General features: G+C 57.2%; 41 protein-coding genes (1 of these 41 running past the window's edge). 15 read left to right on the forward strand and 26 right to left on the reverse strand.

Annotated elements, in window-relative coordinates; genetic code table 11:
• Positions 1–420: 420 nt before the first annotated feature.
• Positions 421–2,664: a DUF7657 domain-containing protein gene (locus BLT47_RS06845; protein ID WP_420865597.1), complete on the forward strand. Its 2,244-nt coding sequence runs from the start codon at positions 421–423 to the stop codon at positions 2,662–2,664.
• A 74-nt stretch (positions 2,665–2,738) separates the two neighbouring features.
• Here BLT47_RS06845 and BLT47_RS06850 read toward each other — a convergent pair whose 3' ends face one another.
• The 7 genes from BLT47_RS06850 to BLT47_RS06880 all read right to left on the reverse strand — a co-directional run bounded on the left by BLT47_RS06850 (position 2,739) and on the right by BLT47_RS06880 (position 11,473).
• The gene (locus BLT47_RS06850) at positions 2,739–3,740 is read right to left on the reverse strand and encodes a lysylphosphatidylglycerol synthase transmembrane domain-containing protein (RefSeq protein ID WP_256332573.1); all 1,002 of its coding nucleotides are present in this window, start codon (positions 3,738–3,740) and stop codon (positions 2,739–2,741) included.
• Positions 3,741–4,003: 263 nt separating this feature from the next.
• Positions 4,004–5,131: a glycosyltransferase family 4 protein gene (locus BLT47_RS06855; RefSeq protein WP_074663131.1), complete on the reverse strand. Its 1,128-nt coding sequence runs from the start codon at positions 5,129–5,131 to the stop codon at positions 4,004–4,006.
• Between the two features lie 10 nt (positions 5,132–5,141).
• On the reverse strand, positions 5,142–6,023 hold the full coding sequence (gene rfbD / locus BLT47_RS06860; protein WP_074663133.1) for a dTDP-4-dehydrorhamnose reductase: 882 nt from the start codon (positions 6,021–6,023) through the stop codon (positions 5,142–5,144).
• A 184-nt stretch (positions 6,024–6,207) separates the two neighbouring features.
• Complete coding sequence (locus tag BLT47_RS06865; protein WP_083330143.1) at positions 6,208–8,307, reverse strand: glycoside hydrolase family 99-like domain-containing protein; 2,100 nt, start codon at positions 8,305–8,307, stop codon at positions 6,208–6,210.
• The gene (locus BLT47_RS06870) at positions 8,307–9,140 is read right to left on the reverse strand and encodes a rhamnan synthesis F family protein (RefSeq protein WP_083330144.1); all 834 of its coding nucleotides are present in this window, start codon (positions 9,138–9,140) and stop codon (positions 8,307–8,309) included. The genes BLT47_RS06865 and BLT47_RS06870 overlap by 1 nt, the downstream gene beginning before the upstream one ends.
• Before the next feature lie 234 nt (positions 9,141–9,374).
• Complete coding sequence (locus BLT47_RS06875) at positions 9,375–10,673, reverse strand: ABC transporter ATP-binding protein (protein WP_065414893.1); 1,299 nt, start codon at positions 10,671–10,673, stop codon at positions 9,375–9,377.
• 2 nt (positions 10,674–10,675) lie between these two features.
• Positions 10,676–11,473 carry an ABC transporter permease gene (locus BLT47_RS06880; protein WP_244924511.1) on the reverse strand — a complete coding sequence of 266 codons (798 nt, stop codon included), beginning with the start codon at positions 11,471–11,473 and terminating at the stop codon, positions 10,676–10,678.
• A gap of 236 nt (positions 11,474–11,709) precedes the next feature.
• On the opposite strand from BLT47_RS06880, the gene BLT47_RS06885 reads away from it, so the two are divergent.
• Together BLT47_RS06885 and BLT47_RS06890 are read left to right on the forward strand one after the other, a co-directional pair.
• Complete coding sequence (locus BLT47_RS06885; RefSeq protein ID WP_074663136.1) at positions 11,710–12,327, forward strand: dTDP-4-dehydrorhamnose 3,5-epimerase family protein; 618 nt, start codon at positions 11,710–11,712, stop codon at positions 12,325–12,327.
• A complete protein-coding gene (locus BLT47_RS06890; RefSeq protein ID WP_083330145.1) occupies positions 12,327–13,316 on the forward strand; it encodes a glycosyltransferase family 2 protein in 990 nt (329 codons plus the stop codon). Before BLT47_RS06885 ends, BLT47_RS06890 begins: the two co-directional genes overlap by 1 nt.
• Here BLT47_RS06890 and BLT47_RS06895 read toward each other — a convergent pair.
• From BLT47_RS06895 to BLT47_RS06905, 3 genes are all read right to left on the reverse strand, one after another.
• Positions 13,257–14,357 (reverse strand): glycosyltransferase family 2 protein, encoded by a 1,101-nt coding sequence (locus BLT47_RS06895; protein WP_083330146.1) that lies wholly within the window; start codon positions 14,355–14,357, stop codon positions 13,257–13,259. The two genes, BLT47_RS06890 and BLT47_RS06895, sit on opposite strands and share 60 nt — an antisense overlap.
• A complete protein-coding gene (locus tag BLT47_RS06900; protein WP_074663138.1) occupies positions 14,354–17,260 on the reverse strand; it encodes a glycosyltransferase family protein in 2,907 nt (968 codons plus the stop codon). The genes BLT47_RS06895 and BLT47_RS06900 overlap by 4 nt, the downstream gene beginning before the upstream one ends.
• 446 nt (positions 17,261–17,706) lie before the next feature.
• Positions 17,707–19,416, reverse strand: a complete 1,710-nt coding sequence (locus BLT47_RS06905; RefSeq protein ID WP_074663141.1) for a DUF2142 domain-containing protein — start codon at positions 19,414–19,416, stop codon at positions 17,707–17,709.
• A 141-nt stretch (positions 19,417–19,557) separates the two neighbouring features.
• On the opposite strand from BLT47_RS06905, the gene BLT47_RS06910 reads away from it, so the two are divergent.
• Positions 19,558–20,316: a glycosyltransferase family 2 protein gene (locus tag BLT47_RS06910; RefSeq protein ID WP_049619909.1), complete on the forward strand. Its 759-nt coding sequence runs from the start codon at positions 19,558–19,560 to the stop codon at positions 20,314–20,316.
• A complete protein-coding gene (locus BLT47_RS06915; RefSeq protein WP_074663143.1) occupies positions 20,313–20,720 on the forward strand; it encodes a DUF2304 domain-containing protein in 408 nt (135 codons plus the stop codon). Before BLT47_RS06910 ends, BLT47_RS06915 begins: the two co-directional genes overlap by 4 nt.
• A gap of 164 nt (positions 20,721–20,884) precedes the next feature.
• Here BLT47_RS06915 and BLT47_RS06920 read toward each other — a convergent pair whose 3' ends face one another.
• Both BLT47_RS06920 and BLT47_RS06925 read right to left on the reverse strand, forming a co-directional pair.
• Positions 20,885–21,775 (reverse strand): glycosyltransferase family 2 protein, encoded by an 891-nt coding sequence (locus tag BLT47_RS06920; RefSeq protein WP_083330147.1) that lies wholly within the window; start codon positions 21,773–21,775, stop codon positions 20,885–20,887.
• A 272-nt stretch (positions 21,776–22,047) separates the two neighbouring features.
• Positions 22,048–22,908, reverse strand: coding sequence for a glycosyltransferase (locus BLT47_RS06925; protein WP_074663199.1), 861 nt, complete (start codon positions 22,906–22,908; stop codon positions 22,048–22,050).
• A 93-nt stretch (positions 22,909–23,001) separates the two neighbouring features.
• On the opposite strand from BLT47_RS06925, the gene BLT47_RS06930 reads away from it, so the two are divergent.
• Positions 23,002–24,342, forward strand: coding sequence for a polysaccharide biosynthesis protein (locus BLT47_RS06930; protein WP_074663146.1), 1,341 nt, complete (start codon positions 23,002–23,004; stop codon positions 24,340–24,342).
• Between the two features lie 159 nt (positions 24,343–24,501).
• Positions 24,502–25,494, forward strand: coding sequence for a dTDP-glucose 4,6-dehydratase (gene rfbB, locus BLT47_RS06935; protein ID WP_074663148.1), 993 nt, complete (start codon positions 24,502–24,504; stop codon positions 25,492–25,494).
• A gap of 302 nt (positions 25,495–25,796) precedes the next feature.
• Here rfbB and BLT47_RS06940 read toward each other — a convergent pair whose 3' ends face one another.
• Positions 25,797–27,575: a DUF2142 domain-containing protein gene (locus tag BLT47_RS06940; RefSeq protein ID WP_074663151.1), complete on the reverse strand. Its 1,779-nt coding sequence runs from the start codon at positions 27,573–27,575 to the stop codon at positions 25,797–25,799.
• Between the two features lie 319 nt (positions 27,576–27,894).
• Here BLT47_RS06940 and BLT47_RS06945 point away from each other — a divergent pair, with 319 nt between their 5' ends.
• From BLT47_RS06945 to BLT47_RS06955, 3 genes are all read left to right on the forward strand, one after another.
• Entirely contained in the window at positions 27,895–29,154 is a 1,260-nt protein-coding gene (locus BLT47_RS06945; protein WP_176764502.1) for a gamma-glutamylcyclotransferase family protein, read from the forward strand.
• Between the two features lie 168 nt (positions 29,155–29,322).
• On the forward strand, positions 29,323–30,189 hold the full coding sequence (locus BLT47_RS06950; protein WP_074663155.1) for a hypothetical protein: 867 nt from the start codon (positions 29,323–29,325) through the stop codon (positions 30,187–30,189).
• 280 nt (positions 30,190–30,469) lie between these two features.
• Positions 30,470–31,636, forward strand: coding sequence for a nucleotide sugar dehydrogenase (locus BLT47_RS06955; RefSeq protein WP_065414882.1), 1,167 nt, complete (start codon positions 30,470–30,472; stop codon positions 31,634–31,636).
• Positions 31,637–31,659: 23 nt separating this feature from the next.
• Here the strand turns inward: BLT47_RS06955 and BLT47_RS06960 are convergent, their stop codons facing one another.
• Positions 31,660–32,496 (reverse strand): glycosyltransferase family 2 protein, encoded by an 837-nt coding sequence (locus tag BLT47_RS06960; RefSeq protein WP_065414881.1) that lies wholly within the window; start codon positions 32,494–32,496, stop codon positions 31,660–31,662.
• 121 nt (positions 32,497–32,617) lie between these two features.
• Here BLT47_RS06960 and BLT47_RS06965 point away from each other — a divergent pair, with 121 nt between their 5' ends.
• The 3 genes from BLT47_RS06965 to BLT47_RS06975 all read left to right on the forward strand — a co-directional run bounded on the left by BLT47_RS06965 (position 32,618) and on the right by BLT47_RS06975 (position 36,646).
• Entirely contained in the window at positions 32,618–34,063 is a 1,446-nt protein-coding gene (locus BLT47_RS06965) for an LCP family protein (RefSeq protein WP_244924509.1), read from the forward strand.
• Positions 34,064–34,368: 305 nt separating this feature from the next.
• Positions 34,369–36,120 (forward strand): LCP family protein, encoded by a 1,752-nt coding sequence (locus tag BLT47_RS09610; protein ID WP_256332574.1) that lies wholly within the window; start codon positions 34,369–34,371, stop codon positions 36,118–36,120.
• A 28-nt stretch (positions 36,121–36,148) separates the two neighbouring features.
• Positions 36,149–36,646 (forward strand): GtrA family protein, encoded by a 498-nt coding sequence (locus BLT47_RS06975; RefSeq protein ID WP_082159927.1) that lies wholly within the window; start codon positions 36,149–36,151, stop codon positions 36,644–36,646.
• A 103-nt stretch (positions 36,647–36,749) separates the two neighbouring features.
• Here the strand turns inward: BLT47_RS06975 and BLT47_RS06980 are convergent, their stop codons facing one another.
• The 3 genes from BLT47_RS06980 to BLT47_RS06990 are packed head-to-tail and all read right to left on the reverse strand — an operon-like array spanning position 36,750 to position 40,007.
• Positions 36,750–37,814, reverse strand: a complete 1,065-nt coding sequence (locus tag BLT47_RS06980) for a sensor histidine kinase (RefSeq protein WP_074663156.1) — start codon at positions 37,812–37,814, stop codon at positions 36,750–36,752.
• Positions 37,814–38,494 carry a response regulator transcription factor gene (locus BLT47_RS06985; RefSeq protein WP_065414880.1) on the reverse strand — a complete coding sequence of 227 codons (681 nt, stop codon included), beginning with the start codon at positions 38,492–38,494 and terminating at the stop codon, positions 37,814–37,816. Before BLT47_RS06985 ends, BLT47_RS06980 begins: the two co-directional genes overlap by 1 nt.
• Before the next feature lie 10 nt (positions 38,495–38,504).
• The gene (locus BLT47_RS06990) at positions 38,505–40,007 is read right to left on the reverse strand and encodes an adenylate/guanylate cyclase domain-containing protein (RefSeq protein ID WP_074663159.1); all 1,503 of its coding nucleotides are present in this window, start codon (positions 40,005–40,007) and stop codon (positions 38,505–38,507) included.
• Between the two features lie 202 nt (positions 40,008–40,209).
• On the opposite strand from BLT47_RS06990, the gene BLT47_RS06995 reads away from it, so the two are divergent.
• Positions 40,210–41,919 (forward strand): DUF885 domain-containing protein, encoded by a 1,710-nt coding sequence (locus BLT47_RS06995; protein WP_074663161.1) that lies wholly within the window; start codon positions 40,210–40,212, stop codon positions 41,917–41,919.
• Positions 41,916–43,196, forward strand: a complete 1,281-nt coding sequence (locus BLT47_RS07000) for a Maf family nucleotide pyrophosphatase (RefSeq protein WP_083330149.1) — start codon at positions 41,916–41,918, stop codon at positions 43,194–43,196. Before BLT47_RS06995 ends, BLT47_RS07000 begins: the two co-directional genes overlap by 4 nt.
• 213 nt (positions 43,197–43,409) lie before the next feature.
• Here the strand turns inward: BLT47_RS07000 and fdxA are convergent, their stop codons facing one another.
• From fdxA to BLT47_RS07050, 9 genes are all read right to left on the reverse strand, one after another.
• On the reverse strand, positions 43,410–43,766 hold the full coding sequence (gene fdxA / locus BLT47_RS07005) for a ferredoxin (protein ID WP_049618952.1): 357 nt from the start codon (positions 43,764–43,766) through the stop codon (positions 43,410–43,412).
• 337 nt (positions 43,767–44,103) lie between these two features.
• Entirely contained in the window at positions 44,104–46,662 is a 2,559-nt protein-coding gene (locus BLT47_RS07010) for a VanW family protein (RefSeq protein WP_074663164.1), read from the reverse strand.
• Between the two features lie 141 nt (positions 46,663–46,803).
• Complete coding sequence (locus tag BLT47_RS07015; protein ID WP_074663167.1) at positions 46,804–47,511, reverse strand: hypothetical protein; 708 nt, start codon at positions 47,509–47,511, stop codon at positions 46,804–46,806.
• Positions 47,512–47,532: 21 nt separating this feature from the next.
• Positions 47,533–49,551 carry a GTP-binding protein TypA/BipA gene (locus BLT47_RS07020; RefSeq protein ID WP_074663212.1) on the reverse strand — a complete coding sequence of 673 codons (2,019 nt, stop codon included), beginning with the start codon at positions 49,549–49,551 and terminating at the stop codon, positions 47,533–47,535.
• A 353-nt stretch (positions 49,552–49,904) separates the two neighbouring features.
• On the reverse strand, positions 49,905–50,513 hold the full coding sequence (locus tag BLT47_RS07030; RefSeq protein ID WP_065415531.1) for a PH domain-containing protein: 609 nt from the start codon (positions 50,511–50,513) through the stop codon (positions 49,905–49,907).
• Between the two features lie 217 nt (positions 50,514–50,730).
• Positions 50,731–52,476, reverse strand: coding sequence for an ABC transporter family substrate-binding protein (locus BLT47_RS07035; RefSeq protein WP_143021807.1), 1,746 nt, complete (start codon positions 52,474–52,476; stop codon positions 50,731–50,733).
• Between the two features lie 517 nt (positions 52,477–52,993).
• Positions 52,994–54,739 carry an ABC transporter family substrate-binding protein gene (locus BLT47_RS07040; protein WP_083330154.1) on the reverse strand — a complete coding sequence of 582 codons (1,746 nt, stop codon included), beginning with the start codon at positions 54,737–54,739 and terminating at the stop codon, positions 52,994–52,996.
• A gap of 314 nt (positions 54,740–55,053) precedes the next feature.
• Complete coding sequence (locus BLT47_RS07045) at positions 55,054–57,003, reverse strand: ABC transporter ATP-binding protein (protein WP_256332575.1); 1,950 nt, start codon at positions 57,001–57,003, stop codon at positions 55,054–55,056.
• Positions 57,000–57,671, reverse strand: partial view of an ABC transporter permease gene (locus BLT47_RS07050; protein ID WP_049618956.1) — the 3' portion only. Its footprint extends 282 nt past the window's final position; 672 of the gene's 954 nt are visible here — the last part of the coding sequence; the start codon falls outside the window, past its right edge; its stop codon occupies positions 57,000–57,002. The genes BLT47_RS07045 and BLT47_RS07050 overlap by 4 nt, the downstream gene beginning before the upstream one ends.

Consider the following 57,671-nt stretch of genomic DNA (forward strand, 5'->3'; position numbering starts at 1 on the left):
TGCGCGGAATATGTTTTACGGGACATGGTAGAAGACTACCTTTCTCCGGCTGAACGCCGGGGCTAGCCTATGTCCACCAACAGGGGGTCAGGTCCAACTTATTAACACGATGGTTAGCATTCCTACCAAAACCGAACGAATAAACCGAGTAGACATGCGCAAAACCTCCCATGTCGCACAAATAGGTAAAAATCGTTTCCAGAAAGCACAAAGCGGCATTCATGTAAGTGAAATATTGTCTCAGCACTATATTCAGGGACAGAATGCGGGTCAAACAACATCTATTATTTACCCAGGCGAAAACCATGCACAGACACAGCGCCAGAAAATGAGCACCTGCACATATGCAGACCCTTTTTCCTGGTCAATAGTTGCTAAACTTTTTCGGTGCTAAAGAATGAGGAGAGCGAGAGGACTGCTGTGGTTACGTTAACTGGACCTTCGGGACGATCTGCGGCGCTGCAAGCACCATCACTTCTGAGCCGGTCTCAGAAGCCGAAGCAGCCAGCATCTTCTAGCACCTCTTCTTGGCGTAACTCCGAGTGGACCATTCCTCCTGCCCCGCGCTGGCACTGGCGTTTGACGGTTGTAGTTATCGCGGTTTATATACTTTTGTCTGTTTTTGCGGTAACTACTTCTTCGCTCGGCAACCAATTTAGAAACGGACCGGACTCGGTAACAATCGGTCCACCCCAGCCAATGAGATCTGATGAGTTCATGGCTGGAACCCCAATGGAACTTTCCATGATGGAAACCGGCGACATGCCCACCACCGGCCCGCTTTCCGAAGAATCTTCCATTGTGCAACGAATCCCTATCGGGCCTATCCAACACTTGGTTTTCTGGGATACCACGCTCCTCAAGGTTTTTAATTTCCTTCCGGATGCACAGCACTTTGCCGCAAACTGGTGGCTTTCTACATTAGTTTTGTTGCTGGCTTTGCCCTACTGGATAGTTCTCATGGGTGGGAGGTGGAACCTAGGTTGGGCAGCGGCTTTTCTTGCTGTTTTCTCACCCGCGAATTGGTGGTGGACTCACCAGATTTCCGACCAAGTGGGCTTCACTGTGCTTGGTTGCGTGTGCCTACTTCTCGCAGCGCGCTACGCGGAGCGGCGTAGTTGGAAACCTGCCGGCTTACTTGGAGTATTGGCGGCTATCTTGCTAGCTGGAATCGCGAGCCGTTACCTTGTGTGGTCTCTGATTCTGGGTGGGGGCATACTGCTAGCCACCGGTGTTAAGGTCCTCACACGCTGGGATCGGCGGTCCCTCACACTTTTAGGTAGTACTGCCGTTGGCACAATAATGTTGGTAGCAGGAATCATGTGGGAAGGTCGAAAAGGTCTTGCCGCTCTTTCTAGCGCGGTATATCCGGGGCAACGCCTCTCCACCGGAGAGGCCCTAGATATGGGCTGGATTTTTTCTGCCAACTTCCTCTTTGGCTTGAACCGGACGCACGTCAAACCGGTGCCGATGCCCGGCTCCTATGCCGGTAACATTAGTGAGCTAGCAACATCATGGAATTTCCTGCTTATCATTATTCCATTCGTCTTAGTGCTGGTTTATCAGCGGCAAAAACTCATTGACCGACTTCCTGAAATCGCGCTCGGCATTTGGTGTCTCATCTGGTTCAGCTGGTCCTTCGTGGGAACGGGCGGATTCGGCGTAAAAATTCCACTTCTCAATTCGGTGCCGGTGGCTCGCACCGTTGAAGTGGTAGGTACGCTCATAGCCGTTTGGCTCATGCTTTCATTGAGCAAGATCCGGGAAGGCCAGCTGGGCACGGCATTAGCTGCTTCCGCCGTCGTCGCCTTGCTACTGATGCATTCCGGGTCTGAACTCTTGGTTCGTTATTTACCCCGGTTCTCCTATAAAGATGTCATTTTCTGGGCCTTTATTGGCACCGCGGTAACCTTCATTTTCGTGTATCGGCCACGCCGGACTATCACTACAGCGGTCGCCGCGGCACTTGGAATTTCCAGTATTGCCGCAACTCCACCAATTCAGCTCGGACTGGGCTCTTTCCGCGGTACAGACGCCTCTAATATGTTGCGTGAAGCAGGAAAGGAAGCGCGTGCTAACGACGAATTATGGGTAGCCGATTCGATGGCCGGAAATGCACTACTTATCGCAAACGGAGTGCCCACACTCTCGGGGCTTCTACGTTCCGGTCCGGTAGATTCCGAATGGCAAAAACTAGATCCGGATAATAGCCATAAGAAGTACTGGAGTCGTGGTGGCGGGTATATCTTCTTTGATTGGTCTCGTTATTCGACGCCGATCTTCAGCAACCCGAATTACGATGTGGTGCAAGTACTGCTCAGCCCATGCGAATTAGCGCAACGATTCCCAAATCTGACGACTATTGTTTCCACCCGCGACCTTTCTGACGGATACTTGGGCACACGCGGGTTTAAGTGCCTGGAACCCGCGGGGACGTTCACAATTGAACGTTGGGCAGAACACAACACCCCGGCCGAGTATTTCGAACCAGAAGAACCAGAAGCTACGGCGCGTACGATTGCTCCGGCAGAAGGCGCCGCGCCTACCCCGACGCCCACGGTTAAATCCGGCACACCAACGCGTACCCTTCTCGAAGAGGCAAACGTAAAGGAGCGGGCGCGAAAGAATCAGCAATACATTTACAAGATTGTGCGCGAGCAGTAATTCGTGACTCACCAACGGAGAAAGCGGCCGCCCCGGCAAAAACCTTGCCGGGGCGGCCGCTTTTATCCGCTTATCTACTGCGCTTTTTGCGGCCCGGTATCGGCTGTTCCGGTTTGGCCGGGCGTTAGCGGCGCGTGCTTGTCTTTACGCATGAGCATCGAAGCGGTGATCCCCAAAAGCAGGTCTGCACAGGTAGTAAAAACGCGGGAAAGGAGCACCACCACCACAATTTCACCGTAGCCAACCGCGGTGGAAAGCACTGCGGCAAGGGCAACTTCCCGCACGCCAATGCCGGCGGGTACAAAGAAGACCAGGAAGCCAGCGATCCACCCGAGGGCGTAGCCGCCCACCAGGAGAATATAAGTTTCCATGCTGGTGGCCATGCCTAATTCGATGAGCATAAGCCACAGTTGCAGGCCAATAATCAGCCAAGAAGCACAAGCCCAACCGGCTGCATGAAGAGTACCACTGGCAGATAATGGGCGTTCTAGAGGTTCGCGGCCCAGGATCCGCAAAGCAATATTGACCAGGTGGTTAAGTACCCACGGGGTGAGGCAAATCAGTGCTATCGGGAGCAAATAAGGCACCCATATATGTTCGCGCATTATCTCTGCCGGCCCATAAATAACCGCGAGAAGAGCGAAAACTAGGCCGGTTCCCACTGATATTGCCATCGATATCAGGAGTGCGAAGAAGGAACGGCGGCCAGAAATTTTATAGTCCCGCCCGATTTCCGCGGCGGCCACGAAATTCCATACCCCACCGGGCAAGTATTTTGCTACCTGGGAGGAAAAGAAAATTCGGCGGGCCACCCGCGGCGGCACCGGTTCCCCAATATCGTTGATAACCGCCCGCCACGAAAGCATGGTGGCGGGAACGTAGAGCACCGCCATTAGGAAGGCCGAAACAAGGGTGATCGGAGTGAGTTGGCTGGCGGCCGCTACCACTTCTTCCCAATTAGCAACCACTGCCCAGATAGCCGCGACCACCGCCAAAACCATAAAACCCGTCCGGAAGATTGGGCCGCGCAGGAATGCCACTATTTTCCGGCCCGCGGTTTTTATTGCATTACCCACGCTTACTCCTTTTCTGCCGCGCTTAGGCACGCCCCTCGTGGCTTGTGCAGCTAGCGTTACTTGCATAGCTAGAGCTACTTGCACGGTTAGCGCCGCTTGCACTACTTGCCAGCTCGCGCTAGTTGCCAGCTCGCGCGGCTTGCGCAGCTAGCGTTGTTTACTCCGATAACGCCACTGCCGTGTGCACGGGGTGCTGTGTCCTCTTATGATGCCGTGTTCACTTGGCATCTACCATTGGGCCCGTTTACCGGCCCTTTACAAACCTACCTGGTTAAACCGAGCCGGCGTGCCAAAGGCGTGGCCACATTTGCCGGATGGAATGTCTTATCGGCAAGCTGGCTCGCCGCAAGCTGCATATCCTGTAAAACTTGCGGACTATCCAAAAGTTCCGCAAGCGCTTCTGCGATAGCTTCCGAATTACCCGGCTGGGCATACAGGCACGCCTCCCCGAGTATTTCCCGCTGCGGAACCGTATCCGAGGTAACGGTGGCGAGGCCGGCCGCCATTCCTTGATAAACCTTATTTGGCACTACTCGCAAAGCCTTCGCCGAAGTGCCAAAAATACCCAGGTTGATATCGTGGCGGGCAATAACCGCCGGCAGTTCTGCGGCATCCACCCAGTTTTCCCAGGTTACGCGCACATCTCCCACGCCCGCGCCCAAAATACTTTCTGTCTCGCCGCGTTCCTGGCCATCCCCGATCATGGTTACTTCGGCCTTGTATCCGGCCTCACCCAAAAGTGCCAAAGCCCGCGCAATATGCGGCGCGCCCTGTAGCGGCGTATACAAACCATAAAAAACAATTCGTGGTGGCCGGGCAGCTATGTCCGCACTAGTTCGCCGTTGCTGGCGAGCCGCGAAATATTCTTCGGGAGCACCTACTGGTACTACCACTGCGCGCTCCCGCAACTCGGTGGGAACCATCTCCCGATGCTGCGGGGTATCAAGCACGATAATATCGGCACTGCGTAAAGCCGCCGTATCGAGCGCTCCCAGAGCCGTATTTTTCAGGCCCCCATCAAGTTGCCGGTCCGCCGCGGTATCCCGGGCAAATATGAGATGATCCAGCACGATCGTCGAATGCGGGAATAAACGCCGCGCCAAGAGCACGTCAAAGTGGCCCAGGTAACCAACCACTACGGCGTCGGGCCGCCAGGCACCGCGAAAACGCCGTGCCTGGCGGGCAAGGCGCCCCCAGCAGGAGGCGAGCCGGCCCCCGAAACGCGCCGCAGCGAGTGGATTACGTAGGGCATCCACCCGCCCGGCGGTACCAATACCGAGTGGTACGTTGAGTTCCCGCACCGTTGCCCCATGTTCGGCCAGGCCGCGGAGGATAATACCAACCCGCGGGTGGGAAGAAACATCGTAGGTACCAAAGCCGAGAACCCTCATACACACTCCGTTACTTGTCCGTTTCTGATACCGGTGCCGGCGTTACATCCGCGAGTACTTCCGGAGCGGCTACTCGCCAACGTTCTAACCAGTTACCGATCGGTTCCACTCCGGCCCGTTCCAAAGCGTCGTGGCCGAGCACCGAGAAATGCGGGCGCGGAGCGGCACGGTTGAAAGCGGCAGCCGTGGTCTGCTTGACGATTTCTGGGTCTTTCCCGATCGAGGTCATGATTTCCCGAGTGAAATTCCACCAGTTGGTTTTTCCAGAAGCCGTGCCGTGATAGATCCCGGAAGGCGCCTGGGCAGCAACCAGCCGCACAATCAGATCCGCCAGATCGCAAGTCCAGGTAGGTTGGCCAACTTCATCGGTAACCACGGTGAGTTCATCGTGGGTTTGGGAGAGCCGGATCATCGTCTTCGGGAAGCAGTTGCCATGCGCGCCATACAGCCAGGCAGTGCGAATAATGTAGTAGTCATCAGTGTTTGTACGTACCGCCCACTCTCCGGCAGCCTTTGTGCGGCCATATGCGCTACGCGGGGCGAGAAGACCATCTTCTTCATAAGGGTCTACGGCGTCACCCGAAAAAACATAGTCCGTGGAAATATGCACGAGCTTCGCCCCGATTTCGGCAGCCCGGCGAGCGAGGATTTCGGGCCCGGTAGCATTCGTGGTGAAAGCTGCCGCTTCCTCTTCTTCCGCCTTATCGACGGCGGTGTATGCGGCAACGTTAACGATCACATCCGCATCTTTAATTACCTGCCGTACGCTTGCCGGATCGGTAATATCAATCTCGTTGCGATCTAGCGCAACCACATCATGTTCCTCGCGTAGCACTCGCTGCACGAGGTCTTGACCGAGCATTCCCTTCGCTCCGGTAATGATCCAACGCATTCAACATGTCCTTTGATCGAGGGTGCGCAGCGTTATACCTGCACAATTCCTGAAAGTTTAGCGCTGATTATTGCCCCGCGCGCCATGCCACCGATTATGTGGCCGAACGCGCGGGGCATACCTAGCAACTAAATAAAAGATAACCAATGGCTAATTGCCAGGGTACTCCTACTGGCTCTTACCTCTAGGAGTAGATCGCATCGCGAAGAGCGAGCAAGTAAGTCCTCCCGAATCGGGTGGTGGGTTCCAGTACGGCGCCTTCCGCCCATTCGTTCCAGGCGTTGATGAAGAGCATCCGATCTGCTGGTTCGCGCGCGGCCAAGGTATCCATTAAGGCACCCACCCAGCGGCGGAAGGAGTAGGGATTAGATCCGTACCAAGTATCTGCCCGCCACTGGCGCCGCGCAGTGTTATCAAAAGTGACCATAGCTCCCGGATAATCGTGATCCTCCAGCTCCGGTGCCTGCGCAATGGACGCTTCCAGAGAACCCTGATAGCTCATAAAGTTTCCACGCCAACGCGAATCCAATCCCACTTCCGCAGCCGGGCCAGCTACCCACGGCAGGTTATGGGGTGGGAATTGTAGCGTGCCATCCAGCCCGTTTTCTTCCACGGTGCCTTCCAGAGAATCGAAATCCTTCGCTACTGCTACGGCCAGCACATACAGTTCTCCCACGCCCGCGGCCCGCGCCCGGCGGCGCCATTCGGCTACTACTTCCGGGAAATTATGCATCTGCCCGGGCCGATATACCGCGATAATTGGCTTGTCTTTGTAACGCATATAGCGCGGGTCCGCCAGAAATTCCATAATGTCATCAATGAAATCTTCCGCGGGAACGCGATCATAATCCTGCCCGATGAGGACGTCTTGCGAACGCCCGTCCCACCGCCGCGTCCAGTTTTCGTTCGCCCACATAATGCAATATGGGGTTTGAATATCCGAAGCGTGCAGCTTTTCAATCGGCAGGTTCAAAAGCCTTTCTCCGGAGAACCAATAGTAGTAGTACATGAAACCGGCGATGCCGTGCGCGCTGGCAAGTTCTTGCTGTGCCTGGCGCACCGAATCGCGTGCTAGATCATAAAAACCGAGTTCTGTGGGGATTTTCGGCTGGTAGTGCCCGCCATAGGCAGGCACCGCCGAAGTTACGTTAGTCCACTCCGTAAAGCCTTTCCCCCACCAGCGGTTGTTATGCGGAGAATCATGGAACTGTGGCAAATAGAAAGGAATAACCCGCGCCCGTGCCTGCCGGCTAGCATCGCGCGCATAACGTTGCCAGCCATTATCCGCGGGGGTAGCGGCATGGTCTGTTTCCTTTCCGGTTTCGGTATCGGTCGCAGATACCTCCAAAAGCTGCGGGGTTTCTGCCAGCGTGAGGCCCGCCTCCTCGGTCACAATCCCGAGTATGCGTTCGACGGCGTGCGCCGTCGTTCCATCAATTTGCCCGGCTTCCTCATCAAAATCTAGACGCTGCAGATTAAAGGCACGCAAACCTTGCAATATGAAACCGCGCGTCCAATACATAGATCCCGAAGCGAAACGCAACTTATCCGGATCAATTCGTAGCTCAATACGGCACAGCAGCTGTTCCACCAACCGCTGGTCACCACCCCAATATTCGCTACCCACAATGGAATCGCGAGCGGTAACGGTACCTAGGGAAGTATCTGCGGCAAAAGCATTTAGAATGCCACGAACGGTTTCTTCAGAACCCACAAGATCGGTAAGGAACTGATCTTTCCACACCTGCCCGCTGCCTTCCAAGGTGGCATGTGTTTCCCGCCAAGCACTCTTCTTCGTATGCATTTTCAAAACTAGTTCATACGGGTTGAGAACTCCTGAATTGACGAGCTGTACCAGCGGGTAAATATCCCGCCCGTGATTTTCCACTTCGACCACGAGGGTATGGCAATGCTGCTGGCTAATTTGAGCCGGAATATCCAGTTCCTGCCCGCTGGCATTGGTAATGAACAGGTCGAATTCCACCGGAATGTGCACTAGGTGGGCGAATAGTTCCGGAAGCAAATCGGGGTAGTAACAATGCAAAACCACTGCCACCCGCGCTGGGTTAGCTATCTCAAACTGCGGGTCTAGCCGCCACTGTTCCGGGAAACCAGGATTTTGCCGCCCGCCCTGCCGGGCCACGTATTCCACAAAATCGGCCGGGTGCTCCGTCCGCAAACCATGAATACTTCCCCAGCGGAGTAGGTTTGCTCCCGCGTTCCGGGCACGGGCCACCGTGTAGGAAAGGCGGCGTTCAATAGCGTTCTTGCGTCGGTCCTTCATTACCACTCCGAAATATTCTCGCCGAATTTCCGCGCGATATAGGCACGCGCTTCAGCACCTTCTTGTTCTGTAGCCGGATGCGTCATGATCGTACGCTTGAGCATGGGCACGCCCCAATCCAGCATTTTCTTCCACCCATCAATAGTGGGGTTACCGTAGGGCACTCCTAAATCCGGGCCCGCCACGAACTCCTCTGTGGAGTATCCTTCCGCGAAAGCCAGGCGAGACACCCCGAGTTCGTATTGGAGCACCACATCGTCTTTGCCGGGTTGTACCCGAATGGAGTTGAAAAATTCCACCCACGGGTCATCGGCAAGAATGCCACCTCGGAAACACAGGAAATAGCTTTGCAGATGCCGCGCAAATTGATATGAACTGGTTAGTGCACGAATATCTGGAATGCCGGGTTGCGCCGCCCAACTCAAGATTTCTGCGAGCGGGGCGAAGGGGCCGAGCATGGAATCATTCGTCAGGAGTACCACGGATTTTTCCCGTACCCGTGGCAAAACGCCGAGGGCGGTAGCCCAGGAACCGAAATCGTAGCCAATGTTCGGCCGGCGCATAATAATCGTCTGTTCCGGTAAACCATGTGGGAACTCTAATTTCCCAGTGCATGGTGCCACCGAAATTACAACCGGCAGGAAATCATTGCGCGCAAGTTCTTCCAAATACCGGGAAAGGGAACGCGGTTGGGCTTCACCAACCGAGTATTGGGCGATCAAGGCTACCCGCTCCGAATATTCGAGAGCATCAATATCTCCGCGTTCTATGCGTACTTGCCCGCGCGATGCTTCGGAGACGAGCTCGCCGTTTTTCCAGTGGAATACCCTCATCGCAAGTGCGCTCCGAACCTGCGCTTAGCCAAGCGCAGCGGTGCAGTTGCGCGCCAGGAATCAGAATTGCGCAAGGTTGCCAACTGTTCCCACGCATTGTCAAGTAGTCGCTCGGACCGGCGCAGACGCGCTTCCACTTCCTCCCGGGCCAACCGCTCCTGGGCTAATTGACCTTGCGTAGCTCTCAGCGCGGCGCGTAACTGCCTTAGCTCTTCGCTAGCGTTTTGTGCGTCCTTATCGGTCACAGTCACTCCTTTGCGTAGATATTTCTATCGGGGACCCTGCTGCACTACTCCATTGCCCTGGTGGCATCAGTATCACACCGGGCTGTTCAGATACCGAATCCGCGCGGACGGTGAGCTGAATTTGCCTATCTGAATAGTCAAAAATATGCCCATCTCGCACCAGGGATACCGTTAGCCAAAGAACCCCGGGTTCATAAATTACGTGATCCATACGATAGTCTACGAAGGTTTCGCCAACTTCGAAATCATACAAATTACCCGCCACGCGCGAATTGGGCCCCGCAATTGTTACTCCATTCGCAACCGCAAAACCCAGGCCAACTTCCACACGGTACCGGGTTTCTACAGCACGCACATGGATTCGCAACGTTGCCGGCTCGCCCGATTTCAAGAAAGGCATGGGATTACCGGCATCATCAATAATTTCCACACCAGTTACGCGAAGTTCCCCACTTCCCTGGTTCATCTTGAACTCATCATCACCGATTTCCTGGTTCTGCCGAATGCGTGCCTCTGCCTCCTTCGCGTTAACAGCAGAGACATAGGCGGAAATGGTCTCATCAGCAGATCCGATTTTTCGGACTTTTCCGTGTTCGAGCCAAACTACTTCGTCGCACATTTCTTTCGCTAAAGAAAGCGAATGCGTAACCAAGGCGATAGTGGTGCCTGCTTCCCGCAATTCCCGCATATGTTCAAAACATTTGCGCTGGAATTCTTCATCACCCACGGCAATGATCTCATCCACCGCCAAAATTGTGGGCTGTATAGCTACTGCTACCGCAAAACCCAACCGGACCGTCATGCCGGAGGAATACACCTTTACGGGTTCATCGATAAATCGTCCGATATCAGCAAAATCGATGATCCAGTCCATTGTGTCTTCGATTTGCTTTTTGCTGCGGCCCAGGATTGCCCCGTTGAGATAAATATTCTCCCGCCCGGTAAGTTCACCGTGGAATCCAGCGCCTAGCTCCAAGAGACCGTCCACTTTGTCTTCCACAAGAACTTTTCCCGAGGTAGGCCGATAAACTCCCGCCAAAATTTTTAGCATGGTGGATTTACCGGAGCCATTGTGGCCAATGAGCCCAAAAGTGGTGCCCTTCTTAATCTTGAAGGAAACGTCATCTAGCGCGCGGAATTCGTGGACGTGCTTGGAGCGCCCCTTCACGAAACGTTCTTTGAACGTATCGCGGCGATCCGATTGCATGCGGAAACTTTTCGTCACGTTTTCGACGACGATCGCATATTCCGAATCGTGCTCGGAACCTTGGTTTCCCTGTGTTTGCATCTTTAGATCCGTTCTCCCAAGTCCGCTCCCCATTTCCTGTATACCCAGGCGCCAAGGAGCGCCGCGAGTGCGGTCCAAGCCAGGCAGGCTAACCATTCTTCCCAGGTGCCGGCTCGCAGATCATAGGTAAGGGCCCGGAAGAGATTGATAAATTCAGCCATTGGGGAAGATTCGATGATCCAGCGCAACGGAATACCGTGCCAACTCTCCGGGACAATCGTGGAGGTATAAATAATCGGTGTGGCATAGAAAGCCAGTTGCAGGAACACTCCAACCAGATGGGCTAGATCGCGCACGTAAATATTCCAAATAGCGATGGCGGTAGCCACTCCCCAGGTGAAGATCACTAGTAACCCGAGCGCGAAAGGAATGAGGAGCCAAGTCCACGAAATGTTGCCTAGCAGCAACATAACTGCCAGGTAGATACCCACTTCAATAAGGGACTGTACGCCGATAGCAAAGCCGGCACCGAGCACCGGCGCGTAAGCGGGGAAGTACACCTTTTGCAGGAGACCTCCAGAGGAAAGGAGGCCGTTAATGCCAGCGTTCACAGAGTTTTGGAAAAATCCCCATACGGTAAGCCCGGCAAAAAGCCAGACCGCGAAGATCCCAATGCCTTCGTGCCGGGAAGCTATCCCGGGCGGAACCATGCGGAAAAGCCCGCCGAAGATAAGGGTGTAGATCGCTAGGGTGGCCATGGGCACCACGAGCGACCAAATCCAGCCCAATGCGGTACCGCTGAATTTTGCTTTCAGATCACGCTGCCCGAATGCAGTTATTAGCGTCCGGATCTGAGACAATGATCGATTTTGCCGGACGTTGGTTTTGGCCAAATTCCGGACCTCCCGCCTACGTCACATGAGTGAACCTGGCTTCTCCGGGTCCACTTTTTCCTCACTCAATCTAAGCGGAAAGTCTACTCTATGCATCTCTTTTGTACCGGGTGACGTACCATATGCTTCGAGATCATAGATTGCTGATACTTGCTCGGCTTGCGTGGCCGGGGCGGTATCGCATATAGAAAGGCGTGCTCAACATGGAAATCCAGGAACTTAAAATCGAGGGTGCGTGGGAAATTACTACCAAGCATTTCCCCGATGAACGTGGAATCTTCTTCGAAGCTTATAAGTCGAGCCTTTTTGCGGAAAAGGTGGGCCATAAGCTCGATCTGCGCCAGGCGAATATTTCAGTTTCTAAGGCGGGAACCGTGCGCGGTATCCATTTTGCGGAGATCCCGCCTTCGCAGGCCAAATATGTAGTGTGCCCGCGCGGCGCCGTGCTGGATTTTGTGGTGGATATCCGAGTGGGCTCCCCCACCTTCGGGCAGTGGGATTCGGTGCTTTTGGATGATGAGAGCCGGAAGGCGATCTACATTTCCGAAGGTTTGGGCCATTGCTTCGTGGCGCTCGAAGATAATTCCACGGTGCTTTACATGTGTTCGGCCGAATACGCGCCCGGCCGCGAACACGGCATCAACCCGCGGTGCCAAGAAATTGGTTTGGAATACCCCGAGACCGGCCGCAACGGCGAGAAACTCGAGCTGCTGCTTTCGGAGAAAGACACCGCCGCCCCCGGCCTTAGTGAAGCCCAGGCACAAGGTCTTCTCCCCACCTACGCCGATTACCAAAAGTTCCAGGCAGGTTTGCGCGCCTAGTGGGAACACAGTTTGCAGATCGGGAAGTTACCCACCCGGAAGCCGCAGGGCAGGAAGTTACAGACCAAGACGTCGCAGGGCGGGAAACGCCGCGGGTGGTAGCAGTAGTCGTTACGTACAACCCGCCGGCGCTTTCTGCCTTATTGGAAGCGCTGAGCGCACAGGTAGCGGCCGTCGTCGTGGTCGATAACGGCTCTGCTAGTGCCACTGTGCGCGAACTTTCGGCACTCTGCGCGCGCGCCGGCGCTGATTTTCTGGCCACCGGTACCAATCTGGGGATAGCAGCCGCACAGAACTTAGGTATTTCCCGGGCCCGCGAGCTCGAAGCCACCCATATTTTGCTTTCCGATCACGATTCTGTGCCGGCGCCCGATATGGTTTCGCTTTTATTGGCCGGCTTGGAGACCGATCCGCGGATCGGGGCAGCCGGCCCGCTTCCCGCAGAAGATCGCGCGGGGGCCGACCAGTTGGTATATGTAGCGCGCCGCTGGGCGCCTAAGCGCGCCTACCCGGAAGAGCTGGCGCAAGAGATTTTAGACGTGGCATTTCTGGTTGCTTCCGGATGCCTTATCCGCGTGGAGTGTTTAGACGACGTCGGTGATATGAACACCGCGATGTTTATCGACCATGTGGACCTGGAATGGGGTTTGCGGGCCCATGCCCGCAAATGGCGATTGATCTGCGTGCCGGCCGCGCATTTGCACCACTCCCTTGGCGATGAAGTGGTGATGCTTCCCGGCCGGGCACAACCCGTACACGTGCACTCCCCCATGCGCAATTACTACATTGTGCGTAACACTCTTGATTTGGTGCGGCACGGCCGGGCCCTAATGCCCACCCGGTGGCGGATTCGTTACACCTGGTGGGCAGGCAAATATGTGGCCTTCAATGGTTTCCTCATTGATCGGGGCTCGGAAAGGCGCCGTGAACTATTCGCCGGTATCCGCGACGCCGTGCGCGGGCGGCGTGGCCGACGCGGTATCAGTTAGCGCCGGCTCGCTGCGTTTTTGCGGTGCCGGCTCGCTGCCTTGTTGGGGTGCCGGCTCGCTGCGTTTTTGCGGTGCCGGCTCGTGGCGTTGTTGGGGTGCCGGCGGGCCGTACAGCAGCTCCTTGGTTCGTTCCAAGTTGTCTTCTATGAGAGTGCGGTTGGTTTTCTGCAGATCCGCAACGATCAGAATCGTTACCGAAATGATCGAGGCCACGAGCATCGCCGAGCCGAAAATTAGAGATTGGATATGCCCCGCGCCATAACCCATCAAGTAGAAAACCAGGAAGCGGATGAAGGGAATGAGCCCAATGATTCCCGTTAGTATGGCAGTAAGTCCCAAGGGCACATGGGGTTTAAACATCAGGTAGGAACGAATAATCGCCCACCCGGATTTAAACATGTGTTGCCAAATGTTTTTGAAGAGACGCGATTCGCGCGTCTTCGGGTTTGTGGTAATCGGGATGGAAGCAATTCGCAGCTGCTTATTTCCTGCTTGGATAATTGTTTCCATGCAGTAGGAGAATTGCGTGATCACGTTCAGACGGTAGAGAGCAAGCCGCGAATACGCCCGGAAGCCCGAGGCGGCATCCGGTAGCTTCGTGCCGGCGGCGCGGTTTACTACGGCAGATCCAAAGGCCTGCATCTTCCGTTTGAACCAGGAGAATTCTTTGATCGTGGCGGTCTGCCTATCCCCGATCGCAATATCGGCTTCTCCACGCACCAGTGGTTCCACGAGGCGAATGATCTCTGATTGTGGATACTGGTTATCGCCGTCGGTATTCACCACGATATCGGCACCGTGTGCTAAAGCGTAATCGGTACCGTCCCGGAAAGAACGTGCTAACCCTTGGTTGCCGGCGTGGTGCACAAAATGTTTCACCCCGTGTGCTTTGGCTACCTCGACCGTGCGGTCGGTGGAGCCGTCGTTGATAACCAAGATTTCTACTTCGGAAACACCAGGGATTTCCCGCGGGATTGAATCAATCACCGTCCCGAGGGTCGCTTCTTCGTTCAGGCACGGGATCTGCACGAATACCTTCACTTATTTTTACCTTTCCGCTTACTGATCGCCGCTCCGCCAAGGATACCGAGGGTTCCGAGGAGGCAAAGCAGGGAAACCCACTTGCCCTTTTCGAAGTATGGATTCCGATATTTCAAAGTAATAACGTGTTCGCCCGCATCTGGAACAAAAACTGCTCCCGCGAAATACTCTGCCGGCACAATTTCTGTGCTCTGCCCATCAAGGCTAGCCTGCCACCCCTTGTGCCGCAGATTTTCAGCTACTACTACCCAGCCCGGGCCATCGGAGCGCACCGTAATATAGGTATCATCCGGGTTCGGTGTATCAATATTAGTAATTTCCCCGGTACCTAAAGGTTCCGCACGTACGACATCGGGAGATTCCAAAATCACCGCTTCTCCGGGCGTTTCCGGATCGTCCATAATGTCTAACCGCTCCTGCGGATCTGTGGCTACGATTTGCTCATCTGCCCAGCGGATGCGATGGAGTACCCCCGGCCGCTCAAAAATAAACGTGCCGTCATAGAAAGCAAGTTCCATCCCCAGCTCTTCCATGAAGCTAAGCGGCTTGCTGACGAGATTTCCTGTCTCATTTACGCCCACGGTAGCCTGCGCATCGGTATCTTCAAGACTGAGCTGAGCTTGCCACATTTGATCTTCCGGGATCGCAGTTCCATCAATCGGTAACACCATCGGATCGATCATGCCGTCCAAGGGAATGCGGCTTTCTGCTAGGAGGTTGCCCTCCAAGTCTGTAATCTGCAGGTGCGAAATACCGTTATTTTGCCTCAATCCTTCATCGCCAAAGGAACGAATTAGTAGGGCATCCAACGGCCCTTGCTGAATTTCGCTCGTAACAGTATCACCACCGGAGCTGAGTGCATACGATACCACTGGCTCCATATCCTCTACTGCATCGGAAACGCTCAACGATAGGTCTTCCGGGCCCGTCACAAAGTAGCGTGCGGCCAATCTGTCGTAGATTCCATGCTCCGCAGCCCCGCGCAGTCCCTTCCAGCTCGTCATCGAATAAGTAGCTGAGAGTCTTCCATCTGGATCAATTCTTTCCAGCATTTCCACATATCTCGGATCCGTAAACTTGTGCCCATTCATGCTTCGTAGGTTGTATGCATCTTGCGATCCTGTAAGCATTGCTATAGATACGGGCGCAAATCGATCCTGCCCCAAATTAGCTGCCAGAAAGTCGTGTGTTGCGGTAGGAGGGTAGAAACTTTCCGTACTGGACTGCGGCCACCACGTGCGGGCGGTCGCGGTAGCCGGGCCGGCAACTAGCCCGCCGCAAGCTGCAAGGGCCAGCGCCCGGGTGCGTTCTTCTTTGGAGGTCACGCACAACGCAATAATTACCAGCACCGCCAGTAAAGTACCTACCACATACCCCATGGTCACTCCGTGCTGAATGACTTGGGAGGGGTAGTCTTCTGCAAGCTTTTCCAGCGCCAGATTCTCACTATCGCGCAACTGGTAGCCGCAATATACGATCACCGCTCCGGCGAAAATCGTGCGGATCCTCGGGTACCAACGCTGTTGCAAGCGGTCGCGCGCCTCATTCCAGCGAGGCGCGCCTCCATAGAGCGTGTGCGCACCTATCGCGGCCAGCACAACGAATGCCAGGTCCATGACTACCCGTACGCGGCCCAGGAAAGAGCTAGCCAAGAAAGGCATCTTGAGAAGCCAATGAGTCACGATGTCCTCACCGTATAGTCCGGTAAGGAGAAGAACCGCTACTATCGCAAAATAGCTTGCGATACCGCGCTTTGCCGTATATGCAAATAAAACTCCGATTGCGGCTAAAACCAAGGTTGTGGCACCTATGTAAGACAGGCCTTCCACCCAATGTGTAGGCCATTTAGCCAAATCAAAATCAACTCCGAAGATAGACGGATCCAGGGCGGTAGCTAAATCCTCTTTCGGCAATGGGCCGCTGCCTCGCTGCCGTGTTTCAAAATCAACGTAGGTTCTCGAGAAATCTAGGAACGGGAGCATTTGTATAGCGGAAAGGCCCAGGCCTAGCATGCCCCCGAGGAGGCCGCGGGCAAGCGTACGGAGAGCTTCGCGTATCCCCTGCCATTCGGTAACAAAACGTAGAAGGAAAAACCCGCCGGCAAGGTATAACCCGTAAATCGCCACCGCGGGGAACCCGCCCAGCAGTAGCGAAGCTAGCACCAGCCCGAACCAGGCACTAGTTGTCCACTTTCTGCGGCTCACCAGCGCTTCTGCGCTCCATAGCAAGAGGGGCAGCATGGCCGCTACCCGGGTTTGCGGCCACCCCGTCCAAGCGAGCATGAATCCCGAGCTCATGTACATGAGGGTGGCCAATGGTACCGTGAAATTAGCGAATTTCCATCGGCGCCGGAGCAACAGGAAGAATCCGAGCGCTACCGCTATCGTTTCGCATATTTTTACGCCTGCCGGAGCGTAGGCGGCGGGCATAATCCACCAGGGTAAGGAGAGTGGGGAAAGAAGCGCCACATTGGGCACCGCGCCACCTTCGGTACCTCCAACTTGGTTGGGATTCCACTGCGGATAGTGCCCAGCGCGCGCGGACTCAGTAATGAAAATGGATTCAGGAAGAACACTATCGTATACATCCCATTGCCCGCTATTTGGGATCTGATCCTTTTCAGATTCGAGCGTCCACCGCCACGGGTCTGCCATTTGCAGGAGGCCCGTTGGCCCAAAAACCTTGCTAGAAGTCATCCCCGGCAAAACCGTGACCGCCAAAAATCCGAAAAGGAAGAGCCAGAGCACCGTGCTGGCAATACCATCTGCGGATCGGAAAAAATCGCAAATCCGGCCCCAGCGCGTGCGCGTAGGAGTGCCTACCGGTACTTCGAAAGCAACCGGGGTCCCCGCGTTCAATACTTCCTCCTGCGGAAGGTTCCCGGCAGTGTCTACGCGCGGCATACGCTTCCCTCACTCCTTTTCTCGTGTTACTCGCACCACCGGCCCACAGTACGAAACTTGGGCGGCATTTGGCGCAATGAGCACGCCGGCAGAAATTCCGGCTTTCTAAATCGCGCGGTTGAATCAGCAGTGGATAGCTTTCGAGTAGAACCCCACAGCCTTACTATCCTCCACGTGATACACCCATTCCCAGTACAGTACTCGGTGCGCAAAGGCCCTGCACTAGGCAGCTTTCCGGTGCCTTTCCGGTGCCTTTCCGGTGCCCGCCTCCACACCTCATTGCGCGGCGTGAATGTATGCGTGTTTTGGTTTTCAGTTTCGTTAGGATTTTGCAGACTCTACGAATCGTCTGGATTTCACAGAGCCTCCGGAGTGCTCCCGCCTCCGAATTATTGCCTTCGGAACACTTTAGCTTCTCCTCGCTAGTTTTGCAGTACGCATTCGCTTTATGGTGCCAAACACGGGTTTCCGCGCGTACTTTTTCCTCTCTCAGTGTCCAAGTTCCTTTCCCAGTGGCCGATGAGCCAGAACCAACAAAACACTGCCACAGCCGCGAACAGCCAGGCCGCTATTACCATCCCAGGTAACAAGCTCGGATTCATACGCGCGGTGCCAAGCCACATGCGTTGCGGGAAATTCCACAAGAACCCGATCCAGAGCACCAAACACATGCCAATCCAGATGCCGCGGAAAACATTCTCGACGCCGTTAGCGCCATTTGTTCGTACCTCGCTATTTGTCCGTACCTCGCTGTTTGTTCTAACCGCGCTGTTGCGGGCTCCCGCGGTATTGTTTTTCTTCTCTGCGATGCCGCCATTTCTTTGCGTGGCAGGTTCTTGGTTTCTGCTCGCTGCGGCATAGCAAGCAAGCATGAGAATGGGCATAAGGAGAGCGTAGCTATAGCGCAGTTGCCACATGTATCCGGCTTCGGCATAAACCTGCCCGTTCACGACCAAGATAGTAAGCGGGAAGAATACTATTCCGGCCGCGAGCGCGATTTTTTCCCGTCTGTTACCTCGCCAAATACCAATAATGAGGGTGCCGATAAGAAGTGCTTCGGCTAGATAGCGCAAATAACTGGGAACCGGAACCGATACCCAGGCCAGCACGGAAGAAAGATGCAGCTGCAGCTTGCTGAACACCTGTAACAGTAGTTCGCCGTAGTCCACGTTCCCCGCTACCGGTACGGTTGCTGCGCTCAGGTAGCGCCACCATAGCCATACCAGGCAGGCGGCGAAAGCGCTTGCCGCAGCGATCCATAATTCCCGGCGGCGCAAAAGCGCGAGGCAGGTGCGCCAGCCCAGCGCCAGGGCGAAAACAACCACTACTACGGCTACCCAAAAGGGGCCCACCGGCCGGGCCAGAATCCAGAGCACCAAAATTGGTGCCATTGCCAGCAAGATACGCCCTCTGGGTATTGCCGCAATCGCAGACGCGGAGCGCGAACCAGATTGCGCGTAATCTGCTCGGGAAGAATCCTTCCCGGGAGAATTCGTTACCGCCGGTGCCGCAGCGCTGCCCAACAAACGTATACAGAGGCCGGCAAAAGCAATCGCGCATCCTAGTTCCAGGGCCTGCGGATTGAGCATGCTCCCAACAGCTAGGCAGGTGGGGAACAAAAGCGCCGCAAATATTGGCAGCGCCGCCCGGCCACGCCAGCCGGCCCTTGCCAGCTGCGAAAGTCCGCAGCTGGTGAGCACAGAAAATACCGCGGCGGAAAGGAAACGCACCGCGATAAGTGCTAGTGGCCCCTGGGTGAACAGCAAAGGCCAACACGTGAGCAAATAGTGCAAGGGCGGGTAATTAGCCGCCGTCGTTGGCACCCGAATTTCTGTATTTCCTGCGTGCAAATTAGCGGCAGGGCAGGTGCGCACGTCTTCTGGATGATCATTCCAACATTGCATATCTGCCGCGGCCAGGTAGCGCGGAACAAGTACCGTATCGGATTCCAGTGGTGCTTGCCCGGTCACCACCGCGTAGCCGTAGCGGAAATGTGCCTGTTCATCAGGCCCGGCAAAAGGCGCCGTCAATAAAGACAGTCCGAAAACCACGGCGAAAAGGGCCGCGAAACAACGCGGGAAAAACCACCGGTGCTGGCCTGAGGCCCGGCCTTTACTGCGCGCCGCACCAGCATGTTTAGCCCGAGTTTTTTCCATGCTTTCCCTTTCCTTTTCAGGCAGCTGCGTTTTACGTAGATGTTACGGTTTCTTCCCGGTGTAATTCTGCCACTCTACCGGCGTGCACCGGCGCGCGGCGCCTACCTGTAAGCAGTGCGGTTAGCAGTTAGAGTTATAGGCGTGGCAAGTTGCAGTTTTGATGGCACCGGGCTGGCGATCCTCATTCCGGCGTGGAATGAAGAGGAAGCTTTGCCAGCGGTCCTGGCGGAGATTCACGAATATGTGCCGCAAGCACACGTCGTCGTGATTGACGATGGTTCTCGCGATAGCACCTCGCAAGTGGCGCGAGCACACGGAGCCACTGCCCTAACGCTCCCCCTCAACCTCGGGGTGGGTGGCGCGATGCGCGCCGGCTACCGGTACGCCTGGCGGGCCGGCTACGAGATGGCTATTCAGGTAGATGCGGATGGGCAGCATCGGCCTGCTGATATTGCCAAACTCGTACAAACCATGCAGGAAACCGGGGCTGACCTCGTGATCGGCGCCCGTTTTGCGGGGGTGGGTAACTACGAGGTGCGCGGCCCGCGCGCCTGGGCGATGTCTTTGCTTTCCGGGATCCTTTCCCGGATTTGCAAGGTGAAACTCACGGACACCACTTCCGGTTTCAAACTCGCAAACCGGCGAACCATTGGAGTGCTGGCCGAGGAAATGCCGGCCGAATATCTGGGCGATACGATCGAAGCTTTGGTGATCGCAGCTAAACACAATCTGCGCGTGGCACAGGTGGGCGTAGAAATGCGCGAACGCATCGCCGGCCAGCCATCGCATAATGTGTGGAAATCCGCAAAGTTTTTGCTGCGCGGGTTGATTTCGATGGCGGTGGCTGCCACTCGCCCACGCGAAAAAGAGCTCAACAAGAAAGAAGAGGGACGCCAATGAGCGCCTGGATGGTACGTCTACTGCCGGTGATTGCGGCACTGTGCTTTTTGCTTTACCTGTGGTGGCTCTTGCGTTCGCGGCGCCTGAAGCAAACCTACGTGTATATCTGGTTCATTATCGGCATCGGCTTGCTCGTGATCGCGATCTGGCCGCCCTTGCTGTTCTGGGTTTCTGATCTGCTCGGTTTCCAGCGTGCCTCCAATATGATTTTGGTAGCCGCCGCTTTTATCCTCCTGGTTATTTCGATCCAACTTTCGGCGGCAGTTTCTGCCCTGCAAGAGGATCGCCGCCGACTCACCGAAGAAGTAGCAATCTTGGAAGCACGCTTGGGGCGCGTGGAATCTTCCCTCCCGGCTAGCGAAATCGATCCTTCTGCGCCCGCCGCTCACCGCGCAGAAAACTAACAGAAAACTAACCACCAGAGATTGCCCGCGCGCCAACTTGTGCGCGGCCCCGTAGCGTTCGCGGGTCCCTTTCCACATCGTTGGCGGGCCACTTTCCGCGCGCAGATTTTCCGCGTGCGCGCCACTTCCCGCGCGCCACTTCCCGCGCGTCAACGTGTGCGCGCCTACAAGCGGCCAAATGCGTGCCGCACCAAAGTTTTCGCACCGTTTTTATTGCGGTGTTTTATGGCTTGCGGCAGTAGCGCTAAAGCGTGCGCCCGGGAAGTTAGATAGGTGTTTGCGGCCCGCGCGCTTTTCTTCCACCCGCGTGCTTGCGCTGCTTGCCGCGCCTGGGCGAAGTAGCTTCGTTCCTCCGCGAACCGTGAACCGTCCAGGAGTTTGACGGAAGAAACTGATTCGTCGTGGCGCCGGTACCGGAAAGTTACTTCCGGAAGGAGCAATAGCTTTCCGCCGCCCATGAGGATATCGATCACGACGCCGAGGTCCAGTACCACTTCATACCCTTCCCGGAAAGGCGTAGCGGCGATGGTCTCGCGCCGGAAGGTGAGCGAAGGCCAGTACAGCCAATCCCCCACCAAAAGCCGCGAAGCGGCGTTATCTCCGGTCAGAATTTGCGGTCCGGCAGAAGTATTAGGCCGGAGTTTGTACTTAATCCGATCGGCCAGGTTCCACCGGATTTTCCCGGCCGAATCAATAGTTTCCACACCCGGCTGGATAATATCGACCTGCGGATTAGTAGCGATTGCCCGCTGCATGGTGGAAACGTAGTTCGGTAAGAGCACATCATCGCAACCCATCACCATGAGGTAATCCGAAGTGGCCAGTTCAATAGAACGGCGGAAATTACCTGCCACGCCCAGGTTTTCATCGTTTTCTAGGTAGGTAATACGCGGATCGTCAAGGGCCGCTAAATACTGCGGTACTTGTGGATCACCGTACCGGTCATCAATCACGGTGAGATGCCAATCCTCACTATCTTGTGCCAGAACGGATTCCACGGCTTCAAAAAGATATTTCGGCTCTCCCCAGAAGGGCAACATAATGTCAAAACTCACGGGCTACTCCTTATTATCGAATTCTTGCTAAAGAAAATTTCCCAGTTCTCCGCGGAGAAAATTACCCACTTCTCCCTAAGAAAGACGGCGGGCTATCTCAAAGAACCCAGCTGTTTCGAAAGTTCGCAGGATGTGCCTGCGTTAACAGCGTTTGCGGGTGTGCTTGTGTTAGCACGGCTTGCGGGTGTGGTTGCGCTAGCACGGTTTGCGGGTGTGCCTGCGCTAGCAGCACTGTTTACTAGTCACGGCCCGGTGCTAGCTACGGCCCGGTACTAGTTACGGCCCGGCCGGCTCTGGCTTTGCCGCCGGCGAATTTCCCGCAAGCAGCGCAACAACATGGCCCGCGAGTGCAGGGCCGCTCCCACTCCGCGCGGTTTGGAGGGAGAAGCATTAGCCGCGTGGAAACGGCGCAATACCGTGCGTTCCTCCCGATGTTGCATTACTTGGTGCACATTGCCCCACAGTGCAATCCACAGATCGTGCGATTCGGAAAGGAAAGCCGGGAACGGCAAGAGGCCCGCATCCCGCGCAGTCGCGGTGATTCCCATGGCGCATCCGTAATAAGGCATATTTCCTGCCAAAATACCGGCAATATTACGCGCGCCTCGATTCGAATCGGCTTCCCGCAAATGCCAATCGGCTTGCCCGTATGGTCCACGCAAAGCTTGCGGCCCACCTAAAGTACCCAAATTGGTAGCGGCTACACGCACCGGAACCACTTCCTGGGAAACCATGTTCGCGGTTTTCCCGTTCGGCACCTCCACGCCAGGCTGTTCCGCGTTCGGCGCCTGGATAGTTTCTTCCTGTGCTCCGAGCGCCTGCAGCAGCACCTCTACGTGGTCGGTAGTCCACACATCATCTTGATCAGAAAGGAGTAGATACTGACCGCGAGCTTCACGCAGGGCCTGTTCGAAAGTACGTACGTACCCGAAGTTCACGCGCCGGGCAATCACCCGTACGCGTTTATCTTGCTGCGCGTATTCCTCTAAGATTTCAGGCGTGGCATCGGTAGAACAGTCATCGACCACCACGATTTCGTCATCCGCATCCAGCTGGCTAAGTATCGAATCCAGCTGTTCGCGCAAAAACTCCGCCCCGTTGTAGGTGGCCATACACACGCTCGTTCTTGCCATACTGCCCCGATCTTGCGCTCCCTGGCGCGTAAGGTTACTTTCGTCAACATCCAACTCTATACGGGCTTTGCCCATGATTCTCGAAAGGCTCTCGTGAGTACAGCCTCCCCTTCTCGCCCGCCGGCCACCCCGCACGCTTCCGCTGCTGCGAATACTTCAAATGTGGTGGCGGTTGCGGCCAGTGCGATCGTTTCTGGTCTCGCTGGTTTCTTCCTCACCGTGGTCTCCGCGCGCGTGCTTAGCTTGCAAGATAACGCGAGTTTTTTGGTTTTTTGGTCGGCGTTTTCCGCTATCACCGCGGTGCTTTCCGGGATCCAAAATGAGACGACGCGCGCCGTGCGAGCCGCTCGCCATACCGGCAATGACAGTGTGCCCGCAGGTACGGACCATACTGCGCCACACTCGGCGCCAGCTAACGCGGATAGGAAAACCACGCGGGTGTTTGCGGCTATCGGATTGATAGCGGTGCTGGCTGCCTTGGTGGTGGCCGCGCTGTGGCCTGCCTGGCGCGCAATTTTCGGTGCCCAAGCTCCACTAGAACTCATGGTGCCAACTTTGATGCTCGTCGCTTTCGCTTACCCGGGCCAGCTCGGGACCGTGGGCGCTTTGGCCGGGCAGAACAATTGGAACCTCTTTGCGGTTCTTTCCGCTGCTGAACCAACGGTGCGGCTGGTGCTGGCCGGAGTGGCCGGGCTGGCCGGTACCGGACTGGCAGGCCTGTATGTAGGAGTTACCCTGGCCACGCTCACCTGGGCTGGGTTCGGTTGCCTGCAGCCGGTACGCCGAGCTTGGCGGGCTGAAGCTAGCCTCGATTTCCGCCAATTGCTTTCCCGTATGGCGCAGGCCATGGCCGCTACGGCTTTCTCCGCGGTGCTTATTAACGGCTTCCCGATGCTTATGAGCCTGACTAGTGACGCGGCGGTTTATAGCGCGGCCGCTCCCCTAGTTACCGCAGTTTCGGTAACTAGGGCGCCGTTGCTCATGCCGCTCGTAGCTTTCCAGTCCATGGTGATCGCCGCTTTTGTAGACCGGCCGGAAAAGGTCGGAAGTGCCTTGGTGAAACTACTCGCCGGGATTGCCGGTGTGGCCGCGATGGGCGGCGTGGCCGCTTATTTCTTGGGCCCGTGGTTGATGCGTTTCATTTACGGACCGGACTATGTGGTCCCGGGCTTAGTGTTGGGGCTATTGGTAGCCGCAGCGGCCTGTTTGGCCTTGCTCATGCTGGGCGGGGCAATTGCGCTGGCTTTAGATCTACATCGCTGGAATATGGCCGGCTGGGCCCTCGCCGTCGTTATTTCTGTAACGCTGATGTTTATGCCAGCCGCTTTAGAGATTCGCACTATTTCTGCGCTCATGATCGGACCTCTGTGCGGTTCTGCCGTGCATCTCTCGGCGATTTACCGCGCACTACAGGCCCGCGCTCGTGTACGTTAGAACGTGGTGAAACTTCACGCGACCCGCACTTGCATGCTCGCTCGGCTCAGCCAGGCTTGGTAGCGTGAAGTATAAGAAAGGATGTGGGCGGATTCGTGCCTGCGCAGAAAGATGCGCGGAACCGCACGGCGCTCACAGAACTTTATGGAAAGGAATCCCATGCGTGTACTCGTAACGGGTGGAGCCGGTTTTATCGGCGCTAATTTTGTTCATCAGACGGTGGAAGAACACCCGGATGCCGAAGTAGTGGTGCTTGATAAACTCACCTACGCCGGCAACCCGAAGTCGATCGAAGGCCTGGACCGGGTGGAACTCGTGGTGGGCGATATTGCCGATATGGATACGGTTGATCCGCTGGTTAAGGATGCGGACGTAGTGGTGAATTTCGCCGCCGAATCGCATAACGATAACTCGCTCCTCGATCCTTCTCCATTCATTCGTTCCAACATTGTTGGTACCTACACGATTCTGGAAGCTTGCCGCCGCCACGGCACCCGCTTGCATCACGTTTCGACCGACGAAGTGTATGGCGATCTGGAGATCGGCGAAGATAGGCGCTTCTTGCCAGGTGACCCGTACGTGCCCTCTTCCCCATATTCGGCTTCGAAGGCTTCTTCGGACCTGCTGGTGCATGCCTGGGTACGTTCCTTCGGCGTGGAGGCCACGATTTCGAACTGCTCGAATAACTACGGGCCCTACCAGCACGTGGAGAAATTCATTCCGCGTACGGTAACCAACCTGATCGATGGTATCCGCCCGCGCGTTTACGGTAATGGGGCCCAGGTTCGCGATTGGATCCACGTGTACGACCACAATACGGCCGTCTGGGAAATCATCAATAAGGGCCGTATTGGCGAGGTGTACCTGATCGGTGCCGATGGTGAACTCAATAACCTGCAAGTGATCAAGATGATCAACGAAGAATTTGGGCGGGCTGCCGATGATTACGATCGCGTAGCGGACCGTGCCGGCCACGATCAGCGTTATGCCATCGACAACTCCAAGCTGGTGGAAGAAACCGGCTGGGAGCCGAAATACAAGGACTTCCGGGAAGGCCTGCACCAGACCGTCGAATGGTACAAGGCCAATGAAGACTGGTGGCGCCCGGCCAAGGAAGAAGTAGAAGCCAAGTACCGCAAGGCTGGCCACTAAAACTTCCTAGCCTGGCTTCACGGAGGCTAACACGGAGCCGTAAGGCTCTAGCAAACTAATGGCCGCGCGAAACACTCAGGGTTTCGCGCGGCCATTAGTTTAACTATTCTCTCTCGAACCAAGCATTTAGCGGCTAGCTATCCTCATTTGGTAGCCAGCTACCCAACAGTTCACTATTTCGAGGCAATTTCAGAGCAATTTCGCTGTAGTTAGCGCTAACTGTCGTGCCGGGAACTTTGTGTTTATCCCCGCGCCTACCGCGTATTTTCTGTTCCTGTTAACTTCGATTCTGCTGAGGTACCTTACGGCTCTGCTGGAGTTTCTTGCGGATCTCGCGCGCCAACTCCTACTTCTTGTGTATCAGCTGCTTGCGTACCAGGTTCTTGCGTATCAGCTGCTTGTGTATCAGGTTCGCTTTTTGGCAATGTTTCGGCGTCACTTGTAGATGGCGCAAACTCGCCACGAGACTTCCGCATGAGGTAGAAACACAGCACTAGGCCAGCAACGAGCGCTGCCACCGCAAGTGTTATTCCCAGGCGGGCTGACCACGGCATTGAATACAAGAAACTGAGTACGTCAAGGCTCCAACTAGCGCCCTGCCAGAACCGCGCGGCAGATTCACGCAGGAAGAACAGCCAACACACAACTGCAACAACGCCGGCAAAGCGCGCGGCCACGGCGTCGAGCCGTTGCCAAGAAAGCGCGGGAACGGTGTTGGAACCTACACCCGCTACAGTAACGCTTCCACGCGCAGAATTTCCGGTGGCTGCACCGGTAGCTTCGCTACCTACCAGTTCACTGCCTACCAGCGCACTTTTATCGGATATTGCCCCGGATACCTTGGAACTATCCGGGCGATACGTACCAGATGGTGCCAGGCGGATACGGCCATAGATTTTACTTGCCAAAGCGGCAACGTACAGGCTAACGGGCATAATGAGCGGCATTGCGTAGCGCGTCTGCCACATCGGGCCGGTACGCGGCCACAAGGTAATCACGATTACCAGGCAAAGCGCACCAGCACATAGTATTCCGAGAATCGGCACCAGCCTTTGCCGCCATTTGCCATGCACCAGCACGCACCAAAGCAGGCCGAGAGGGATCAGCAAGTATAGGTAGACGAAAGGCTGCGGCATGCGCGCGGTATGTGCACCACCCATTACACCCACGTATTGGGTTACCCATTCCGGAAGGAGATTTCCCATGAAATGCACGATGGGGCCTACCCCGCCGATCGATTGGGGCTCCGGCTCCTGTAGCGGTTGTGGGAACAACAAACCCCACGCTAAAACAGCTACGCAGGCTAGTGCACATACCCCGGCATATGTCCACAGCCCGCGGCGGGCAAGCTCCTGGCGCAACCGCGGCCACGGCATCGCAACCAGAAATACAAGGCTCAGCGCTATCGCCCACAACATGCCTACACTGCGTGAAAGGATCATCAAAACCGCCGCGAAGGTAAGAGCGGGCCAAGGTATCCTATTTTGCCCGCGATAAAGCACCCAATTCCATGCATAACCGGCAAAGAGGATGCTCGCTCCAATTTCAAGGGCCTGTGGGTTAACCCCCGCTACGATTGCAAATACCGAGGGCGTGGTGACGGCAAGTGTAAGCAGCAAGGTTGGGAAATCGCGCCCTTCTCGCGAAAGCTTCCAAATACCAGTGCCGGCCAGCAAACTAAACAGCAATACGCTGAGGATACGCACGCCTAATAAAGCCGGCCATCCGCTGAGGAAGAGTAACGGCCACCCGACTATCGCATAGTAAAGCGGAGGATAGTTCGCGGCGGCGGAACGCGCCTCCACCATGGTTGTGGAATCACGCCCCTCGATTTGCCGCGCGCATAGTGCGGATGTAACCTCGGAATCACGCCAGCAGTCCGATTCGTCGGTTTTTACGTAGGTCGGGACTTCTACCGTGCCTTTTGCGTCCATGGGTGCTTGCCCAGAAACGACGGCGTAGGCATAGACCTGGTGTGCCATCTCATCTGGCCCACCATCAGCCGGAACAATCAATCCGATACCCGTGCCCAACAGTAAAAACCAAGCAACGATGAGGCCCCAACGCCCGCGCTTACCCATATCGGTCTACCTTCCTTTTGGCCGTACTTGTTTTGGTGATATGCAAGGCAAGCTTACCGGGTGTAAAAGAGCTCAGTGCACAACCGATTTCGCAAGGGCAACTTTCCCTTCTAAAACGCTGCTTTTCATCTACTATTGCACTAACGCCACTCACCGCCGAGCAGATCGGATTGCGATAGCCATGGAAACTCAGATTGCAATACCCCTCAGAACAGCCACGAGAGCAGCTGCGCGAACAACTACGAGAAGAACGCGCAGAAGGCGCAGAATCGGCGCCGGATTCACCGCGCTACTTTTGGGAGCATCTACTTTTGGCGCTATGCCTGCCGCTTCTGCCACCAACCAAGTTGGAACAGTGGCGGCAACTTCTTCCGCCACCCAGGTTGCCTATCCTGCCGCTAGTGCATCGGCCACCGGGCGATCAGCTCCGGCACTTTTGCCCAATTTGCCGCTCGCGCCTGCGGTGCGGGCTACCAACCAGTATTTTTTCAAAAACTCTTTGACCAGCGGGGTGGCCGACTTTTCGATCTATTACGGCAACCCGGGCGATACCGTCCTGGTAGGTGATTGGAACGGAGACGGCCGCGATACGCTGGCGGTGCGCCGCGCCAACCAATACTACGTCAAAAACTCCCTGGCAAGCGGCATAGCAGATCACGAGTTTACTTACGGTAACCCAAACGACTCTGTGCTGGTAGGCGATTGGGACGGCGACGGCGTCGATACGCTAGCGGTGCGCCGCGGTAACCAATACTTCGTGAAAAACGACCTCAAAACCGGTGTGGCGGACCAAGTTTTCGTCTACGGTAACCCGGGCGATACCGTCCTGGTAGGTGATTGGAACGGAGACGGCCGCGATACGCTGGCGGTGCGCCGCGCCAACAAGTACTACGTAAAGAACAACCTAGAAACCGGAATCGCCGACCACGAGTTTACTTACGGTAACCCAAACGACTCTGTGCTGGTAGGCGATTGGGACGGCGACGGCGTCGATACGCTAGCGGTGCGCCGCGGTAACCAATATTTCGTGAAAAACGACCTCAAAACCGGTATAGCGGAAACGGTTTTCGCTTACGGAATCAATATCGACGCCGTTTACGCCGGCGATTGGAACGGGGACGGCCGCGATACGCTCATGGTGCGGCGGATGGAAGCAGAACCGGAATCGGCAGGTATACCGGTGATGGTCTACGGCACTTTGCGTACCGGGCAGGAAGCAGATTTCGTGGTGAATGGTACCTATACCTCGAAGCGAGTTGCCCGGGCACCGTGGGCGGAACTGTGGGTGACCAACGGTAATCCGTTGCGCGGGGTGTGGCCGTGGGCAGTACCTGGAAATCACGGGCTGGTTGGAGAAGTGCTCACCTTCGGGCCCGCGAACTACAACCAGATGATCCGCAAACTGGACCGTTGGGAAGGTTTTGTACCGGGGCGTTCCCTCAACCGGATGAATTACACGCGCGAAATCGTGGATACGAATCTGGGGCCCGCCTATGTTTACGTGGCCACGCCTTGGCGGCAGGCACAGGCCCGCGCCCACGGCGTGCTCCTCCCCGATGGAGATTTCACCCGTTACTAAAAGAAAACAGAACCAGGCAATGCAGGCAAAGCAGCCCGCTAAAGCCAACAAGAACAAAGCAGCGGCCCCACAGAACTTGGCAGGCCCTAAGGGACGGCGTAGCACCCAGTAAAGCTGAGCAGGCCCTAAGGGACGGCAGTAGCACCCAGCAAGAGAGGCACAGAAGCAATGACACACGCACCCACAGCTAGCAATAACTCGCAAGGCACCCGGCAACGCGGCCTCGCCCCGCACCGCACTACATTGTTTTGGAAACCTTCCTTCCAGAACCCTTCCTCACGGAAACCTTCCTCACGGAAACCTTCCTTCCGCAAAGCTTTCCGCCACGCGTTCTTCCAAAAAGCTGTGGCAGCAGGCGCGGCCTTCGGTTTAGCTACCTTTGGGCTGTGCGGGCTGAGTGGCTGTAGCAAGAGCGCCCAGGCCGCAGATCCATATCCTGATCCGGTACCGGTAGCGAGCGCCGCACCTGGTCGCGAGGCCGTACCCGGTGCCGACGCCGCCCCCGCAGCTTCCACGCAAGCTTCCGCTTCTCCTGCTTCCGCGGGGGAAGAACCGAGCACGGTACCAACTTCTCCGGAAGGGGATGTGGAGGCTACCGTGGGCACTCCGATCGGACTTGCCGCAGACAGTGGGAATACCTCGGTGTTTGAGCTGACTGTCAACAGTATTACGCAGCAGACCACTTGCCCTTCGAAACTAGACGGCAGCGCGGTACATCCCAGTAAAGATAATTTCCTCGTAATTGATCTGAGCGCACAGATGAGCCCCGAATACGCGGCGAAAGATCCCAAGTATCCCTTCCTCACTTTGGACCGTGACGTTTGGTACATTACGAATCCGGCCGGGGTGATCGAGGAGGGCACGCTGAGCGTGAAGAGCTACGAATGCTTCGGCGATGCGGAAGCAATCCAGCCCTTCGTAAATCCCGGCGAAGCGGTTGCGGGAAAGCTTGCCCTCGATACCGATACGGAACACGGCTATCTTCACTACAATCCATTCGGAGTGCCCGGTTCGGGATGGCGCTGGGCGTTCTAGCTAGTGGCCCGTTGCTAACTAGTGACCGACCGCCTTAGAGCTCTCTTGGCATCGCAACGCTACTGGGCGGCGGAACGCCACCGTGTGGGACTGCTGGCGAAACGTCGTCATGTGCCGGCATAGCGGCTGTTTAAACCACCCCGTGCCCACAAAACACTTTTTTGGGCAAGAGCGCTGATAGTATCCGAAAACGAGCAGCGGCTGCACTAGGAATCACAGTTTTGCGGTTCTTTTCGCCCTAGACTCGGAAAATACCGGACGAGTGAGGATTTTAAGAGAAATGAAGATAGCGGTAATTGGTCTCGGTTACGTCGGGCTTGCCAACGCAGTACTTTTGGCACAGCGGCACGAAGTTATTGGTGCGGACTTAAACGAAGCACGGGTTACCCAACTCAACGCCGGGATTTCCCCAATTAAGGATGCCGAAATTTCCGAGTACCTGCGCGAAAAGGAACTCGATTTCCGGGCCACCACCGATAACATCGAAGCAATCACCGGGGCCGATTACGTTATTATCGCTACCCCTACCAATTACGACGAAGAACGCAACGAATTCGACACCGGTTCGGTAGACGCCACGATCATGCAGGTGATGGAACATAACCCGCAGGCCGTGATCGTTATCAAATCGACCATCCCCATCGGCTATACCGCTTCCCAGCAATCCCGCCACCCGGCAGCGAAACTAGTGTTCAGCCCCGAATTTTTGCGGGAAGGCAAAGCCCTTTACGATAATCTCAACCCGTCCCGGATCGTAGTTTCCGGATATCAGGAAGGCGCTACCGAGTTCGGTAACTTCTTGGCGGAAGGGGCACTTCAACCGGACGTTCAAATTCTCCACGTAGATACGAACGAAGCCGAGTGCATCAAGCTTTTCTCTAATACTTACCTGGCGATGCGGGTGGCTTTCTTCAACGAGTTGGATTCTTTCGCGCTCACGCACGGTTTCGATACCAAGCAGATTATCGACGGCGTGGGGCTCGATCCGCGTATCGGCTCCCATTACAACAATCCGAGCTTTGGCTACGGCGGCTACTGCCTACCCAAGGATACGAAGGAACTGCGCGCCGATTTTGAAGGCGTGCCCCAAAACCTGATTTCGGCGATCGTGGATTCGAATGAAACGCGGATTACCTACCTGGCAGATCGGGTAGCGAAAGCCGGCTACAAGACCATTGGTATTTACAAGGTAGCCATGAAATCGGGCTCCGATAACCATCGAGCTTCGGCGACCGTAAAACTGGCCCAGAAAATCGCTGCTCGGGGCGTCCAAGTTTATATTTACGATCCCGCCCTCACCGGTCCCGAATTGTACGGCTTACCAGTACTCGAGGATTGGGAAGAATTCACCGGCAAGGTGGAAGCCATAATCACCAACCGGCGCGATCCAAACATGCCAGCCACGGAAAAACCCGTCCTCACGCGCGACGTCTTCGCCCGCGACTAAACCGCCCTATGCTTTCCCCTGCCCTATGCTTTCCCGCGAGTGAGAATACTTGCCCGGGCGCGCAAACCCGTGTGCAAAGCGGCGCGCAACGGAGCATAGAGCGGGCCGCGGTAAACCTCATCGAGGTAGTGCGCGGCGGAACGGTGATGTTCGCGGATCATGCGCGCGGGGCGTTCCCGCCAAGAAGTGCCTTGCTCATGGGAGATATGTGCCTGCGGCAAGAACACTGACTGCCAGCCGGCCCGGGCGAGTGCTTCCCCCAGTGCGACGTCTTCAAAGAACATGAAATAGGCGTCGTCAAAACCACCGATCTGGGCGAAAGCTTCCCGGCGAAGCAAGAGGCAGGCACCGCTCAACCAGTCCACGGTATGGGCATGGCGGGTGTCCGCATTTTCTCGGTAGGCACGGCTCCACGGGTTATTAGGCCACACGTCTGCAAAAAGGGCGTGCCCGATGCCCGAACCTAGGCGTGGGAAGCGCCGGGCGGAAGGATAAATCTCGCCTTCTGGAGTTTCGATGCGCGGGCCGAAAGCGCCACCTTTGGGCCACAAGCGCGCCCCGGAAATCATGGCGTCCCCACTTCCGGGGGCAAATACTACGTCTGGGTTTACTACGAACAGCCACCGGCCGGTAAACCCGGCAGCCCCCAGATTCGCGGCTCGCCCATAGCCGAGGTTATCGCCCGGGCAAATGTATTGCCCGCCATGGCGCCGCGCCAGCGCGAAAGCGTCCTCATTGAACCCGGAGTTATCCACAATCACCAGTTCGTAGGGCGTGCTAAAAGCACCGGGGAGCGATTCCACAAAGTCTGCAAGTTGTGTACCAGAGTTATAGGCCACGGTTACCACTCGTATATCCACGCGCCTAGCCTACTTGGAAATATCCGTGTGCGGTCAAGATCACCGTGGCCCTCCTCTAAAATCGCTTTGCAGACTGCCCTTCTTCCGCCGTTTTCTGGTTCCAGGCCTTTATGATGGACGCGTGGCGAATAGTAACCGGGCCCCAGTACATCTCCTCGGCAAGCGGCGAGGCCCTCGCATCATGCGTATTTTCGGCCTGATTATTCTCGCTCTCCTGTTAGCTTTTGGGAGCGCCGCTGGCTACCTGTGGTCGCGCGTGCAAGGCAATATCGATAGCGCGGATATTACGAAACTCTTACCTGAAACTAAGGAGAACGAACTCCAAGACATTGCCGCGGGCCAGCCCCTCACTTTCCTGGTGCTCGGCTCGGATGCACGATCCGGGGCTTCGGATGTTGATGGGTCGGGGGCGGCCGGCGAAGTAGAAGGCATGCGTTCCGATACCACCATGATCGTCCATATTGCGGCTGATCGTAGCCGCGTTGACGTGGTATCCATTCCCCGCGACACCGCGGTGGATGTGCCGTCTTGCACGATCCGGAAAGGCCCGGATAGCGAAGAAACCACCACTACGAAAGCTATGACGGATGTGCGTTTCAATGCCGCTTTTGCGGCCGGCGGGCAAACCGGTGATGTTGCTTCTGCGGCGGCTTGTACCATGCGAACTTTGCAGGAAGAAACCGGGCTGCGTTTCAACGGCTACGTGGTAGTAGATTTCGCTTCCTTCATTACCAGCGTGGACGCAATTAACGGCGTGCCCATGTATTTCGAAGAACCTATGCACGACGAAAAAGCTGGTCTTGATATTGAGGCCGGTTGCCGGTTGTTGGACGGTCAGCAGGCTCTAGCATTGGCCCGTGCCCGCTACCAGATCGGGGACGGTTCCGATATTTCGCGGATCGGCCGCCAACAAGAACTGGTGATGGCCGTGGCCAACGAGGTGCTCAGCTCAAACTTGCTGGCAGATGCGCCGCAGCTTTTGCGCGTGGTAGACGCCGTTTCCCAATCCGTGAGTGTTTCTTCCGGGCTGGGCCAAATCTCCACAATCGCCGGCCTAGCTAATTCGGTGCGCGGAATAGACCCGAAAAATATCCATTTTGCTACCATGCCTTTCCAGTATTCGGGCAACCGGGTGGTAATAGATAAGTCCGCGAAATACGTGTGGTGGGCAATTAACAATGACGTCCCCTTCGAAATGTATGAGGAAGCCAACGAACCGCGTGCCTACGAACCGGCAGGTTATAACAACGGGGAACCGCTTCCTGCCGGTGGCGGGTACGACGCCGCTAACCCCGCCACGGATAATTCCGGCGCGGGAGCTGAGGCAGGCAACCCGGCATCCGGACCGGCTGCCAATTCTTCCACTCCGGGCGGGCACGAAGGCGGCCTGCAACCCGGCACGAACGAAGGTACAACCGGCGCCGGAACTGACGCGGGAGCCGGCGAGGCGGGTTCCGGTGGTGCGGGAGCCGGTGGTGCGGGAGCCGGCGAGGCGGGCCAAACTGAGCCGCAGCCTTCCCCCACTACTCCGGTATGCACACGGGAAAACGCTATCCCCAGAAAATAGGTAACCGCCGCCGCGGGTTTGCGGCGCTGGCGGATTTGCTGCTCCTGCGGAATTGGGGCGGCGGCGGATTTGCAAGGTGGCAGAATTGCAAGGCGAGCGAATTTCCGGCGCAAACGGATTTCTGGCCCGGCAAGTTTCCGGCGCGGGCAGGTTTGCAAGGCGGCAGAATTGCGGCAAGGTTAAAGAGAGAATATTACTGCCATATACGGTATAAACGTAGGAAGAGATCCCCGCGCATCGCGAGATCGCCACACTATCCTTAACCACAACTGTAGAAACAATTAGCAAACTAGCAGGTGTCCCTCATGAATCAACAACCGCCCTCGTTTGAACCTAAGCGGCGCCGCCCGCGCCCTAACCAGGCGGGCGCCCAACGGGTCGCGCGCGGCGGGGCAGCTGCTAATTCTGGCGCTGCGAATGCTGGCGGCAACCCTGGCGCTTCACGGGCCGCCCGGCGCGAAGAACTGCGCCGCCGGCAAGAAAAACTAGCACGCGAACAGCTTCCCGATCCGCGCTGGCAACAGGCCCCCAGCCCACGGGCAGAATGGCGGCCGAGCGCGCAAATGGAAGAAAATCTCACGGCAGCCGGGCAGCGGGCCGGCGCCCCGCGCCGGCCCGCTGGTCAGGTGCGGCGCACTTCCATTATGGGGAGCGAAAACAACGCGAACGCCACGCCCGGGAATATCTACGGCGATCCGGAATTCTTCGGCGATGCTTATGCGCCTTCCCGGCGCGGCAGTGCACAGCCGGGCGAAGACGCATCGGCTGGACTGTCCCAGGCTGATGCGCGCGCTGCGGGCAAACGCTATGCCGGCTCGCAACCACCGGCTTTCCTCCCGGGCGGCCAGGCGGCCCGGCGCGCAGACGATGCTGCCGCGCAGCGGGCAGGTGGCCCGGGTGAACACGGGTGGCCCGGCGCTGGCCCCGGCGCGAGTTTCAGCTCCCACCCGCGGGCGAGCCAAAACGCCGGCGTAGGTGCCAATTCCGCCGGGCGTTACGGCGGAGGCTATGGCGCGGGCTACAGCGGCGGGCCGAGCGCAGGTAGTGGCGCGGGCTCCAGCGTCGGCACCCCTGGGGCAGCGGCAGCTCGCCGCCGGCCGCATTGGGGGCGGCGCGTTTTGCTGGTCTTTTTGCTGGTAATCGCGCTCGTGGTGGCTTGGGTTGCATATTTGTACGTTTATGGTTCGGGAAAAATGAACCATGTGGCCGCGCTTAGCAATTCCGGCAACACTCCCGGCACCACGTACCTAATTGTGGGTTCGGACGCGCGGGAAGGCGATTCGGATGTAGATGGTGCCGGCGCGGTTGGGGCGATTAGCGGCCACCGTGCCGATACGATCATGATCTTGCACGTCCCCGCCTCCGGCACCACTTCCCTAATTTCTTTGCCGCGTGATTCGTATGTGGAAATCCCCGGCCACGGGCATGGCAAACTCAATTCTTCTTTCGCGCTGGGTGAGGAACCACTTCTCGTGGCCACGGTCGAAAACCTTACGGGCCTGAATATTGATCACTACATTCAGGTTTCGATGGGCGGAGTAGCGAACCTGGTAGATGCGGTAGGCGGCGTCAACCTGTGTTACGACGCCGATGTTTCGGATGTTGATTCCGGGATGGAATGGACGGCCGGCTGCCATGATGTGGATGGTTCCACCGCCCTCGCATTTTCCCGTATGCGTAAATCTGATCCGCTGGGCGATATCGGGCGGACCAACCGGCAACGCCAAGTCATTTCGAAGCTGATTTCCAAGGCCGCTTCCGCTTCTACCCTCGTAAATCCCCAGCGGCAACGTGACCTCGTAGGTGCGGCGGCCAGTGCGCTAACCACCGATGAAGATAGCTCCCTGCTAGACCTTGGCCGCGCGGGCCTGTCCTTGCGTTCCGTGCTCGGCGAATCCGGGGTTTCCGGAGTGCCACCCATCGCGGATCTCAACTACCGTGCCAACGGGCAATCCAATGTGTTGCTCGACCCGCAGCGCACTCCCGAATTCTTCGAAAAGGTACGCCAAGGTACGATCACCCAGGCCGAAGCCATAGGTATCGATATCCAGCCCTAACCTCTCCGGCTCGCTTACACTGAGAGCCGTGGCAGTTAGCGCAGGTCTCCAGAAACTGGTCGATAAGTTCCTTAAAGGCCAGTCTTTTCGTGAGTGGTTCATCGAGTTTTTGCAGTTTTGCACGGTTGGGCTCGCTTCCTACGTGGTAGATGTAGGGCTCTTCAACCTGCTCGCGCACGCCGGTATCGTGCAGCTTCCCGGTGATCCGTCCATGACGGCGAAAACTATTTCCGTCAGCGTTTCCGTAATTTTTTCTTGGGTGGCCAACCGTTTGTGGACTTTCCGGAAGGTGCGCACTAACAATAAACCACGCGAGTTCACCCAATTTGCGCTCGTGAATATTGGCGGGATGCTGATTGCCTTGGTTTGCCTGGCATTTTCGCGTTACGTGCTGGGCTTACGTTCTGCCCTGGCCGATAATATTTCCGCCAATATCGTTGGCCTGGTGCTTGGCACTGCCTTCCGGTACGTCATGTATAAAACCGTGGTCTTCGCGGCGCCGGCCACGCCCGCCACAGATAAATAACGCCCCGCACCTGCCACAGATCAGTACCGCCCCTCAGTACCGACCGGCCACACCGTCCAGGGGTTCCGCACCACCCGCCACGCTGTCCAGGCTGTCCAGGCGTTCAGTAGCGTCGCCGCCGCGCGCCCACAGAAATTACGCCTCCGCTGGGCATTACTCGCCGCGGATCTAGTTCTTCGGGCAGGGCACGGAGCGAGAGCGTGAAAATCGGGGGCTGTTTTTGTGTTAGTTCCAGCCGCCCGCCAAAGCTTTCGGCCATATCGCGAGCCAGCGGTAGGCCTATCCCGGTAGAGCCGCCGGTAGAAAAACCTTTCGTGAAAACCGCTTCGGCAATTTCTGGGGCCACCCCTTCCCCTTCGTCAGCCACGCTGATTACGGCACCTTGGCCCACATTTTTCGAACTCACCGTGGTGGTTCCCGCTCCGTATTTGAGGGAGTTTTCTACCAGGGTGGCAATAATTTGGGAAAGCCCGGAGGGGCTGGCTAAAACCGGGCCGTGGCTGGCCGCCACGAATTCCACTTTCCGGCCCGCGGCTGCAAAAGCCTGTTCCCATTCCGCTTTTTGTTGCGCGAAAACCGGTTCTAGCGCCACCGCTTCCGTGCCCGCGCTTTCCTGCCGGGAACGGGCCAGCAAATCGTCAATAACCTGCGTGAGCCGTTCTATTTGTTCCAGGCATTGGGTAGCTTCCTGGCTTACCGCGGCGTCGTCGGAAAGATACTGAATTTCTTCTAACCGCATGGAAAGCGAAGCGAGGGGCGTGCGCAACTGGTGCGAAGCGTCTGCCGAAAACTGGCGTTCGGCGGAAAGACGCCCCGCGAAACGGTCGGCGGCACGCTGAATTTCCTGGTACACAAGATCTATTTCTTCAATCCGGGAAGGTTTCATGCGCGGGCGGGTTTGCCCGGCACCGAGCTGTTCCGCGGCGGCTGCCAAATAGATCAGATGGGCGCTTAGTTTGCGCGATTCGCGGCGTGCCACGACGACGCCGAACAGCCCGCCCACCACCAGACTCACCAGAAAAATACCGATGGCCAGGCCGATCACGGCGGTGGGCCGGTCCCAACCGGTACGCGAATAGTGGTCAAGAAGCAGCAGGAGCGGTATACCTGTACACGCTCCCGCTACGCCCGCTACCGTGACGCAGAGTAATACTGCGCGTAACCGCATTAGCGGTCCTCAAACCGGAAACCCACTCCCCGCACGGTCGAAATATAGCGCGGGTGGTCCACGTCGTCTCCGAGTTTGCGCCGCAACCAGGAAATATGCATATCGAGCTTCTTCGTGGATTCGGCGTTTTCCGGGCCCCAAACTTCTTGCAAGAGTTCCTCACGGGAAACCGCATTGCCCGCGTTACGAATAAGTACCGAAAGCAGGTGGAATTCTTTGCTGGTGAGCGGAAGTTCTTTCCCGTTTTGGGTAACCCGGTAAGCGGCCGTATCAATCACAATGTCTTGAGCAGCTAATTCGTGCGGCGCCGTTTCGGGAGGATCAGTGCGGCGCAAGAGTGCCCGCACGCGAGCCAGAAGTTCGGCGAGCCGGAAGGGTTTGGTCACGTAATCATCGGCTCCGGCATCCAAGCCCACCACCATATCGACTTCTTCGCTACGGGCCGTCAAAATCAAAATGGGGAAAGTGAAACCATTTTGGCGAGCATACCGGGCCACTTCCAAGCCGTCCATATCCGGCAGGCCCAAATCGAGCACCATCAAATCCGTACTTTTCCCCATGGCTTCCACGGCTTCTTTGCCAGTTGCGGCCAGGCGAACGGTATATCCTTCGCGCGATAAAGCGCGAGAAAGCGGCTCCGAGATAGCCGCGTCATCTTCCACTAACAAGAGGTTCGTCACATGGTCAATTCTAAGGCAGATGCGGCTGAAAATCAGTATCCGCAAAGTCTTCATCAGCCGCGGCCACGCGCCGCAACTCCACTACTGCCACTTCCCCCAAGCCTTGCAACTCCGGCGAACCCACACCGATAGCCATAAATTGCCCCTCGGCCACCATCTGCAAAATCTGGGCCACTTGCTTGGAAGTCAGGATCGTGCCCGGGCTGGCCACGTCCGCCAAACGAGAAGCCAGGTTCACCGGCGCGCCAAAAACATCACCGAAGCGGGCCAATACCGGCCCCCAGGTGAGCGAGGCACGCACGGCCGGCATTTCGGGTATCGCCCCCAAGGCGTCTACCACGTCACAAACCACGTTCGCACCGGTAACGACGTCGTCGGCAATAAACAGGAAGGCATCGCCGAGGGTTTTCACCACGCGCCCTCCGCCGCTGACGATAACGTCTCGGCAGGTGTAGTCGAAGGCCTCAATCAGGTCCATAAACTCGCCTGGGTTGAGCCTTTCGGTACGGCTCGTAAAGGACACCAGGTCAATAAAGCCGACGGCGCGGTTCAGCTCCAGGGAATCCACATTGGCCGTTTCCAGTTGGGAAAGTTCGGCTTCGGAGCGGCGCAGCAAGCCCGCTAGCTGGCGGCGCCATGAATAAGTGAGGATTTCTTGGAGCAGGCGCTCGTAGTCCATGAAATGGTCGAGCACCCAACTGCGGGCCTCTACCGGCGTGAACCCGTATTCGCGGCCGGCCAGTTCCACCAAAGTTTCTTGCTGCCACTGCAACAGCCGGTCTGAAGTGTGGGAGCTGGCCCGCAAAAGTGCATTCACCGCCACCTGGTTGAGGGAACCTTCCTCGATAACCTCCGCGCAGCGAGCCAGTTCCATAATGTCCAAATTGGTGAAAACCCGCTCGTTTTCGTCAGCAATCGTGGGGAAACCCAGAGACAGCCACATGCGGCGCACGGCTTCCGCACCCATACCCGTGATTTCGCCAGCTTCCCGCAAAGTATAAGTAGGTTCGCCGCCTTCCAATTGACGCACGTGCCGGCGCACCCGTTCCGAACGCGGCCCGCCGTGTTTTTCATCGAGCACACCACCATCTTCAAAAGCTTCAACTTGGCTTTTAGCAATCCGTGCTGATTCATCAACATCGGTGGTGTGCAAACGGCCGGGCCGGGTAGCGCGGCGGCGCTCCTTTTCCGCAAAACGTGCAAAATGTTCCGTTTTCCCCGCATTTTTGAGCGCCTCTGCACCGTTCGCGGGGCCCGGGCCCATCACTTCGTCAATCAAACGTTGCGGGGAAACCAATTTGGGGCTTGCCGGCGCCTGCGCACCCGTAGTAGTGCTTGCGGAGGGTGCCGTAGGCGCTGCTTGTGCGGCGGCAGCTGGCTGCGCGGTGTTAGCTGGCTGCGCGGTGTTAGCTGGCTGCGCGGTGGGCGCCGGATGCTCTGAAGGTGTATGCCCTGTATGCGTTGCTGCGGCTGGCGTGGCTATACCTTGCGGCAACGCGAATTGTTCCGGCAAAGCACTCCTCCCTTCAAACACGTTGGTCTTCAGAATGTTTACTGCTGAGTTCTACTAGAAAAGCCTAGCACGCCGTGGTACTCATCACACACTACTTTAGCGGTTCATATTTTTCCTGCAAGCCCTACCTGCAAGCCCACCCGCTAAGCCCTACCTGCAAGCCCCACAAGCCAAAGCGAAGCGGAACGACTATTGTAAAGGAGTGCAGACAGAACGTGAATTTACCGCAATTGATGCGCTTGCGGAACGCTATTATCAGCAAAAGCTGGATACTTCGCCAGAAACCGTAACGTATACGGGCATTGCTGGCGCTCCGGAAACCCAGCTGGATGATGTTTCGCCAGACGGAATCGCTGCCCAGGTTGACCTGGCCCGCGCCACCTTGCGCGAGCTTGCTACTTTACCGGAAGCGGACGCTACCGACCGCGTGACGGCGGCGGGACTGCGCGAACGGCTGGGCTTGGAAATTGAATTGTTCGAAGCTGGCGAATCGGTGGGCGAGCTGAACAATTTGGCTTCTCCCGTGCAGGGTATTTCCGAAGTTTTCGATGTGATGGCCCGGGAAACGCGGGAGGATTGGAAAACTATCGCGCAGCGTTTGCAGGCCGTGCCCGGGGCGCTAGCTGGATATCAGACCTCGCTTAGCCTCCGCCTAGAAAAAGGCCCGGTTTTCCCCTTACGGCAGGTAACGCGCTGTATTGAACAGGCCGAACAGGCAGCGAGCCCCACGGGTTCCTTCGCGAAATTACGCGAGGCGGGCATGGCGGCCCAGCCGGATACCGCCCGTGCTTTGCAGGCCGGGGAGGAAGCGGCGCGGCGCGCTTACGGGGAGCTTGCCCAGTTCTTACGGGAACGGATCGCCCCGCACGCAGTTACGTACGACGCCGTCGGCCGCGACCGTTACGCCCTCCACTCTCGCGAATTCTTAGGCGCTACGGTGGATCTGGATGCCGCCTACGAATGGGGCTTGCACGAATTGCGCCGCATCGACCGGGCGCAACGCAAGATCGCCAAAGATTTGTATGGCGATGGGGTGAGCGTGCGAGAGGCTATGCACCGCCTCGACCAAGAAGAGCGCTACACCCTCAACTCGGTGGCAGAACTGCAGGCGTGGATGCAAAAAACCGCGGACGAAGCAATGGAAGCGGTACAAAAGTATTTCGATATCCCCGAACCGATGCGGACGATTGAGTGCATGATCGCCCCTTCGGATTCCGGCGCAATCTATTACACGGGACCTTCCGATGATTTCTCCCGGCCTGGCCGCATGTGGTGGTCAGTGCCTACCGGGGTTACCAAGTTCTCCACGTGGCAGGAGAAGACGACGGTGTTCCACGAAGGCGTGCCCGGCCACCATTTGCAATTGGGCTTGGCGGTCTATTTGAAGGGCATGCTCAATACGTGGCGGCGGCAAGCCTACTGGGTTTCTGGGCATGGCGAAGGTTGGGCTTTGTATGCCGAACAGCTCATGGCCGAACTTGGGTTCCAATCTGATCTGGGCGACCGCATGGGCGTTTTGGATTCGGAACGGCTGCGGGCGGCCCGGATTATCGTTGATATGGGCGTGCATCTGGGTAAAGACAGCGGGGATTGGGCCAAGTTCGCGGTCCAACCGGCCGGTTCTGCCTACGAGCCCGCCCGTACCGGCAAGCCCTGGGATCATGCCAGTGCTTGGGAATTCTTGCGCGAAAACGTGGCGATGGAAGAATCCTTCCTTGCTTACGAGTTGGATCGTTACCTGGGTTGGCCCGGCCAAGCTTCCAGCTACAAGATCGGCCAGCGGATTTGGAATGAGCTGCGCGATCATGCCCGCGAAGAAAAAGGAAGCGCCTTCAATCTTAAGGATTGGCATATGCAAGCACTGTCTTTGGGCGGTGTGGGCCTCGACGTTTTGCGGCAGGAGCTCGCATGAGCGAGGAAGAAAAAGCACCCGAAACTACTCCCCCGCGCCCACCTAAAGACCGGGCAAATGTTTTCCCCGGGGTGGGCCCGGCCGGGCCCGGCCCTGCGGACGGCCCGGTATTGCCGCGTTTGCAGTTGCTTTTAGCCAGCCAGTCCCCGGCCCGCCTCGCTACTTTGCAGGCCGCGGGCGTGGAACCGCTGGTACAGGTATCACATGTGGATGAGGAGGCCTTGCTGGCGCGTTTGGAACGCGGCGGGGCCTCCCCGGCCCAAAAAGTACTCGCCCTAGCTTCCGCTAAAGCGCGTGCTGTAGCTGGCGCTTTGCCGGCAGCGGCGCAGCCGGCCGCCGATTTTGTGCTGGGTTGCGATTCTATGTTTGAATTTGCGGGCGAAGTGCACGGCAAACCCCATTCTCCTGCGGTGGCGCGAGAACGGTTGCGGCAAATGCGTGGCAAGTCTGGGGTTTTACATACCGGGCACTGTTTGGTGCATGCCGGAACTTTGCGTTCTTTGGGTGCTGTTTCCCATGCCCGTGTGCATTTTGCTCCGCTCTCCGATTCGGAAATCGACGCTTATATTGCCACCGGGGAACCGCTCGAAGTGGCCGGCTCTTTTACTACCGATGGCCGGGGCGGGCCTTATATTGAAAAGATCGACGGCGATTATCACGGCGTCGTCGGTCTCTCTTTGCCGCTACTGCGCCGCATGGCCGCTGAATATGGGCTCTCTTTCACCCAGTTTTGGGCGGCGCCGGCAACCCCGGCACGCGGGGTTCTTCCCGCGTGGACGGCGCAACTTTTGGCTTCCACGCGGAAGGGCCGCTACAGCCACGGCGCGGACGGGTTTATGCTCAGCCAGGACGGCACGCGGCATTGGGGTATGAAAGGCGCGGCTGGAGTGGCGGCGTTCCGGCGCACCGCGGCCGGCCGGTTAGAACTTTTAATGCAGCACCGTTCGCAGTGGTCGCACGGCGGCGGAACCTGGGCGGTAGCTGGCGGTGCCATTGAATGGGATGAGACGCCGCGCGAGGGCGCTCTGCGCGAGTTCGGGGAAGAAACTGGGATCCCAGCTAGTGCGCTCTCTATTTGCGCCAAGCACGTGGCAGATCGCGGTGATTGGCAATACACCACTTTCGTGGCACGTATAGACGGTGAGGTGAGCCCGGTACCCGACGCTGAATCCATTGCTTTGCAGTGGGTGGATATCGACGCCGTCGAATCGCTGCCCCTGCTACCGTCCTTTGCGGCCTCCTGGCACCAGGTACGCGCCCTCGCGGCCAAAATCTAGCCCGGCTAGTGGTGTGTGAACCCCGTAGGAACCCCGTAGCCGCCGGTTGATTGGGCGGCTACGGCCGGCTACGGCGCAGTGCACGCCTACCGGGCAATGCACGCATACCTGGCAATGCACGCCTACCGGGCGGGCGCAAAAGAAAGCCGGCGACATGGGTGCTCTAGCCCGCCGGCATTGTGGACGCTATAGCCCGCCGGCGTCGCGTGAGCGTTATAGCTCGCCGGCGTCGTGGGCGCGGACCATTTCCGCGTTCGCGTCTGCCGGCAGGTTGGCAATATAGGGCGGGTCGAAATCTTGCGGCCCGACTTCTTGAGCCCCACCCGGGCTGCCCAAATCAGTGAAGAATTCGGCGCTGAGCTCTGCAAATACATTCCACTCTGCGGGGAGGTCATCTTCGTAATAGATTGCCTCCGTGGGGCACACAGGTTCGCACGCCCCGCAATCCACGCATTCTTCCGGATTAATATAGAGCATTCGGTTACCTTCGTAGATGCAATCCACCGGGCACTCATCGACGCATGCTTTGTCTTTGACGTCGAGGCACGGCATCGCAATTACATAAGCCACCGGTCCACTTCCCTTCTCGCTACTTTTTCACTCACTACTAAGGCTAGTTCTTCTACTACGGCTAGCTCACCGCGCGGATACTTGTGTTTCTCGGCAGTGCCGTCTGCAAGCAACTTGGCCGTGCCGTCTGCAAGCAACGCGGCTGCCTACGTTTTCTGCGAGCAGCATTGCTGCTCGTGTTTCCTGCAAGCAGCATTGCTGCTCGCGTTTCTTGCAAACACCGCAGCTGTCCCAGTATTCCTGCGCTTGGTACCAAACGCGAAGTAGGTTTCCGTGCAAGTCACACGGCTGTCCGCGTTAGCCTAGCTGATTTCGCGGGCTCGGCACACCCCTCACCTTAGTCGCAGGTGCGCCCGTTGACGGGCTGGTAGGTCCAGTTGTACGAAGAATCCTCAACCACTGTCCCTTCCGGGTCGGTAACGGTCCGCGCCACCGTGACGGTGAAACCAGGCCCGCCCCGGCCCTGCGGTTCGCAACCCGGCCCAGAATCTTGCACCATCGTGGGTTGGGTGTAGTTACGCGGCGCCGAAGTCGAAGTCTTCACGTCAAAATACTTGGTGGACCAAAGCTTAGTAACCACTTGGCCGTTCGCGATATAGCTGTCAATCACCGCGCCATAGGGCGTGCGATTGCCCCACACCATATCGATCGAACCTTCCCACAAAGTGGCTTCCCGGCCCATCGGATAGCGCTCAAAATACTTCGAATGCGGCTTGTGCTGAATATCTTCCATACCAGCCAAATAACCAATATTGAAAGTATTCGTAGACAGCTGGGACAGCCCGCCGCCCAGCGCTGTGTCATTGAAACCGTTGGCCACCACGCCCGAATCCACAAAACCATTCGCGTGCGTAATCGGCCCCAAAGTTTGCAAGAGCGAGAACTTTTCGCCCGGCTTGACAAGCGTGCCCGCTACCTTCTGGCAACCGACCCGCAAATTCGTGGTACGTACCGAATCGCTAGTGAGCGGCGTCGAAATTTCTGCCACCACTTCCTTGATCCCCATCTTTTCGGCATCTTCCGTGGTGAACGACGCCGGACTTGCTTCCACTTTCGGTGTAGCTTCCCGTTCCGCCGCTACCGTTTTGATTCCCACTTGGGAAACCTGCGCTGCCAGATCCGCATCATCAATCGTCTGCCCGTCCACGGAAGGAATAATCGTGGGAGTGGTGTGGTCCACGATCTCGATGCGCGCGTCTTCACCCGGCTTCAAAGCATCCGGCAGTTGCTTGCGCACTTCATCTCCCAAGATTTTGCCGTCAAGTTGGAGTTGCAGGCCCGCCTCACCGGGAGCAAAGCTTGCCGCCTGGGCGAGGGTGGCAGGTTGGAGCACGGCTTGGGCTTCTCCCACCTTGACCCGTACATCTCCGGAAACCAGCGGTGTGGCTAATTCGTTTTGCGCTTGGGTGGCCAGGGCATCCGTAATTTGCGGTTCGCTCCGCTGGGCCACCAGCTCCACATTTTCCTGACCCTGTAGCGGGCCATCCAAGAGCGCCTGCCGGGCAACATCTGCCGGCACGGCCGCCCCCGACTGGCTGGGCGTGATCACCGGCGCAATCCCCTCGTATTGCAAGGTGGCATTTACAGCCGGGGTGCCGGTGCTCGCCATGAGTTCTTCGGTGTGCGCGGCAAGTTGAGCTTCGTCAAAAGTGTATACGGGCGCAAGTTCATGTTCGCTTACAAAGTGAGCCCACACTTGGCGCGGATCCAAAGAGAATTCAGTCAAGCCCCGCAAAGTCTGCGGCACGTCTACTTGTAAGCCGTAGCTTGCCGGATTGGCCGTATAAACCTGGCCATCTACCAGGTAGGTAACGTCCCGATTGAGCCGTTCTGTAAACGCGCTGGTGAGGGTAGCTTGCGCCGCCTCGGGATCGAGGCCACCAATTTCAATACCGGCAACTTTCGTATTCTGACTCACCCGGCCCGAAGCATAATATGCCAGGCCCGTATAGGCCGCGGCCAACAGGATAATTAGCGTGAGCACTACCCACGGCCAGCGCAAACGTCGCGCAGGCGCATTTGCTACCGCAGGTGCCGGCGCGGGCGCGGATCCCGGAGCGGGTGCCGGAGCAGGTGCGGACGAGAGGCCGGGCGCGGATGCCGAAGCGGATGCAGGAACTGGGCGAGCGCCGCCTCCCGGAGCTGCGTTCCCTTGCAATCCTGGTGCTGGGTAGCCACCATTCGCATAAGCGGCATTCGGGTAAGCCACAGTTGGGGCTCCCGCGCTGCCCGTTGCGGAAACCGGATAGGCCGCGGCCGGATAAGCGGCAGTTGGCGCGGTGCCCGCGCCGCCGGCCCCAGGGGTAATACCGGCAACAGGTAAAGCTTGCGTGGCCTCGCTATTGGCCTGCGCGCGAATTTCGCTACTCAGGCTAGCGTAGGGAGAAACCACCGGCAGTTTTTGTGTTGCTGCCTCTGGCTTTGCCGCCGCTTGCGTGGCTACCTCAGGCATTGCCGCCGCTTGCATGGCCGCCTCTGGCTTTGCCGCCGGCCCGGTCTCTGGTGCGGCAGCTGGTTGCGGCTCCGGAAGGAGCATCGTTTCCGCAGCAGGTGTTTCAACAGCCGATGTTTCAACAACAGCAGGCGTTTCCGCAGCCGGTGTTTCAGCAGCCGACTTTTGCGTTGCGGCATTTTCCGTTTCGGAGGTGCGCCCTGCTTCGGGGGCTCGCTGTGTTTCAGAAGTACGCTCTACTTCGGGGGTTGGCCGTGCTTCGGGCAGGCTCTCGGTTTGCGCAGTAGCACCCTCCCCAGCTTCCGGGGTCGGCTTTTGCGCAGCGGCTCCTGCTGGTACAGCTATATGCCCTTGTGCGGCGGAACCCCTCGTTTCAGCGGCTGCTTCCGGCCGGTTTTCGGGCACCGAGTGCGGAAGGTTTCCGTCTTTTTCAAAATCTGCCACTTCAACTCCCTCTGCTACGCGCCAGATTCTACCTTTTTACGCCGCGGTTCCCCCGTTCCCACGCACCTGGATCTCGCGGCGCGCAGGGGCGGGCGCGGCGCACCTTGCAGACGCCACCGCGCACTCGCGTGCTGCTTCTTATTAGCCCTGTTTTGCCATATTCGCGCCGGAGTTTTCCTGCTGCCGGTAAAGCTCGCGCTGCTCTCGCCGAAGATTGCGGCGGCGCCGCACGGCATATACCACCAGCGGTGCCACCCCCGCGATGGGCGCAAGCACAAGCCAAATATTTGCCAGCGTTGCGTTCACCAAGACGACGTCGTTCGCGGGCGCCCGCCACATAAAAGCAAAGGTGAGTGCTTCGGCCACCACGTAATAACTCAACCAGCCCACATTCTTGCAGGTATCGAGCGTATACCAGGCGCCCGTGGCGAGCACCGCGAAAGCAATGATGGGGCCTACCCACATCATATTGAGAGTCAATCCGGGTAGGCCGGCCATTCCGCCATGCGTCACCACACCCAAAATGCCCGCAAAGGCACCCAAAATTGCGCCCATAAGAGCCCGCAACCACACCGGCTGGGATTTACTCCGCGCGTATGGATCTTCCGGCAGGGCCGGATTAGCTGCCGGCACGGCGGAGCCTGCTGGGAACCCCGGTTCTACCGGTACACCGGCGCCCACCGGCACGCCGGCCGGCAGGTTCGGGTTTCTGGCCGGCGGATTTCCCGCTTGCGGGCCCCCGCTCTGCCAATTTTCAAGATGCGAGGCCCCGGCAGGCAGGTTTCCAGCAGGCAGGTTTCTGGCCGGCGAGTCTCCGGCAGGCGGTTGTGTATGCGCACCAAAGGTCATAGGTCTCAGCCTAGCCAATCCCTACTTCTTCGCGGCACGCTTGCGCCGGCCAGCCAGCTTGCCGCGTTCCACCGCGGATAGTTCGACCTTGCGGATGCGGATCTTCTCCGGAGTTACCTCAATGCATTCGTCATTGGAAGCGAACTCAATGGATTCTTCGAGGGTCATTTGCCGGGGTGCCTGCAAGACTTCCATCACGTCCGCCGTCGCCGAACGCATATTCGTCATTTCCTTGGCCCGCACCACGTTCACGTCCATATCCTCATCGCGCGGGTTTTCGCCCACCACTTGGCCTTCATACACTTCATCGCCCGGGGAAACGAAGAAAGTACCGCGATCCTCCAACCGCAACAGAGCATAAGACGTAACTTGACCGGCTCGGTCGGCCACCAAAGAACCGGTGGCGCGCGATTCGATCTCCCCCATCCACGGCGCATACCCATCAGAAATGGAAGCCGCAATACCGGTACCGCGAGTTTGGGTGAGGAACTGGGAACGGAAACCGATCATGCCGCGCGCCGGAACCACGAATTCCATCCGCACCCAGCCGCTCCCATGATTCGCCATGGTTTCCATGCGTCCCTTGCGAGCCGCCATCAACTGGGTAACGGTACCCAGGAATTCTTCGGGTACATCAATCGTGGTCCGCTCCATCGGCTCATGGAGTTTACCGTCGATCATGCGAGTCACCACTTGCGGTTTACCCACGGTCAGCTCGAAATTCTCCCGCCGCATCTGTTCCACCAAAATCGCCAGCGCGAGTTCGCCGCGGTCTTGCACTTCCCACACGTCCGGCCGGTCGGTAGGCAAAACCCGAATCGAAACATTACCCACGGTTTCTTGCTCCAGGCGGGCCTTTACTTGCCCAGCGGTGAGCTTGTGGCCCTTCCCGCCCTGGCCAGCCAGAGGCGAAGTATTAATACCAATGGTCATGGAAATTGCGGGCGGATCCACGTGGATGGGCGGGAGCGGGCGCGGATCTTCCAGATCCACCAAAGAATCGCCGATCGTAATCTCATCAATACCAGCCACGGCCACAATATCGCCCGCATAAGCGCTCTGTGCCGGGCGACGCTCCAACCCTTCGGTTACCAATAGCTCAGAAATCCGCACGGAAGAAATCTGCGGGGCGGTACCGTTGGTGCCGGCTGCCGCAGCTTTACTTTCCGCGTGGTGTTCTTCCGCGCTAGTTTGTTCTTCAATACCGTCCACAATTGCCTGCGGGTGGCGTACCCACCCCACCGTGGTGCCCTTTTCCAGCCGCCCGGAGTAGATACGCAACAATGCGAGCCGGCCCAAGAAGGGCGAGGCGTCCAGATTGGTTACCTGCGCGGCAAAAGGCGCGTTTTCGTCAAATTCGGGAGCCGGAATGTATTCCAAAATCGCCTTGAACAGCGGTTCGAGATCGGGGTTATCGGGAAGTTCGCCATCTGCCGGCCGCTGCAGCGACGCATAACCCGCCTTCGCCGAAGCATAAATCACGGGAACGTCCAAAAGTTTTTCCAGGGCTTCTTCATCCGGATTGTCCAAATCCGTAGCCAGCTGTAAAAGCAGGTCTGCCGTTTCCTCTTCCACTGCCGCAATCCGCGCGTCCGGCCGATCCACCTTGTTGATCACCGTCACCACCGGCAAGTGCGCTTCCAAGGCCTTGCGGAGTACAAACCGCGTTTGTGGAAGCGGCCCTTCCGAAGCATCCACCAGGAGTACAACGCCGTCGACCATCGACAAACCGCGTTCCACTTCTCCAGAAAAATCCGCGTGCCCGGGCGTATCGACCACGTTAATCGTTACCCCGTCCGGTGCCCCAAATTCGCTAGCGGAAGGCCCTCGGTAATGGATCGCCGTGTTTTTAGCCAGAATCGTAATTCCTTTTTCACGTTCCAGCTCCCCGGAATCCATAACGCGCGTACCGGTTTTTTCCGGGTTCGCGCGATCCCCCAGAGCCCCGCCCTGCCACAGCATGGCGTCCACTAGGGTGGTCTTACCGTGGTCAACATGCGCCACGATCGCGACATTACGAAGATCTTTACGAGTGCTCAAAAATGTGCCTTTCTTGCTTCCTCTAGCTTCCACTAGAAGCGGCGCGGTGCCGAAGGGAAGCGCCCAGGCCATGTTACTCGTATGCGGCAAGCCCCGGGCGGCGAGTGTTAGCAGTGTTACTGCCATACGCGTTACGCAGTTACAGCCGTACGCGTTACGCAACCTGATTTTCCGCTCCCGGCACGTAAAAATCCCGTACACGAAAGCTCGGTACGTAAAAGTAGCGGGCGCGGGATACGGTTCCGGGCAGGCGCGCAAGATGCGGCGGTTCCGGGCAGGCGCGCTATATGCGGTGGTTCCGGGCGGGCGCGCTAGCCGCAGGTACGACGCCGTACCGCGCGCCGGTAGCACTTTTACAGCGGTAGTGCCTGCAGGGAAAGGGCGCTAGTCCACCAGATTCCGAAACCCGCGATGGCCAGGCCGGCAAGGATGCCGGCAATGCGGTCCCAGGCCGGGCTGCTGGTAATGCGCTGGCCGGCAGAATTACGCGTAAGTTCGTGGAAGGTATCGCGCAGATCTTCGATGAGGTTGAATGCCGACCGGGTGGAGGTAGTGATATCGATGTGGCCAGAGGCGGTGACGGGAACGTCTTCTCCGGTGGCTTTGAAACGCGCCCCCACGCCAGTGGCGCCGAAGCAGCGCGAGCGGAAAGACCTCCCGCGCACATCCGTTACGGTGAGGCCAAAACGAGAATCGACGCTGCTGATTTGGGAAAAAGGTATCCGTACCGTGCGGAAAGTATTCCGGAAACTCACCGCTTGGTTGTCTATCGTCACTGCTGGCAACCAAAATCCGGCCCAGCCCAAAACGGCCATGCCGATACCGAAAATAGCGGTAGAAGGCACGTATTTCCAGCCCGAACCGGAAAAGATCTGTGCCACCACGGCCAAGATTCCCACCGCGATGAAACCAATAGCGGCCGCTTTTTGCGTTGCTGAGCGAAGACGATAGGTGGAGGACATGCCCGTAATCCTTCCACAGCCGGCCCGCCGCTGACTACCACTACATGCCGAAGGCCACCACCTTCTTTCCCACAGGCGAGTGCCCCGGCGGGTCGTGATCTTTTGGTCACTGCCCGCCGGGGCACTCGTTCAGGTTATTAGATTCGCGTTTCTAAGAGCGCTCTAGGCTTTACTTGCGCAAGGCGTTACTTCCGCAAGGCTTTACTTGCGCAAGGTGTTACTTGCCTTGCTTCGAGCCGTCCCATTCGGGAGCGTTCTCTACGAAACCAATCTTTTCCTTGAAATTAGTACGGAAGGAACCGGTGGAGTAGTTCGCCAGTTCCCGCTTCATGGCCGACTGCGAAGGGCCATTCAGTACCGGAATGAGGCCGTACTCCTTGAAAGCTTCCTTTTCGAGCTCATTAGCCTGCTTGATCTGTTCGTCCGGATCAGAGACCTTCGCCAATGCGTCGATCTTGGCATCCAGTTCCGGCGTACCGGTACCAGAGGTGTTAAGGCCGGAGAAGAGCGGAGCATCCGGCGAGTAGTACATCTGGCCGAAGTAAGCCACACCGAAGGGATCGCTCGAACGGAACCCGGAGAAGTTCATATCGAAGTCCTTGTTCTTCAACGTGGACGAGAACTCCGAAGAAGCACGCGAATCGATCTGCAGATCAATACCCAGGTCCTTCATCTGCTGCTGGATCACCGCGGCCATAGCCTTGGTGGTCTGGTTATCACCGAAGATAACGTAACGGGCCGAAAGGGGCTTGCCATCCTTTTCAAAGACGCCGTTAGCATTCTTCGTGTAGCCAGCCTCCTCGAGGACCTTCTTCGCCCCTTCCGGATCGTGCTTCACAACCGCGCTGAAGTTATCTTCGTAACCGGGCTGATTTGAGTAATACACCAAGGAGCCCGGCAGTTCTTCCGTGTAGCCCGTGCCCTGGAAGCGGACGTCCGCAATCGCGGAACGATCCACTGCCATAGATACGGCCTCCCGCACCTTCGGATCCTTGAAAGCATCCGATTCCGAGTTCATGAAGAGCATGAAATTCGCCGGCGTCATCGAGGTGTAGATATTGATGCCGCTCATCGGTTCCACCGCGGCCAGGTTTTCAGCGGTAGACACACCAGCTACTTCGATTTCCGAATTGGTGAAGGCGTTGATAGTGGCCTGGGATTCCATGGCCCGGAAAACTACCTTTTCAAGCTTGGGCTTTTCACCCCACCACTTCTCATTCGGTACGAAGGAGATCGTACCGTTCTGGAAGCTGTACTCTTCCACCTTGTACGGGCCCGCGCCCCACTCCGGCTTGATTTCGTTCTTGTAAGCGTTATTGAAAACTTCCGGGCTATCTACTGCGGGGTGCAGGATATCGTTGAACAGACCTTCCCACCACGGGTAGGCACCATCGAAGGTAACGACGACGTCTTTATCCGTATCACCCTTTTCCACGGACTTGATCTGCGAATAGCCATCCGTGCCATTGACGATGTATTCCTTGTTGGAGCCGTTATTCGACTTCCAAGTGGTCTGGAAAGCCTTGTAATCGATCGGCGTATCGTCGTTAAACTTCGCCTTCTCGTTGATCTTGTACTTCACAACCGTGTTTCCATCAACGACTTCCGAAGTAGCAGATTCCAGATAATTCGGGTTTGGAGCAAAGTCACCATTTGCTTCAAAACCGCTGATCTGCGGGTTGTACCATTGCCATACGTCACGCGTATCAGAGGTCATTTCCTGCTGGAAGACGTTCTGTTGCGAGGTCAGCTCACCCAGCGGGAGTCGCAGTACGCCACCCTCCTTGAGAGAGTCATAGTCGGCCTTGAGATACTGCACGCCATCAGCATTTACGATCTCAACGCCGCCGGTGCCTTTACCTGCACCTTCGGCGCCATTCGAGCTTCCCGATCCGCCTCCCGAGCAGGCGGTAAGGACCAGGGTTACCGCAGTCAGGGCCCCAATCAATCCTGTCTTTTTCATTCCGATTCCCTTCATGAAAGTTTTGGGTCTCAGCCAATAACGCGGGTTTGCAGCGCGCTACCTGTGACTTGAGGGGAATATTCCCAGCCACTTAAATGTCCATTCAGTAAGTATTAGGTATAGGTGAGCCCCATTGAGGGAATACGTTACCTGTAGTTTACTTTCTCATCTCTTTTGTCCACATACTGGACACGTATCTTTAAGATTTCGGGGAAAATCGACACCTACCTGCGGCTGCGGTACGGGAATGGCTACGGTATGAGGGAGCCTGCGGTTCGTGAGTAGTCACGTGTCCGAACAGCTACAGCGTGAAGGAACCTACGGTTCACGAGTGGCTACCGTATGGGAACCGGTCACGGTATGGGAACGAATATTATTCGTGGGCAGGTATTGCACGAGAGCAGCTTTTATTAGGCGGGTATGGCGGTGCCCCAGCGGTCGTGATAATTACGTATCACTACCGCCGGGGCACCGGGGTTTTATTGCTTTATGGCTGCCTATAAGGCTTGCTTAGCAATTACTTTTGCTGCGTGCCATTCCATTCCGGAGCGTTTTCCACATAGCCAACGTTCTCGACGAAATTGGTGCGGAAGGAACCGGTGGAGAAGTTCGCGAGATCGCGCTTCATTGCCGACTGCGCCGGGCCATTGAGAACCGGGAGCAGGCCGTACTGTGCCAAAGCTTCCTTTTCGAGCGCATTGCCCTGCTTGATCTGTTCATTCGGATCAGAAATCTTGGCCAAAGCGTCGATCTTAGCGTCCAGTTCAGGTGTACCGGTGCCAGACTTGTTCAGACCAGAGAAGAGCGGAGCATCCGGCGAGTAGAAGATCTGGCCGAAGTAAGCCACACCGAAGGGATCGGTGGAGCTAAAGCCAGAGAACACCATGTCGAAGTCCTTGTTCTTCATCGTGGAAGAGAAGTCCGCAGAAGCGCGCGAATCGATCTGCAAATCGATGCCGAGATCCTTCATCTGCTGCTGAACCACTGTGGCCATAGCCTTGGTGGTCTGGTTATCACCGAAAATAACGTAACGGGCGGAAAGAGGCTTGCCATCCTTCTCGAAGACGCCGTTAGCATTCTTCGTGTAGCCGGCTTCCTCGAGGACCTTCTTCGCCCCTTCCGGATCGTGCTTTACCACAGCGCTGAAGTTATCCTCATAGCCCGGCTGGGTAGAGAACTGAATGAAGGAACCGGGAAGATCTTCCTTGTAGCCGGTGCCCTGGAAGCGTACGTCCGCAATCGCGGAACGGTCCACAGCCATAGATACGGCCTCCCGCACCTTCGGATCCTTGAAAGCATCCGAAGCCGAGTTCAGCGTAAGCATGTAGTTAGCCGGAAGCATCGAGGTGTAGATATTGATGTCGCTCATCGGTTCCACTGCGGCCAAGTTTTCAGCGGTAGAAACCCCGGCCACGTCGATTTCCGAATTGGTGAAGGCGTTAATGGTGGCCTGGGAATCCATGGCCCGGAAAGTCACCTTGTCCAGCTTCGGCTTTTCGCCCCACCACTTCTCATTCGGTACGAAGGAGATCGTACCGTTCTGGAAGCTGTACTCTTCCACCTTGTACGGGCCCGCGCCCCACTCCGGCTTCACATTGTTCTTGTAAGCATTGTTGAATACATCGGGCGTATTCACGGCCGGGTGCAAAACCCTGTTGAACAGACCCTGCCACCACGGATAAGCCCCATCGAAGGTAACGACGACGTCTTGATCCGTATCGCCCTTTTCCACGGACTTAATCTGCGAGTAACCATCGGTACCGTTCACGATGAAGCCTTCATCGGTACCGTTATTGTCCTTCCAGGTGGTCTGGAATGCCTGATAATCGATCGGTGTATCGTCGTTGAACTTCGCCTTCGGGTTGAGCTTGTACTTCACAACCGTGTTTCCGTCAACAACTTCCGAAGTAGCAGATTCGAGATAGTTCGGGTTCGGAGCAAATTCGCCATTTGCTTCAAAACCGCTAATCTGCGGGTTGTACCAATCCCATAGCGTATCGGTATCTGCCGTCATTTCCTGCTGGAAACGATTCTGTTGCGCGGTGAGTTCGCCGAGCGGGAGGCGTAGTGCGCCACCCTGCTTGAGGTCCGCGTAGTTCGCCTTGAGGTACTGCACCCCATCTGCGTTTACCACTTCAGCTGCGCCCTTGGCATCCTTATTTCCGCCATCGGCAGCCTTGGAGCTTCCCGATCCACCACCAGAGCAGGCGGCCAGGACCACGGACACTGCGGCGAGCGCCCCAATGAATCCAGTTTTCTTCATTCCGATTCCCTTCATAAGTGCCATGTACACCCCGCGGACCCACCCGCGGATTCCCATGGCCTAACGCTCGAACGATCGCCGGGCGTCAGAATGTTTAAACAATAAGCATAGGTGAGTGCCCAGTGCGGGCCAGATCGCTTAAAGTTCATTTTCTCACTTTAAAATGCCCATATATTGGACAGCGGCTACGCGGACCTTCGAGAGATAATCCGCGTAGCCGCATCTTTGCGAGCTTGCTAGTTTGTGAGCTTACTAGTTTGCCAGCTTGCTACTTTACGTAGCTTATTTACGTAGCTTACTACTTTGCGAGCCTGCTACTTATTCGCTTTCGCCTTAGCTTCCAAGTAAGCCGAAGGCTCTTTTCCTTCGTCGTAGACCACGTTCGTGGTGTCCGATTCGAAGTGGATCCGCTTCCGATGCCGTTCGATCTTCGGATCTGGGATCGGCACCGCGGACAGCAAGGACTGCGTGTACGGGTGTTGCGGATTAGCGAATACTTGTTCGGTAGGTCCGGTTTCCACGAACTCACCTAAATACATAACAGCGACTTTATCGGCAATATGGTGTACCACTGCCAAATCGTGGGAGACGAACACATAGGAAACCCCAAGTTCTACCTTGAGCTTTTCCAATAGGTTCAGCACGCCCGCTTGGATCGTCACGTCAAGCGCGGAAACCGGTTCGTCAAGTACCAGAATTTCCGGCTCCGTAGCTAGGGCACGGGCGATAGCAATGCGCTGGCGTTGCCCACCGGAGAAAGCGGCCGGGAACCGGTCGATCATTTCCGGTTGCAGTTCCACCAGGTGCATCAGATCGGAAACACGCTTATCAATATCGCCTTCCCAACCCAGCGACTGCAGGGGCTCGGCAATAATGTCCTTGACGGTGAGGCGCGGATCGAGTGCGCCCATCGGATCTTGGAACACCATCTGGATGTGGCTGCGCAGCTTGCGCCGTTCCCGCCGGCTCAGCTTGGTCACATCCTTGCCGGCGATAATGATTTCGCCTTCCAGATCCTTACCCGCGCCCATATCCATGATTTCCAGGAGCGTGGTGGATTTACCGGACCCGGATTCGCCCACGATCGCGATGGTTTCTCCGCGGTGCAGGTTGAAGGAAATATCATTCACCGCGTGTACCCACCCGATACGGCGCTTCATAAACGCACCTTTGAGGATTGGGAACTTCTTGGTGAGGTGATTGACTTCCAAAACCACCGGTTCCTGGGAGAAATCCTTGGGGCCGGTAGCTTCGGTTTCTTCGTCAAATTCACCGGCTTCCAGCCGGCGGCGGTATTCCACCGCTTCTTCTTCCGAAGTGACCAGCGGTTGGTTCGACTTGCGGTCAATACGCGGTACTGCCGAAAGCAGCTTGATGGTGTACGGATTTTGCGGGTGGTAGAAAATATCTTCCACCGTGCCCCGCTCCACCGGGTCGCCATTCTTCATCACGATGACGTCGTCGGCCACCCCGGCCACCACACCCATATCGTGGGTGATCATAATCAGGGCCGAACCGGTTTCTTCCTGCGCCTTAGCGATAATCTCGAGGATCTGCGCTTGAATGGTCACATCTAGCGCCGTCGTCGGCTCATCAGCAATAATCACGCGCGGATTGTTGGCAATCGCAATCGCGATTACCACGCGCTGGCGCATACCGCCCGAAAATTCATGCGGATAGGATTTCAAGCCGCGTTCCGGATTAGGGATACCCACCAGTTCCAGCAGTTCCCGGGCTCGCTCATTGGCGGCCCGGTCAGAAAGCTTGCGGTCGTGCGCCTGCAGAGCTTCACGCAACTGGTAACCGATGGAGAACACCGGGGTGAGCGCGGAAAGCGGATCCTGGAAGATCATGCCAATATCGGCACCGCGATGCCGCGACATTTCCTTATCTGTCAGGCCGATAAGTTCCGCGTCGCCCAAACGCGCTGAACCTTCCACGGAGGCGTATTCGGGCAGCAGGCCCATAATCGCCAGCGAGGTCACGGACTTTCCAGAACCAGATTCGCCCACGATACCGAGGGAACGGCCCGGATACAGGTCGAAGTCCATCCCGTTGACGGCGTGCACAACGCCCGCTTCGGAGGGGAAACGCACCTTGAGGTCGCGTACCGAAAGCACCGGGTTGCCATACCGCGCAGCACTTTCCGGATCGAGAGGCGGGTGCGGGGTGTGCGGGGCGATACGCGCCGCGTGCCCGCGCAGTCCACTAGGAGCCGCCGCCTCGGCGGTTACTGCGGTTTGCGGATTTGTTTCAGTGCTCACAAGCGACCTCCGGCCGAAGAATTCGGGTCTAGTGCATCGCGCAGGCCATCAGCGATGAGCTGCATAGACACCGTGAGAAGAACCAAAGTAATTGAGGGGAACCAGAACACCCAGCTGGCGGTACGGAAGGAGCCGGCGCCGTCGGCGAGTAGGTTACCGAGTGAAACATCGGGGAGCTTCACGCCCAAACCGAGGAAGGAAAGCGAGGTTTCGGACATTACGGCGGAAATCACGCCGAGCACCGCGTAAACGAGGAGGAGCGAACCGATATTCGGGATCATATGGCGGGTAAGGACCTTGAAGCCCGGCACACCCATGAAACGCGCGGCCTTAATATATTCGCGTTCACGCACGGATAGTGCCAGCGACCATATGACTCGGGCGTTATACATCCACCCGAAAAGTATGAGCACCACGGTGAGGATCTTCCAGTCACCACCGCGGTTAGCCACCACGAGGGCGGTAAGCAGGAAGCTCGGGATCACCAAGAGGAAGTGCAACACGGTCAAAATCGCCGATTCCCACCGGCCACCCAGGTAGGCAGCAGCCGTACCAACGATCGAGGCAATGATCGTGGTGCAAATAGCTACCGAAAGACCGATTGCCATGGAACGGCCGAGCCCGTGAATGAGCTGCGCGTACAGATCATTGCCGGCCATGGTAGTGCC

The organism is Actinobaculum suis (assembly GCF_900102025.1).
GTDB lineage: Bacteria > Actinomycetota > Actinomycetes > Actinomycetales > Actinomycetaceae > Actinobaculum > Actinobaculum suis.

Coding starts and splice junctions, on each gene's coding strand:
- BLT47_RS06885 (WP_074663136.1), top strand. CDS start 11,710: ATGGAAATCCAGGAACTTAAAATCGAGGGTGCGTGGGAAATTACTACC.
- BLT47_RS06870 (WP_083330144.1), bottom strand. CDS start 9,140: ATGAGGGTATTCCACTGGAAAAACGGCGAGCTCGTCTCCGAAGCATCG.
- BLT47_RS06940 (WP_074663151.1), bottom strand. CDS start 27,575: ATGGGTAAGCGCGGGCGTTGGGGCCTCATCGTTGCTTGGTTTTTACTG.
- rfbD (WP_074663133.1), bottom strand. CDS start 6,023: ATGCGTTGGATCATTACCGGAGCGAAGGGAATGCTCGGTCAAGACCTC.
- BLT47_RS06905 (WP_074663141.1), bottom strand. CDS start 19,416: ATGGAAAAAACTCGGGCTAAACATGCTGGTGCGGCGCGCAGTAAAGGC.
- BLT47_RS07000 (WP_083330149.1), top strand. CDS start 41,916: ATGAGCGAGGAAGAAAAAGCACCCGAAACTACTCCCCCGCGCCCACCT.
- BLT47_RS07015 (WP_074663167.1), bottom strand. CDS start 47,511: ATGACCTTTGGTGCGCATACACAACCGCCTGCCGGAGACTCGCCGGCC.
- BLT47_RS09610 (WP_256332574.1), top strand. CDS start 34,369: ATGAATCAACAACCGCCCTCGTTTGAACCTAAGCGGCGCCGCCCGCGC.
- BLT47_RS06945 (WP_176764502.1), top strand. CDS start 27,895: ATGCCTGCCGCTTCTGCCACCAACCAAGTTGGAACAGTGGCGGCAACT.
- BLT47_RS06925 (WP_074663199.1), bottom strand. CDS start 22,908: ATGGCAAGAACGAGCGTGTGTATGGCCACCTACAACGGGGCGGAGTTT.
- BLT47_RS06915 (WP_074663143.1), top strand. CDS start 20,313: ATGAGCGCCTGGATGGTACGTCTACTGCCGGTGATTGCGGCACTGTGC.
- BLT47_RS06950 (WP_074663155.1), top strand. CDS start 29,323: ATGACACACGCACCCACAGCTAGCAATAACTCGCAAGGCACCCGGCAA.
- BLT47_RS07035 (WP_143021807.1), bottom strand. CDS start 52,476: ATGAAAAAGACAGGATTGATTGGGGCCCTGACTGCGGTAACCCTGGTC.
- BLT47_RS07040 (WP_083330154.1), bottom strand. CDS start 54,739: ATGAAGAAAACTGGATTCATTGGGGCGCTCGCCGCAGTGTCCGTGGTC.
- BLT47_RS07030 (WP_065415531.1), bottom strand. CDS start 50,513: ATGTCCTCCACCTATCGTCTTCGCTCAGCAACGCAAAAAGCGGCCGCT.
- BLT47_RS06875 (WP_065414893.1), bottom strand. CDS start 10,673: ATGCAAACACAGGGAAACCAAGGTTCCGAGCACGATTCGGAATATGCG.
- rfbB (WP_074663148.1), top strand. CDS start 24,502: ATGCGTGTACTCGTAACGGGTGGAGCCGGTTTTATCGGCGCTAATTTT.
- BLT47_RS06865 (WP_083330143.1), bottom strand. CDS start 8,307: ATGAAGGACCGACGCAAGAACGCTATTGAACGCCGCCTTTCCTACACG.
- BLT47_RS06980 (WP_074663156.1), bottom strand. CDS start 37,814: ATGCGGTTACGCGCAGTATTACTCTGCGTCACGGTAGCGGGCGTAGCG.
- BLT47_RS06900 (WP_074663138.1), bottom strand. CDS start 17,260: ATGCCGCGCGTAGACACTGCCGGGAACCTTCCGCAGGAGGAAGTATTG.
- BLT47_RS06855 (WP_074663131.1), bottom strand. CDS start 5,131: ATGAGGGTTCTCGGCTTTGGTACCTACGATGTTTCTTCCCACCCGCGG.
- BLT47_RS06955 (WP_065414882.1), top strand. CDS start 30,470: ATGAAGATAGCGGTAATTGGTCTCGGTTACGTCGGGCTTGCCAACGCA.